The organism is Ideonella sp., from assembly GCF_041287625.1.
Classification (GTDB): domain Bacteria; phylum Pseudomonadota; class Gammaproteobacteria; order Burkholderiales; family Burkholderiaceae_C; genus Ideonella.
In genome coordinates, this window is record NZ_JBGGNH010000015.1 from 1 (window position 1) to 56762 (window position 56762).

The 56762-nt window shown below is 68.6% G+C and carries 48 protein-coding genes (1 of these 48 running past the window's edge); 31 read left to right on the forward strand and 17 right to left on the reverse strand.

The window, feature by feature from the left end:
* The 5 genes from zapD to ACAH41_RS04320 form a co-directional block, all read left to right on the forward strand.
* Window positions 1–210, forward strand: a 210-nt coding sequence (zapD, locus tag ACAH41_RS04300; RefSeq protein ID WP_370538195.1) for a cell division protein ZapD, incomplete at its 5' end; no start/stop codon positions are given.
* Window positions 207–449 (forward strand): DNA gyrase inhibitor YacG, encoded by a 243-nt coding sequence (locus tag ACAH41_RS04305; RefSeq protein ID WP_370538196.1) that lies wholly within the window; start codon window positions 207–209, stop codon window positions 447–449. The genes zapD and ACAH41_RS04305, both read left to right, overlap by 4 nt.
* Before the next feature lie 155 nt (window positions 450–604).
* On the forward strand, window positions 605–895 hold the full coding sequence (gene groES, locus ACAH41_RS04310) for a co-chaperone GroES (RefSeq protein WP_047493456.1): 291 nt from the start codon (window positions 605–607) through the stop codon (window positions 893–895).
* Window positions 896–1012: 117 nt separating this feature from the next.
* A complete protein-coding gene (groL, locus tag ACAH41_RS04315; RefSeq protein ID WP_370538197.1) occupies window positions 1013–2656 on the forward strand; it encodes a chaperonin GroEL in 1644 nt (547 codons plus the stop codon).
* A 123-nt stretch (window positions 2657–2779) separates the two neighbouring features.
* Window positions 2780–5026 carry a patatin-like phospholipase family protein gene (locus ACAH41_RS04320; RefSeq protein ID WP_325652868.1) on the forward strand — a complete coding sequence of 749 codons (2247 nt, stop codon included), beginning with the start codon at window positions 2780–2782 and terminating at the stop codon, window positions 5024–5026.
* Window positions 5027–5032: 6 nt separating this feature from the next.
* On the opposite strand, the gene yihA is transcribed toward ACAH41_RS04320, so the two are convergent.
* Entirely contained in the window at window positions 5033–5818 is a 786-nt protein-coding gene (gene yihA, locus ACAH41_RS04325; protein ID WP_325652866.1) for a ribosome biogenesis GTP-binding protein YihA/YsxC, read from the reverse strand.
* A 99-nt stretch (window positions 5819–5917) separates the two neighbouring features.
* On the opposite strand from yihA, the gene ACAH41_RS04330 reads away from it, so the two are divergent.
* The 5 genes from ACAH41_RS04330 to ACAH41_RS04350 all read left to right on the forward strand — a co-directional run bounded on the left by ACAH41_RS04330 (window position 5918) and on the right by ACAH41_RS04350 (window position 12104).
* Complete coding sequence (locus ACAH41_RS04330) at window positions 5918–6550, forward strand: c-type cytochrome (RefSeq protein ID WP_325652864.1); 633 nt, start codon at window positions 5918–5920, stop codon at window positions 6548–6550.
* Window positions 6551–6673: 123 nt separating this feature from the next.
* On the forward strand, window positions 6674–8833 hold the full coding sequence (locus ACAH41_RS04335; RefSeq protein WP_370538198.1) for a cytochrome c biogenesis protein ResB: 2160 nt from the start codon (window positions 6674–6676) through the stop codon (window positions 8831–8833).
* Window positions 8830–10203 (forward strand): c-type cytochrome biogenesis protein CcsB, encoded by a 1374-nt coding sequence (gene ccsB / locus ACAH41_RS04340; RefSeq protein WP_325652862.1) that lies wholly within the window; start codon window positions 8830–8832, stop codon window positions 10201–10203. Before ACAH41_RS04335 ends, ccsB begins: the two co-directional genes overlap by 4 nt.
* Before the next feature lie 219 nt (window positions 10204–10422).
* Window positions 10423–11424, forward strand: a complete 1002-nt coding sequence (gene msrP / locus ACAH41_RS04345; protein ID WP_325652860.1) for a protein-methionine-sulfoxide reductase catalytic subunit MsrP — start codon at window positions 10423–10425, stop codon at window positions 11422–11424.
* Window positions 11424–12104, forward strand: a complete 681-nt coding sequence (locus ACAH41_RS04350) for a sulfite oxidase heme-binding subunit YedZ (RefSeq protein ID WP_370538199.1) — start codon at window positions 11424–11426, stop codon at window positions 12102–12104. Before msrP ends, ACAH41_RS04350 begins: the two co-directional genes overlap by 1 nt.
* Here ACAH41_RS04350 and ACAH41_RS04355 read toward each other — a convergent pair.
* Genes ACAH41_RS04355 through ACAH41_RS04375 form a run of 5 tightly spaced genes read right to left on the reverse strand, consistent with a single transcriptional unit; the run spans window position 12094 to window position 17363 of the window.
* Window positions 12094–13563 carry a TolC family protein gene (locus ACAH41_RS04355; protein WP_325652857.1) on the reverse strand — a complete coding sequence of 490 codons (1470 nt, stop codon included), beginning with the start codon at window positions 13561–13563 and terminating at the stop codon, window positions 12094–12096. The two genes, ACAH41_RS04350 and ACAH41_RS04355, sit on opposite strands and share 11 nt — an antisense overlap.
* Before the next feature lie 5 nt (window positions 13564–13568).
* On the reverse strand, window positions 13569–14498 hold the full coding sequence (locus ACAH41_RS04360) for an efflux RND transporter periplasmic adaptor subunit (protein WP_325652855.1): 930 nt from the start codon (window positions 14496–14498) through the stop codon (window positions 13569–13571).
* Window positions 14499–14509: 11 nt separating this feature from the next.
* Entirely contained in the window at window positions 14510–14716 is a 207-nt protein-coding gene (locus ACAH41_RS04365) for a DUF1656 domain-containing protein (RefSeq protein WP_325652853.1), read from the reverse strand.
* The gene (locus tag ACAH41_RS04370) at window positions 14713–16866 is read right to left on the reverse strand and encodes an FUSC family protein (RefSeq protein WP_325652851.1); all 2154 of its coding nucleotides are present in this window, start codon (window positions 16864–16866) and stop codon (window positions 14713–14715) included. Before ACAH41_RS04370 ends, ACAH41_RS04365 begins: the two co-directional genes overlap by 4 nt.
* Window positions 16863–17363 carry a MarR family winged helix-turn-helix transcriptional regulator gene (locus ACAH41_RS04375; RefSeq protein ID WP_325652850.1) on the reverse strand — a complete coding sequence of 167 codons (501 nt, stop codon included), beginning with the start codon at window positions 17361–17363 and terminating at the stop codon, window positions 16863–16865. Before ACAH41_RS04375 ends, ACAH41_RS04370 begins: the two co-directional genes overlap by 4 nt.
* A gap of 256 nt (window positions 17364–17619) precedes the next feature.
* Here ACAH41_RS04375 and ACAH41_RS04380 point away from each other — a divergent pair, with 256 nt between their 5' ends.
* Window positions 17620–20205: a M36 family metallopeptidase gene (locus ACAH41_RS04380; protein ID WP_325652848.1), complete on the forward strand. Its 2586-nt coding sequence runs from the start codon at window positions 17620–17622 to the stop codon at window positions 20203–20205.
* A gap of 82 nt (window positions 20206–20287) precedes the next feature.
* Window positions 20288–20755, forward strand: a complete 468-nt coding sequence (locus ACAH41_RS04385) for a hypothetical protein (protein WP_325652846.1) — start codon at window positions 20288–20290, stop codon at window positions 20753–20755.
* On the opposite strand, the gene uvrA is transcribed toward ACAH41_RS04385, so the two are convergent.
* Complete coding sequence (gene uvrA / locus ACAH41_RS04390) at window positions 20756–26407, reverse strand: excinuclease ABC subunit UvrA (RefSeq protein ID WP_325652844.1); 5652 nt, start codon at window positions 26405–26407, stop codon at window positions 20756–20758.
* A 222-nt stretch (window positions 26408–26629) separates the two neighbouring features.
* On the opposite strand from uvrA, the gene ACAH41_RS04395 reads away from it, so the two are divergent.
* The 4 genes from ACAH41_RS04395 (at window position 26630) to ACAH41_RS04410 (ending at window position 31923) form a co-directional block, all read left to right on the forward strand.
* Complete coding sequence (locus ACAH41_RS04395; RefSeq protein WP_325652842.1) at window positions 26630–27751, forward strand: ABC transporter substrate-binding protein; 1122 nt, start codon at window positions 26630–26632, stop codon at window positions 27749–27751.
* A 140-nt stretch (window positions 27752–27891) separates the two neighbouring features.
* Window positions 27892–28710 (forward strand): response regulator transcription factor, encoded by an 819-nt coding sequence (locus ACAH41_RS04400; RefSeq protein ID WP_325652840.1) that lies wholly within the window; start codon window positions 27892–27894, stop codon window positions 28708–28710.
* A 178-nt stretch (window positions 28711–28888) separates the two neighbouring features.
* On the forward strand, window positions 28889–29593 hold the full coding sequence (locus ACAH41_RS04405; protein WP_325652838.1) for an EF-hand domain-containing protein: 705 nt from the start codon (window positions 28889–28891) through the stop codon (window positions 29591–29593).
* A gap of 161 nt (window positions 29594–29754) precedes the next feature.
* The gene (locus ACAH41_RS04410; protein ID WP_325652836.1) at window positions 29755–31923 is read left to right on the forward strand and encodes a hypothetical protein; all 2169 of its coding nucleotides are present in this window, start codon (window positions 29755–29757) and stop codon (window positions 31921–31923) included.
* A 63-nt stretch (window positions 31924–31986) separates the two neighbouring features.
* Here ACAH41_RS04410 and ACAH41_RS04415 read toward each other — a convergent pair whose 3' ends face one another.
* The 9 genes from ACAH41_RS04415 to ACAH41_RS04455 form a co-directional block, all read right to left on the reverse strand.
* A complete protein-coding gene (locus ACAH41_RS04415; protein ID WP_325652835.1) occupies window positions 31987–32823 on the reverse strand; it encodes an alpha/beta hydrolase in 837 nt (278 codons plus the stop codon).
* A gap of 20 nt (window positions 32824–32843) precedes the next feature.
* Window positions 32844–34985: a 3-hydroxybutyrate oligomer hydrolase family protein gene (locus tag ACAH41_RS04420; RefSeq protein ID WP_325652833.1), complete on the reverse strand. Its 2142-nt coding sequence runs from the start codon at window positions 34983–34985 to the stop codon at window positions 32844–32846.
* 21 nt (window positions 34986–35006) lie between these two features.
* On the reverse strand, window positions 35007–36092 hold the full coding sequence (locus ACAH41_RS04425; RefSeq protein ID WP_325652832.1) for a branched-chain amino acid ABC transporter permease: 1086 nt from the start codon (window positions 36090–36092) through the stop codon (window positions 35007–35009).
* A 5-nt stretch (window positions 36093–36097) separates the two neighbouring features.
* A complete protein-coding gene (locus ACAH41_RS04430; protein ID WP_325652830.1) occupies window positions 36098–37147 on the reverse strand; it encodes a branched-chain amino acid ABC transporter permease in 1050 nt (349 codons plus the stop codon).
* The gene (locus ACAH41_RS04435) at window positions 37144–37878 is read right to left on the reverse strand and encodes an ABC transporter ATP-binding protein (protein WP_325652828.1); all 735 of its coding nucleotides are present in this window, start codon (window positions 37876–37878) and stop codon (window positions 37144–37146) included. Before ACAH41_RS04435 ends, ACAH41_RS04430 begins: the two co-directional genes overlap by 4 nt.
* A complete protein-coding gene (locus ACAH41_RS04440; RefSeq protein WP_325652826.1) occupies window positions 37875–38633 on the reverse strand; it encodes an ABC transporter ATP-binding protein in 759 nt (252 codons plus the stop codon). The genes ACAH41_RS04435 and ACAH41_RS04440 overlap by 4 nt, the downstream gene beginning before the upstream one ends.
* A 12-nt stretch (window positions 38634–38645) precedes the next feature.
* Window positions 38646–40166, reverse strand: coding sequence for a PHB depolymerase family esterase (locus ACAH41_RS04445; RefSeq protein ID WP_325652825.1), 1521 nt, complete (start codon window positions 40164–40166; stop codon window positions 38646–38648).
* 68 nt (window positions 40167–40234) lie between these two features.
* Window positions 40235–41425 carry a substrate-binding domain-containing protein gene (locus ACAH41_RS04450; RefSeq protein ID WP_325652823.1) on the reverse strand — a complete coding sequence of 397 codons (1191 nt, stop codon included), beginning with the start codon at window positions 41423–41425 and terminating at the stop codon, window positions 40235–40237.
* A 209-nt stretch (window positions 41426–41634) separates the two neighbouring features.
* Window positions 41635–43128 carry a sigma 54-interacting transcriptional regulator gene (locus ACAH41_RS04455; RefSeq protein ID WP_325652821.1) on the reverse strand — a complete coding sequence of 498 codons (1494 nt, stop codon included), beginning with the start codon at window positions 43126–43128 and terminating at the stop codon, window positions 41635–41637.
* A gap of 144 nt (window positions 43129–43272) precedes the next feature.
* Between ACAH41_RS04455 and ACAH41_RS04460 the strand changes: the two genes are divergently transcribed.
* From ACAH41_RS04460 to ACAH41_RS04485, 6 genes are all read left to right on the forward strand, one after another.
* The gene (locus tag ACAH41_RS04460) at window positions 43273–43983 is read left to right on the forward strand and encodes a GntR family transcriptional regulator (RefSeq protein ID WP_325652818.1); all 711 of its coding nucleotides are present in this window, start codon (window positions 43273–43275) and stop codon (window positions 43981–43983) included.
* Window positions 43976–45295, forward strand: a complete 1320-nt coding sequence (locus ACAH41_RS04465) for a malonyl-CoA decarboxylase domain-containing protein (RefSeq protein WP_325652817.1) — start codon at window positions 43976–43978, stop codon at window positions 45293–45295. The genes ACAH41_RS04460 and ACAH41_RS04465 overlap by 8 nt, the downstream gene beginning before the upstream one ends.
* A gap of 103 nt (window positions 45296–45398) precedes the next feature.
* The gene (locus ACAH41_RS04470) at window positions 45399–46325 is read left to right on the forward strand and encodes a tripartite tricarboxylate transporter substrate binding protein (RefSeq protein WP_325652902.1); all 927 of its coding nucleotides are present in this window, start codon (window positions 45399–45401) and stop codon (window positions 46323–46325) included.
* 10 nt (window positions 46326–46335) lie between these two features.
* The gene (locus ACAH41_RS04475) at window positions 46336–47166 is read left to right on the forward strand and encodes an enoyl-CoA hydratase-related protein (protein ID WP_325652815.1); all 831 of its coding nucleotides are present in this window, start codon (window positions 46336–46338) and stop codon (window positions 47164–47166) included.
* Window positions 47163–48707 carry a malonyl-CoA synthase gene (locus tag ACAH41_RS04480; protein WP_325652813.1) on the forward strand — a complete coding sequence of 515 codons (1545 nt, stop codon included), beginning with the start codon at window positions 47163–47165 and terminating at the stop codon, window positions 48705–48707. The genes ACAH41_RS04475 and ACAH41_RS04480 overlap by 4 nt, the downstream gene beginning before the upstream one ends.
* Before the next feature lie 76 nt (window positions 48708–48783).
* The gene (locus ACAH41_RS04485) at window positions 48784–49587 is read left to right on the forward strand and encodes a hypothetical protein (RefSeq protein ID WP_325652811.1); all 804 of its coding nucleotides are present in this window, start codon (window positions 48784–48786) and stop codon (window positions 49585–49587) included.
* Between the two features lie 43 nt (window positions 49588–49630).
* Here ACAH41_RS04485 and ACAH41_RS04490 read toward each other — a convergent pair whose 3' ends face one another.
* Window positions 49631–50194, reverse strand: a complete 564-nt coding sequence (locus ACAH41_RS04490; RefSeq protein WP_325652809.1) for a type II secretion system protein N — start codon at window positions 50192–50194, stop codon at window positions 49631–49633.
* 69 nt (window positions 50195–50263) lie between these two features.
* Here ACAH41_RS04490 and gspG point away from each other — a divergent pair, with 69 nt between their 5' ends.
* The 9 genes from gspG to gspD all read left to right on the forward strand — a co-directional run.
* Window positions 50264–50722 (forward strand): type II secretion system major pseudopilin GspG, encoded by a 459-nt coding sequence (gspG, locus tag ACAH41_RS04495; protein WP_325652807.1) that lies wholly within the window; start codon window positions 50264–50266, stop codon window positions 50720–50722.
* Window positions 50723–50850: 128 nt separating this feature from the next.
* Complete coding sequence (locus tag ACAH41_RS04500; RefSeq protein ID WP_370538200.1) at window positions 50851–51261, forward strand: type II secretion system protein GspH; 411 nt, start codon at window positions 50851–50853, stop codon at window positions 51259–51261.
* Complete coding sequence (gspI, locus tag ACAH41_RS04505) at window positions 51258–51623, forward strand: type II secretion system minor pseudopilin GspI (protein ID WP_325652803.1); 366 nt, start codon at window positions 51258–51260, stop codon at window positions 51621–51623. Before ACAH41_RS04500 ends, gspI begins: the two co-directional genes overlap by 4 nt.
* Window positions 51624–51630: 7 nt before the next feature.
* A complete protein-coding gene (locus ACAH41_RS04510) occupies window positions 51631–52335 on the forward strand; it encodes a prepilin-type N-terminal cleavage/methylation domain-containing protein (RefSeq protein WP_325652801.1) in 705 nt (234 codons plus the stop codon).
* Window positions 52332–53309, forward strand: coding sequence for a type II secretion system minor pseudopilin GspK (gene gspK / locus ACAH41_RS04515; protein WP_325652799.1), 978 nt, complete (start codon window positions 52332–52334; stop codon window positions 53307–53309). Before ACAH41_RS04510 ends, gspK begins: the two co-directional genes overlap by 4 nt.
* A gap of 172 nt (window positions 53310–53481) precedes the next feature.
* Window positions 53482–54966 carry a type II secretion system protein GspL gene (gene gspL, locus ACAH41_RS04520; RefSeq protein WP_325652798.1) on the forward strand — a complete coding sequence of 495 codons (1485 nt, stop codon included), beginning with the start codon at window positions 53482–53484 and terminating at the stop codon, window positions 54964–54966.
* Complete coding sequence (gspM, locus tag ACAH41_RS04525; protein ID WP_325652796.1) at window positions 54963–55475, forward strand: type II secretion system protein GspM; 513 nt, start codon at window positions 54963–54965, stop codon at window positions 55473–55475. The genes gspL and gspM overlap by 4 nt, the downstream gene beginning before the upstream one ends.
* A complete protein-coding gene (gene gspN, locus ACAH41_RS04530) occupies window positions 55475–56419 on the forward strand; it encodes a type II secretion system protein N (protein ID WP_325652794.1) in 945 nt (314 codons plus the stop codon). Before gspM ends, gspN begins: the two co-directional genes overlap by 1 nt.
* A gap of 29 nt (window positions 56420–56448) precedes the next feature.
* A protein-coding gene (gene gspD, locus ACAH41_RS04535; protein WP_325652792.1) for a type II secretion system secretin GspD crosses the window boundary here: on the forward strand, window positions 56449–56762 show its beginning. It continues 1954 nt past the right edge of the window; 314 of the gene's 2268 nt are visible here — the first part of the coding sequence; it begins with the start codon at window positions 56449–56451; its stop codon lies beyond the right edge, outside the window.

A 56762-nucleotide genomic window follows, 5' to 3' on the forward strand; every position in this document is an offset into this window, starting at 1 on the left:
GTTACGCAGGGCGGGCAGTTCCAACAAAGCTTGCCCGCTGGCCGCATCTTTCATCTGCTGCGCTTGCGAATCGACCCCGCAGCGCAATTGATTCCCGAAATCAGCGGTCATCGCCTCATGGTGATGGTGCGCCTGATGCGCCAGGACGCCGAAGGTCGCCTCAAACCGGCTGGCGTGGACACCAGCTTTGAACTGACCTTGTGCTCATGAGTCCCGAGCAGTCGCCGGCCCGCCCCATGCGGAGGATCGTCACCTGCCCGACCTGCGGTGGCGAGAGCGTCCACGCTCTCGACAATCCCTTCCGACCGTTTTGCAGCGAGCGCTGCAAGAACGTTGACTTCGGCGCCTGGGCCAGCGAGAGCTACAGGTTGGAAGCCCGCCCGACCCCGTCGGACGACGCGGACGCCGAAGGCAACGATTTGATCCCACGCGATCAGTCGGGCTCTTGAAACCCGGGCTTCGGCCCCTATAATTCCATTTGCTAGCACTCGACCCCATTGAGTGCTAACGGTTGAGGCAAGGCCCAGCCGTCTGCAAAGTCGATGAGCACCACGTCGCTCATTCCAACCCAGAAGATCGCTTTCTGAGCCATCAAGGAGATGCTATGAAACTTCGTCCGTTGCACGATCGCGTGATCGTCAAGCGCCTGGAACAAGAAACCAAGACTGCCTCCGGCATCGTGATCCCCGACAACGCCGCCGAAAAGCCTGACCAAGGCGAAGTGCTTGCCGTCGGCCCCGGCAAGCGCAGCGAAAAGGGTGACTTCATCGCCCTGAACATCAAGGTCGGCGACCGCGTCCTGTTCGGCAAGTACAGCGGCCAGACCGTCAAGGTCGACGGCGACGAGCTGCTGGTGATGCGCGAAGAAGACCTCTTCGCCGTTGTCGAAAAGTAAATCGACAGAACGACGATTTACTTTCGTCGAAGGCTAACTTCGCGTCGCGAAGTTAAGGGCGAAAAGCCCGGCCGAAGACAAAAGTAATCAACCCCAATATTGAATCGGAGATAAGACATGGCAGCAAAAGACGTCATCTTTGGCGGCGAGGCACGTGCCCGCATGGTCGAAGGCGTGAACATCCTGGCTAATGCAGTCAAGGTGACCCTGGGCCCCAAGGGTCGCAATGTGGTGCTCGAGCGCTCTTTCGGCGCCCCCACCGTGACCAAGGACGGTGTGTCCGTGGCCAAGGAAATCGAACTCAAGGACAAGCTCCAGAACATGGGCGCTCAGATGGTCAAGGAAGTCGCTTCCAAGACCTCTGACATCGCTGGCGACGGCACCACCACCGCCACCGTGCTCGCTCAAGCCATCGTCCGCGAAGGCATGAAGTACGTGGCCGCCGGCATGAACCCGATGGACCTGAAGCGCGGTATCGACAAGGCTGTCACAGCCCTGGTCGAGCAGCTGAAGAAGGCCTCGAAGGCCACGACCACCTCCAAGGAAATCGCGCAAGTCGGCTCCATCTCGGCCAACAGCGACGAAACCATCGGCAAGATCATTGCTGATGCCATGGACAAGGTCGGCAAGGAAGGCGTCATCACCGTCGAAGACGGCAAGTCGCTGGAGTCGGAGCTCGAAGTCGTCGAAGGCATGCAGTTCGACCGCGGCTACCTGTCGCCTTACTTCATCAACAACCCCGAGAAGCAATCGGCGCTGTTGGACAACCCCTTCATCCTGCTGTTCGACAAGAAGATCAGCAACATCCGTGACCTGCTGCCGGTGCTGGAGCAAGTGGCCAAGGCTGGCCGTCCGCTGCTGATCATCGCTGAAGAAGTCGATGGCGAAGCGCTGGCGACCCTGGTGGTCAACACCATCCGCGGCATCCTGAAGGTCGTTGCCGTCAAGGCCCCGGGCTTTGGCGACCGTCGCAAGGCCATGCTGGAAGACATCGCCATCCTGACCGGTGGCAAGGTCATCGCCGAAGAAGTCGGCCTGTCGCTCGAGAAGGTCACGCTGGCCGACCTGGGCCAGGCCAAGCGCGTCGAAGTGGGCAAGGAAAACACCATCATCATCGATGGCGCCGGTGCCGCTGCCGACATCGAAGCCCGTGTCAAGCAAGTGCGCGTGCAGATCGAAGAAGCTTCGAGCGACTACGACCGTGAAAAGCTGCAAGAGCGCGTGGCCAAGCTGGCCGGCGGTGTTGCCGTCATCAAGGTCGGTGCTGCCACCGAAGTCGAGATGAAGGAAAAGAAGGCCCGCGTGGAAGACGCGCTGCACGCTACCCGTGCCGCCGTTGAAGAAGGCATCGTCGCCGGTGGCGGCGTGGCCCTGCTGCGTGCTCGCCAGACGGCTGGCACCATCAAGGGTGACAACCCTGACCAGGACGCCGGCATCAAGCTGATCCTGAAGGCGATCGAAGCCCCGCTGCGCGAAATCGTGTCGAACGCCGGCGGCGAACCCAGCGTGGTGATCAACGCCGTGCTGGCTGGCAGTGGCAATCACGGCTTCAATGCCGCGAACGACACCTACGGCGACATGATCGAAATGGGCATCCTGGACCCGACCAAGGTGACCCGCACCGCGCTGCAGAACGCCGCGTCGGTCGCTTCGCTGATGCTGACCACCGAATGCATGGTCGCCGAAGCTCCGAAGGACGACGCGCCTTCGATGCCCGGCGGCGGCATGGGTGGCATGGGCGGCATGGGCATGGACATGTAAGCTGTCCTGCCCGGGCACCCGCTCAAGCAAGCGCGCAAAGGCCACCTTCGGGTGGCCTTTTTTGTTGCGTCGCTGCAGCTTGCAGTGCCTGGACCCGCGGCGCGCCACGCCACAATCCGCCGCATGAAGCGTGCGCTGTTGTCCGTGTTGTTGTGCCTGACGGGTGAACTTGGCGCTTCGTCCGCCGCCCTCGCCGAAGCCCAGCCCCCCGCCGCCACCCCACGGTTGCGCATCGGCCTGGTGCTGTCAGGCGGTGGCGCGCGTGGGCTGGCGCATGTTGGCGTGCTGAAGGCGCTGGAGCGCGCGCACGTGCCCATCGATGCGATTGCCGGCACCTCGATGGGCGCGGTGGTCGGCGGGCTGTACGCCAGCGGCATGCCGGCCGACACCATCGAGGCCGAGTTCAAGAAGGTCAACTGGAGCCGGCTGTTCGCGCAGCGCGTGGGCCGCCAGCAGCTCTCGCAGCGCCGCAAGGAAGAGGACTTCGACCTCTCGACGGCCATCGAACTGGGCTACCGCGACGGCGAATTCCGCGCGCCGCAAGGCGCCGTCTCCAGCCGCGGCCTTGAAACCCTGCTGCGCCGCTACACTTTGCCAGTGCGCGCGGTGCACGACTTCGACCAGCTGCCGATCCCGTTCCGCGCGGTCGCCACCGACATGGAAACCGGCGCGCTGGTCATCCTGGACCAGGGCGACCTCGCAATGGCCTTGCGCGCCAGCATGAGCGTGCCCGGCCTGTTCCCGCCCAGCGAGGTGGACGGCCGCGTGCTGGGCGATGGCGGCCTGGTCAACAACCTGCCGGTGGATGTGATCCGGGCCATGGGCGTGGACGTGGTGATCGCCGTCAACATCGGCACGCCGCTGGCCGGCCGCGAAACGCTGAACTCGGCCATCGGCCTGACGGCGCAGATGATCAACATCCTGACCGAGCAGAACGTGCGCCGCAGCCTGGCCACGCTGGGCAAGCAGGACCTGCTGATCGCGCCGGACCTGGGCAAGCTGAGCTCGGGCGACTTCGACAGCGCCAAGGCACTGATCACACTCGGCGATGGTGCCACCGAAGCCCTGGCCGAACCGCTGCGCGCGCTCGCCCTGCCGGCCGAACAATATGCCGACTGGCGCGAACACCGCAGCCCGGCGGCCCAGCCGCCCAGCAGGCTGCAGTTCGTCGCGTTCGAAGGCACCACGGCCACCAACCCGCAGCGCCTGGAACCACAGCTTCAATCGCGCAAAGGTGAGACCTTCGACCCGCAAAAGGCCGAGGCCGACACCCAGTACCTGGCCGCCAGCGGCGACTATGTGCGAGCCGACTACCGGCTGGTGCACAGCGACGCACAAGGCGATGGCCTGGTGTTCGACCTCGAAGACAAGCCCTGGGGCCCCAACTACCTGAACATCGGCCTGGACCTGTCGACCGATTTCGACGGCCGCAGCGCCTTCAACATCAAGGTCAGCCACAACCGCCACTGGTTGACGGACAACGGCACCGAATGGCGCAACCGCCTGCAGATCGGCCAGGTTCCTCAGGTGTCCACCGAGCTGTACCACCCGCTGAAATGGACCCTCGGCCTGTCGAACGACTGGTTCGTCGCCGCCTCGGCCAGCGCCGAGCGCCGCAACCTTTCGCTGTTCGAAAACAACGGCGGCGAAAAGATCGGCGAAGTGCAGCGTTCGGTGGCACGCGCCGGGCTGGACCTGGGCCAGCCCTGGGGCAGCCTGGGCGAGTTGCGCTTCGGGCTGGACTACCGCGCCGGCCGCAACCAGCTGCTGCTGCGCAACGACCTCGCCGAAACGCTCTACACGCCCGAGGCCTGGCAGGAAGCCGGCCTGCGGCTGCGGGTGGTGATGGACCAGCTGGACTTCGCCAACTTCCCGCAGCGCGGCTACCGCGGCGAGGCCGAGGCCTTTGTCGGCAAGCGGCACGACGACGGCACGCGCAACCTGCTGCGCCTGGAAACCCAGGCCACCGCCGCCGGCAGCTGGGGCAACCAGACAGTGAACCTGCACCTGATGGCGCGAGGCTCCAACGAGGACCGGCTGTCACCTGTCGGCCGCTATTCGCTGGGCGGCTTCCAGCAGCTCTCGGGCTACCAGGTCGGGCAACTGACCGGCAACGTGGTGCTGCTGGGCCGCGTGGGCTGGTACATGCGGCTGGCCGAAACGCCGGTGTTCGCGCGTGGTTTTTTCGTCGGCGCATCGCTGGAAACCGGCAACGCCTGGCTGGACGCGCGCGAAATGCGCAAAGGCGGCCTGCGCCAGGGCGGCAGCCTCTACCTGGGTGCAGATACTGGCCTGGGGCCAATGTACCTGGGCCTCACCTGGGCCCCCCGCGGCGAGGCCGGCCTGGTGCTGTTCGTCGGCCGGCCTTGAGTACGCTCAGGCTTCGTCGGACGGTGGTACGAGTTCGGCTGCGGGTTCCGCAGCCGACCCATCCGCGGGAGGGGATGCGTCAGCGGTTTCAGCGGCATCCGCATCGCCCGCCGGATGCATCCAGCCGTGCAGCGTCTCGGCCAAGTCGTGCAGGCCGATGTGCTTGGGCGCCGAGAACAGCAGGATGCCGACGTCCGACGCGTCGGTCACGACCGAGGCCAGCGCGTCCTGTACCTTGGCCAGCGACGCCTGCTGCTCCTTGCGGTTGAGCTTGTCGGCCTTGGTCAGGACCACCAGCAGCTTGACCGCACCGTTGACGACACGCGGCGAGATGAAATTCAGCAACCGTTCGTCCAGCGGCGTCAGCCCAAGCCGGCTGTCGACCAGCAACACCACGCCGGTCAGGTTGCGCCGCACCTCCAGGTAGTCGGCCATCACCCGCTGCCAGCGGACCTTGGCTTGCCTGTTCACCGTTGCGTAGCCGTAGCCCGGCAAGTCGGCCAGGTAGGCGTCGGGTTCGTCCTTGGGGCCGAGCGCAAACAGGTTGATGTGCTGGGTACGGCCGGGGGTTTTGGACGCGAAGGCCAGTTGCCGTCGCTGTGCCAATGCGTTGATCGAGGTCGACTTGCCGGCATTGCTGCGGCCGACGAAGGCGATTTCGCCCAAGTCGCCCTGCGGCAGCTGGTCAAGCTGGCTGGCGGTGGTCAGGAAGCGGGCGCTGTGGGCCCATGCCAGTGCAGCGAGCGCTTCGGCACTGGGCGGCTTCGCGTCTTTGCGGAGGGAAGCAGTCATGGAGCATTGTAAGATTCATTGGTTTTGTTGCCGGGCGTCATGCCCGGACCCGCACGAAGAATCAAAATCCGAGACAACCCAAACCCGAGGCCCTTTCCGATGAAGACTTCTGTCGCCGTCGCCAGCTCCGTCGTGCTCGCCGCCTTGCTCGCGGCCCCTGCGTTCGCTGCTGAGGCCAGCGCGGCACCAGCCAAGATCGACTTGGCGCGAGGCTCGGAAATCTCCAGCACGGTTTGCGCCGCCTGCCACACGGCAGACGGTTCGCGCGGCAGCCCCGCCAACCCCATCCTGCAGGGCCAGCACGCTGACTACCTTTACAAGCAGCTGACCGAATTCAAGTCTGGCAAGCGCCCCAGCGCGGTGATGAGCGGCATGGCGGCCCCCTTGAGCGAGGCCGACATGCGCAACGTGGCCGCCTTCTACGCCGGCAAATCCGCCAAACCGGGTGCTGCGAAGAACCCCGACACGGTGCAACTGGGCCAGAAAATCTACCGCGGCGGCATTGCCGAGAAGAACGTGCCCGCCTGCGCTGGCTGCCACAGCCCGAACGGCGCCGGCATCCCGGCTCAATACCCCCGCCTGGCCGGCCAGCATGCCGACTATGTCGAGACCCAGATGAACAACTTCCGCAGCAGCGCGCGGCCCAACAGCGTGCCGATGGCCGGCGTGGCCTCTCGCATGAGCGACAGGGAAATCAAGGCCGTGTCAGACTACATCGCCGGCCTGCGCTGAGCGTGGTCCTGACACGCAAGCACGCCCTCGGCGCAGGCTTGCATTGATCCCATCGCCTGGGCCGGTCCATGACCGGCCCTTTGCGCTTCGGCGAGCCAGACCCCTTTCGCAGCACCTTCCCCGATGAGCGCCACCGCCCCCTCTTCCGACGCTGCCAACCGCCGCTTCGCCCCCCTGCGACGCGAAGCACTGGCGCTGCTGGCCTCGATGCGCTTTGCCATCACGCTGCTGTGCGTGATCTGCATCGCCTCGGTCATCGGCACCGTGGTCAAGCAGGGCGAATCGCTGCCGGACTATGTCAACAAGTTCGGCCCCTTCTGGGCCGAGCTGTTCGGTCACTTCAGCCTGTTCACGGTGTACAGCGCACCCTGGTTCCTGCTGATCCTGGCCTTCCTCGTCACCTCCACCAGCCTGTGCATCGCACGCAACGCGCCGAAGATCCTGGCGGACCTGCGCAGCTTCAAGGAAGGCGTTCGCGAGCAGTCGCTGCGGGCCTTTCACCACAGGGCCGAAGGCCAGATCGCGCTGCAGGGCCAGGCCGCGCTGGACCATGCCTCGGCCGTGCTGGCCCGGCATGGCTGGCAGGCCCGGGCGCAAGTGCGCGCTGGCGGCACCATGGTCGCGGCGCGCAAGGGCAGGGTCAACAAGCTGGGCTACCTGTCGGCCCACTCGGCCATCGTGCTGATCTGCCTGGGCGGCCTGTTTGACGGTGACCTGATCGTCAAGACGCAGATGGCGCTGACCGGCAAGAGCACCTTCGCGGGCGGCGGGTTGATCCGCGACGTGCCGCCTGAACACCGTCTGCCAGCCGGCAACCCCACCTTCCGCGGCAACCTGATGGTGCCCGAGGGTGCACGCAGCGGCACTGCCGTCCTGCAGATGCCCGACGGCATCGTGCTGCAAGACCTGGACTTCGACGTCGAGCTCAAGCGCTTCAACGTCGAGTATTACGAGACCGGCATGCCGCGGCTGTTTGCCAGCCAGATCGTGCTGCACGACCATGACGGCAGCCCGCCCGTTGAAGCCACCGTCAAGGTCAACGAACCCGTCACCCACCACGGCGTGGCCATCTACCAGAGCAGCTTCGAAGACGGCGGCTCGACGCTGAAGCTCAAGGCCTTGCCGCTGCAGACCGGCAGCCAGCCCTTCGAGATCAACACCCGCGTGGGCGACAGCGTGCCGCTGCAGCAGGGCAAGTCGCCGCTGACCTTGGAGATCACCGGCCTGCGCGTCATCAACGTCGAAAACCTCGGCGCGGCCGAAAGCGCCGGCACCGACGTGCGCAAGGTCGACCTGGGCAGCACGCTCAACAGGCACCTGGGCAGCGGCGTCAGCATGGACAAGGCCAAGCAGTTGCACAACGTCGGCCCGTCCATCAGCTACAAGCTGCGCGACGCCAGTGGCCAGGCGCGCGAGTTCAACAACTACATGGTGCCGATCGAGCTGGACGGCCAGCGCGTGTTCGTCGTCGGCGTGCGCGACACACCGGCCGACAACTTCCGCTACCTGCGCCTGCCGGTCGACGAGCAAGGCAGCCTGGACGGCTGGCTGCGCCTGCGCCAGGCACTGGGCGACCCGGCGCTGCGCGACCAGGCCGCCAGCCGCTACGCCAAGCAGGCCGCGCCAGCCGACAAGCCCGAGATGATCGAACAGCTGCGCGTGACCAGCGCGCGGGCCATGGCCCTCTTCGCCGGCGTGGAACCCGCAGCGAAGAAGGAAGCGCCCGACGCCCAACCCAGCGCCGGCCTCGTCGCGCTGAGCCAGTTCATCGACGGCAGCGTGCCGCAGCCCGAGCGCGCCCGCGTGGCGGACGTGCTGCTGCGCATCCTCAACAGCGCGCTGTACGAACTCAACGACATTGCCCGCGAACAGGCCGGCCTGAAGCCGCTGCCGGGCGACGCCGCGGCGCAGGCCTTCATGACCCAGGCCGTGATCTCGCTGTCCGACAGTTTCTTCTACCCGGCCCCGGTGCTGCTGGCGCTGCAGGACTTCCAGCAGCGCCAGGCCAGCGTGTTCCAGGTCGCCCGTGCGCCTGGCAAGACCCTCGTCTACCTCGGCGCCGTTCTGCTGATCATCGGCGTGTTCGCCATGCTCTATGTGCGCGAACGCCGGGTGTGGATCTGGCTGCACGCCGGCGACACCGCGCGGGCCGGCAGCCGCATGCTGATCGCCTTGTCCACGCCTAGGCGCACACTGGACGTGGATGCAGAATTCGCTGCACTGCGCCACGACTTGCTCGGCGACACCGCCGCTGAACCCGCTGTCACTGGAGACACGCCATGAACACCACCACGACCGGCACCACGCCACTGGCGTCTCTGCCCATGGGCAAGCCCGGCTGGTTCGCCGGCCGCAACGTGCTGGACTGGCTCTACGCGCTGCTGGTGCTGGGCGGTGCGGGCTACGCCTTCCAGCGCTACGGTGCCTCGATGGACGGCTACGAACGCGGCATCCTGGCCGGCGCCACGCCCGCGCTGATCGCGCTCGGCTGGTTCTGGCGCCCATTGCGCGCGCTGGCACTGGCCGTGGGCCTGGCCAGCCTGCTGGCCATCTCGCTCTACAACCGCCACACCGATGGCTTCGGCGCCGACCTGGCCGCGGCCGACCAGGTGTTCTGGCTGAAGTACTTCCTGTCCAGCCAGAGCGCCATCCTGTGGATGAGCGTGCTGTTCTTCATGAGCACGCTGTTCTACTGGCTGGGTTTCTTCGGCAAAGCCGAAGGCGGCAACGCGGTCGGCCAGCGCATCGGCTCCGGCCTGGCCTGGGCCGCGGTGTTCATGGCGCTGACCGGCACCATGGTGCGCTGGTTCGAGAGCCACCAGATCGGGCCGGACATCGGCCACATCCCCGTCAGCAACCTGTACGAAGTCTTCGTGCTGTTCTGCTGGCTGACCACCCTCTTCTACCTGTACTTCGAGGCGCACTACAAGGTGCGCGCGCTGGGCGCCTTCGTGATGCTGGTGGTCAGCGCCGCGGTCGGCTTCCTGCTCTGGTACACGGTGGCGCGCGAGGCGCAGGAAATCCAGCCGCTGGTGCCTGCCCTGCAAAGCTGGTGGATGAAGCTGCACGTGCCCGCCAACTTCATCGGCTACGGCACCTTCTCGCTGGCCGCAATGGTTGCATTGGCCTGCCTGCTGAAGGAAGCCAGCGCCAAGGCGCTGTGGCTGGGCCTGGTGGCGCTGCCGGCTGCGGTGCTGGTGCTGGTCGCCGGCTACGCGGTAGGCGGCAGCGACCCGGCCGCAGCCGGCGCCGCCGCCAAGGCCGCGCGCATGATCGGCGGCACCGGCCTGTTCTTCGCCATCATCGTCGCGCTGCGCCAGCCCATCAATGCCCGCACCCCCAGCGTGCTGCTGATGGATGACCTGATGTACAAGGCCATCGCGGTCGGCTTCGCGTTTTTCACCATCGCAACAGTGCTGGGCGCCTTCTGGGCCGCCGAAGCCTGGGGCGGCTACTGGAGCTGGGACCCGAAGGAAACCTGGGCCCTGATCGTCTGGCTGAACTACGCCGCCTGGCTGCACATGCGGCTGATGAAGGGCCTGCGCGGCGCCGGCTCTGCCTGGTGGGCACTGGGCGGCCTGGTCGTGACGACCTTTGCGTTCCTCGGCGTGAACATGTTCCTCAGCGGCCTGCACTCGTACGGAGAGCTTTAGACATGGGGCACCCGGCCTCGCGGCTACGCGAGGCCACCCGCCGAGCGGGTAGGCGGGCCACCTTGGGGCGGCCCGGCGCTGTCCCGCCGGCGCAGATGCGTCGTCATGCCTGGTCGAGGGGAACCACCCGCCCCTCAGCGCAATCCATCCGAAAGCTGTAAGGTCTGGCGCAGTCATCCCGACTGACGTTGACCTCGCACTCGCTTCCGGAAGTTCGCCATGCCCTTGATCCGTACCCCTGGCCCGCACGATCCGCTGCCCTCGGAAATCACCTCCCCCGAGCTCTACCACTCGCGCCGGGCGTGGCTGCAGCGCACGGCCGTGGGGGCTGCCGGCCTGGGCCTGGCCAGCTGGGCGCAGCGCGAGGCCTTCGCGCAAGGCATGCCAGCCACGCCGCCGGGCAAGCTGGCCAAGCTGCCCGGTGCACGCAGCGGTGTCGCAGGCGCGCTGGTCAACGACAAGCTGACGGCCTATGGCGACGTCACCACCTACAACAACTTCTACGAGTTCGGCACCGACAAGTCCGACCCGAACCGCAACGCGGCCAGCCTGAAGCCGCGGCCATGGACGGTCAGCATCGAAGGCATGGTCGCCAAACCGTTCACACTCGACCTGGATGCGCTGCTGAAGCTGGCCCCAATGGAAGAGCGCGTCTACCGGCTGCGCTGCGTCGAAGGCTGGTCCATGGTCATTCCGTGGGTTGGCTATTCGCTTTCGGAAATCATCAAGAAGGCCCAGCCGCTGGGCAGCGCCAAGTTCGTGGAATTCACCAGCCTGGCAGACCCGAAACAAATGCCCGCCCTGCGCGCCGGCGTGCTGGACTGGCCTTACGTCGAAGCCCTGCGCATGGACGAAGCGATGCACCCACTGGCGATGATGGTCTTCGGCCTCTACGGCGAAGTGCTGCCGAACCAGAACGGCGCGCCGCTGCGCCTGGCCGTGCCGTGGAAATACGGCTTCAAGAGCGCCAAGTCCATCGTCAAGATCCGTTTCGTGGACAAGGCCCCCACCACCAGCTGGGAAGGCTCGGCGCCGTCGGAATACGGCTTCTATTCCAACGTCAATCCGCAGGTCGACCACCCGCGCTGGAGCCAGGCCACCGAGCGGCGCATCGGCGAAGACGGGCTGTTCGCGAAGAAGCGCGCCACGCTGATGTTCAACGGCTACGAGTCGCAAGTGGCGTCGCTGTACGCCGGCATGGACCTGAAGAAGAATTTTTGATGGCGGTCTCGACGAGTTCGCCTGCGGCAGGACGCAGGGCACCGCCCAAGGGGCTGGTTCCGCAGCTCAACGGCTGGCTGTTGCACCCAGTCGTGAAGCCGCTGCTGTGGCTGTTGCTGGCCATGCCGGCCGGGCTGCTGCTGTGGGGCGCCATCCAGAACCAGTTGGGGCCGAACCCCACCGAGGCGTTGATCCGTGGGCTGGGTGACTGGACGCTGCGTTTCCTCTGCCTCACGCTGGCCATCACCCCGCTGCGCCAATGGACAGGCCTGAACAGCATCGTGCGCTGGCGCCGCAACCTGGGTGTCGCGACCTTTCTCTACGGCACGCTGCACTGGCTTTCATACGCCTGGTTCGACCAGAACCTGGACCTGCAGGCGTTGCTGCACGACGTGGCCAAGCGGCCCTTCATCCTGGTGGGCACTGCCGCGTGGCTGGCGATGTTGCCGCTGGCGCTGACCTCGTTCAACGCGGCCATTAAGCGCCTGGGCGGCAAGCGCTGGCAGGCGCTGCACAAGACCATGTACGCGATTGCGCTCGGCGGCCTGCTGCACTTCTTCTGGCTGCGCGCCGGCAAGCACAACTTCGCCGAAGTTGCCGTCTACGCCGCGATCATCTTTTTCCTGCTCGGCTGGCGCGTGTGGCGCTGGCTGCGCAGCCGCCGGCCGGTCACGGCTTGACGCTGGCCACTGGGGACGCTGGCAAAGTCTCCCAGCCACCGCCGAGGGCCATGAACAGCTGCACCTGGTCGTCGGCCAACTGCGATTCGGATGCGGCCAGCGCGGCGTCGGCACTGGCCAGCGAACGGTCGGCGTCCAGCAGGTCGAGGTAGCCGGTCTTGCCGCCGCGGTAGAGCTGGCCGGCCTGCTCCGCGACCTTGGCCGCGGCCTCGCGTGCAGCGGTCAAGGCCGCGCGCCGTTCCAGCTCGCGGGCATAGGCATTCAGCGCGGTTTCGGTTTCGCGCAGGGCGGTCAGCACCGTGCCGTCGAACTTCGCCAGCGCGCCGCGCGTGCCGGCCTCGGCCTGCGCGATGCGGGCCTGCACCGCGCCGGTGTTCGGTACCGTCCACGAGATCAGCGGACCCAGGCCCCAGGCCAGCGCATCGCTGCGGCCGAAGTCCGGTGCCGGACCTACCGACGAGGCCGACAGGCCCAGCGTGATGTGCGGGTACAGCTCGCCGGTGGCCACGCCAATGCGCGCGGTGGCCGCAGCCAACTCGCGTTCGGCCTGGCGCACGTCGGGCCGGCGGCGCAGCAAGGCCGCGCCGTCGCCCACCGGCAAGGCCTGCGTCACTTGCGGCGGCGTCTGGCAATCGGCCACGCCGGCGGGCAAGTCACCCGGCAGCGCGCCGGTCAGCGTCGCCAGCCGCAGCAACGCCGCCTGGCGTTCGGCCTGCAAGGGCGGCATCGCAGCGTTGAGCTGTTCCAGCTGCGCCTTCGCGCGGTTCAGGTCCAGCATGCCGACGCGGCCGGCGCGCTGCAGCTGGCCGGCCACGGCCAGGGCCTCACGCTGCAGCTGCACCGAACGCTGCGCCGACTGCCAACGCAGCCCAGCCGAGCAGGCCTGCGCATAGGCCCGCGTGGTCGCGCCCACCACGCTCACGCGCGCCAAGTCCTGCCCGGCCTCAGCCGCGCCGGTGTTGGCATCCGCAGCCTCGACGCTGCGCTGCAGCTGGCCCACCAGGTCCAGCTGATAGGACAGCGCCGCGCTCGCACTCGCGCTGAAGTGGTTGGGCGGCACGTAGCCCTTCTGCAGGTACGACAGGCCCGAGGCGTGGCCGAACGACGGGCCGCCGCTCAGCGCCGCGCTCACGCCGCGCGCTGCGCCCGCTTCGTCGGCCTGCGCCTGCACTTTTTCCAGGTTGGCCGTGGCCTGGCGCAAGTCGGTGTTGTGAACCAGCGCGCGCTGCACCAGCGCATCCAGCCGGGCATCGTCGTACAGCCGCCACCAGTGCGGCGGCAGCGGCGCCATCGTGAACAAGGCACCGGCGCTTTCGGCCGCCTGGTTGAACTGCGCCGCCGCCGCAGGCTGCGCGGCGAGGGACTGCGCGGGCAGCACGTAGTCCGGCCCGACCGGCGTGTGGCTGCAGGCGCACAGCAGCGTGGCGGCAAGCGCCGTGGGGATCGACAAGGCACGCATGCGATTCAGCTCCGCGAGTCCGTCGAGACTGCCTTGGCCGTGCGGGCCTGTGCCGCTTCCAGCACCTGCACCGTGACGGTCTGCCCTGCCACCAGCCGCACGTCGGCTGGCAGCGGGTCCAGCTTGACCTTGACGGGGATGCGCTGCGCCAGCCGCACCCAGTTGAAGCTGGGGTTCACGCTGGACAGCAGGTTGGCACTGGTCGAGCGGTCGTGGTCGGCAATGCCGGCCGCAATGCTGTCGACCATGCCGGGCAAGGCGCGGTCGCCGCCCATGGCCGTCACCCGCACCCGGTCGCCCAGGTGGATGCGCGGCAGCTGCGTCTCTTCGAAATACCCTTCGACGTACAGCGAACGCTGGTCCACCAGCGCCAGCGCGGCATGGCCGGCCGAGGCATAGGCGCCGGCCCGCAGGTCCAGGTTGGTCACCAGCCCGTCCACCGGCGCGCGCACTGCCGCGCGTTCCAGGTTCAGCTGCGCAGCGCCGACGGCCAGCTCGGCCTGCGCCACCGCGGCCTGGGCTTGCTCGACGCGCATGCGGGTCTGCTCGCGCTGCTCCTGCGAGATCAGCGGGCCCAGGTCCGTGTTGCGCTGGTCCTCGCGGCCGGCCTGGGCCAGCACCACGCGTTGCGCGGCCAGCGCCGAGCGCGCCTGCTTCAGCGCCAGCTCGTAGCGCACCGGGTCCACGTCGAACAGCAGCTGGCCGGCTTTCACCGCCTGGTTGTCCTGCACCGGCACCGCGGTGACCAAGCCGGACACATCTGGTGCAATCTGCACCACATTGGCCCGCACGCGCCCGTCCCGGGTCCAGGGTGCCAGCTCGTAGTGGTCCCACAGCTGCAGCACCGCCCAACTCGCGGCGGCCACCGCGGCGAGCGTCACGCCAACGCGCAGCGCCGGCACGGCCACGCGGGAAGACAACCAGTGCTTGCTCATCAAAGCCTCGTTCATTGCATCAGGACGGTGAGACGGCTGAGCGCCCACACCAGCAGCGCATACAGCGCCAAGTCAAACAGCGCCGGGTGCCAGACCCAGCGGTAAAGCCCCGTGGCCGCCAGCACGCGCCGCACGCCCCACAGCGCGCCCAGCGCCCCACCGCACAGCAGCATCAGCCAGGGCAGGTAAAGCCCGTAGACATGCGCCTCGCCAATCATCTGGACATCTCCATCGTCAAGCCGTGGGGCGGCGGTGCGCCCGGGCAGAGGTTGCGCCGCAGGCCAACCAGCGCGGCCACCGCGCGCGCCCGTTCGCCGGGCGAGCGGGCTGGTCCGGCCAACACGCCTTGCAGCGCCGCGTCCAGCTGCTGCTGCAGCGCAGCCGGTCGCTCACGCCGGCCCGCCTGCAGCGCCTCGAAGAAAGCCGCCACCTGCGCCAGCACCGCAGCGCGCGCGCCCTTGGGCAGCGCCGCGCGCGCACGCTGCAACGCGACGATGTCGGCCCCGGCGCGCAGGTCGCGCAGCGCGTCGTCGGTCACCACCCCTTCGATGCGGCCGCCGGCCTGCGCAATGCGCGGCGCCAAGAGGCCGATTCGGTCCAGCAGACGCGCGGCGTAGCTGTCCTCGCGCAGTTGGCGGCGGCCCCCGCCGGCCGGTGCACTCAGCTCGGCCAACTCGCGCCAGCTGGCACGCTGGATGCGGCGGGCCACCACGTCGGCACCAATCGAGCGCACCAGCGCGGTGACGCGCGCCGCGGCCACCACGCCCAGCACCTGGGCCAGCATCGAGTTGGCGAAGTTCACCACGTCGGCGGTCGCGGTGTCGTGCATGGACAAGGCGCCGGCCACGCCAAACAGCATCGGCATCGCGAGGTTGCCCGGCGTGGCGCGTGGGATGAAGCAGCCCAGCAGCAGGAACACCGGCGCGCACAGCAGCAACAGCATGCCGAAGTCCTGCACCAGCGGCATGGCCAGCACATAGACCGCCGCCAGCGGCACCGACCACAGCGTGCCCTTCAGAAAGCCGTGGATCATCGGCACCGGGTCGTCCATGGTCGCGAAGAAGCTGCAGAAGACGGCGGCCATCATCGCCATCGCCGAGCCGCTGCGCCAACCGGTGGCGATCCAGATGGCGCAGCAGGCCAGCACAGCCAGCGCCGCGGCAATGGCCGACAGCAGCGCCAGCCCGCGGTCGCGGTGCAAGGCCTGCGCGCCTAGCGCCGGCAGGCGCCGCGCGGGCAGCGGCGCGCCGCCCAGGCCACGGCCAATCTCGTCACGCAGTTCGGCGCAGCGCTGCCAAGCCAGCACCAGTTCCTCCAGCCGGCTCGCCAGCGCCAGGCGCAGCGCGTGCGACCAGGGCGGCAGCGGCGTGTCGCTCGCCACAGCCGTCAGCGCCCATGCCTCGGCCAGCAGCGCCTGCACCTGCGCCTTGTCCACCGGTGCGGCTGCTTCAGTGATGCGGGGTGGCAGTGTCTGCACCCAGGCGTCGACCCGCGTGGTCACCGCCTGCACGTCCGGCGCCAGCCCGCCTTCAGCCTCGCGCAGCGCCTGCAGCCGGTCGTCCACCGCCGCCAGCAGCGAGGTCAGTTCCGCCGTGGCGTCCTGCATCGCGGCCAGCGCGCCGCTGGTCCAGCGCAGGTGCGAAGTGTCGAACGGCACGTGGGTGGACAGCATGCGCAGCTGCGTCACATCGGCCGCCAGGCGGCGGCGGTCGGCGTCGAAGGTCTGGCGCCCGGCGCCCTCGCCTGCGTCGGCCTGCAGCACGTCGTGCAGCCATTGGCGGCTGTCGCGCGCGGTGCGGTCCAGCAGGCCGAGCACGGCAGGCGCCAAGCCGGTCGGCAGCACCAGGCTGTGCACCAGCGAGGCACAGAGGATGCCCAGGCCAATCTCCTCGACGCGGGCCAGCGCGGTGTCGAACACCGCAGTGGGCGTCTCGACCGACGGGAAGCCGATCAGCGCGGCGGTGTAGCCGGCCAGCATGAAGAGATAAGCGCGCGGCGTGCGGTCCAGCAGCGAAACGTACAAGCACAGTGCAACCCACAGCGCGAGCGCCAGCGCGGTCAGCTCCGGCGTGTTGGACAGGGCCGGCACGATCAGCACCGTCGCGGTGCTGCCGATCAAGGTGCCGCAGAAGCGGTACAGCGCCTTCGAGCGCACCGCGCCAGCCATCGGGTTGGCCACCACGTAAGCCGTCAGCATGGACCAGAACGGCCGCGGCAGGCCGGCGCGGCTGGCGACAAACATCGCCAGCATCGCGGCGGCAAAACACTTCAGCGAGAAGACCAGCTCGGCCCGCGTGATCGAGCCCAGCAGCCGCGGCCACCACAGCAGCGTGCCACGCCAGCGCGGCTCGGGCACCAAGACCGTCATGCCGCGTCGTCCCTGCGGCGCGCGCGCGGCTTGACCGGCATCACCGGCACGCCGCAGCCCAGGCGCTCGCCCAATGCGTCGAACACGCGCAGGCAGGCCGCCAGGTCCTCGTCCGCCAGGCCGGCGAACAGCTCGCTGCGCAGGGTGTTCAGCGTCGCCTCGATCTGCTCCCACACGGCCTGGCCGGCGGGCGTCAGGTGCAGCGTCTTGGCGCGGCCGTCGGCCGGGTCGCTGTGGCGCTCGGCAAGTCCCGCCTCCACCAGCTGTTCGACCGAGCGCGCCAGCGACGGCGCCTCGATGCCGAGCGTGTCGGCCACCACGCCTGGCCGCACGTTGCCGCCCAGCCGGCCAATGGTCATCAGCGGCCAGGCCATGGCATGCGACAGGCCGGCATGCGCCACCGCCTTGTCGGCCGCGGCACGGTAGCCGCGCTGCAGCACGCCCAGCGCAATGCCGATCTTCATCTGCGCGGCGGCGCGTGTGGAAGCTGCGGTCATCGAGACATAGATAGTTAGCTTGCTAAGCACTATAGCGATGGCGCCGCAACCCCATGCGGCACTGGGTTTTTGACTACCCCCTAGTTCAAAGCGGCACAGGGTTAGCCCGCAATGTCTGGCATGCCAACGATGGCACGGAGATTGCAAAATGTTTTCTCTTCGTTCGCCCCTCGCGCCACAAGCGCCCGGGGCGGTGTTGTTGCCAAACGCCCTGCCGCCGCGGGTGCCAAGGCCTTCCCTGTAGGAACTCTCGACCATGCGTCAATTTGCTTTGGGGGCGGTCGCCGCCCTGTTTGCTGCCAGCAGCTTTGCGGCACCTGCGGCGTCGCCGATCTCCGGCCGCTTCGTCTCCGCTGACAAGCCCAACTTCGATGCCAACGCGCAAGCCGCGGCCGTCGCCACCACCTCCCTGCGCCAGAACGTCGAAGCCCGCAAGTCGCGCTTCGGTTTTGCCAGCCACTACGACGCCCAGCTCGGCACCACCTTCCTGTGGGCCACGAAGGGCAACAACCAGTCCACGCTGAAGACCAGCCTGACCGGCGCCTCGCTGCGTGAAGCCACCGCCCGCCACTTCCTGAGCCGCAACGCCAGCGCCCTGGGCCTGAGCGCCAGCGCGATCAGCAATGCCAAGCTGTTCGACACCCAGGACCTGGGCACCGGCCCGGTCATCAGCCGCTTCCGCCAGCACGTCGGCGGTGTCGAGGTGTTCAACCGCGACATCAACGTGATGACCGACCGCAGCGGCCGCCTGGTCGCGATCTCGGGCTACTTCGCCCAGCAGAGCGACGCCGCCTCGGCCCGCGCCGCCAGCTTCTCGCTGAAGGAATCGACCGCCATCACCAAGGCCTTCGCGGACCTGGGCGGCAGCGTCGCCGACAGCTTCGCCGCCGGCGCCACCAAGGGCGCCTACAGCACCTGGAAGCGCCCCGCCGGCCAGGGCGACCTGCAGCTGGAAAGCGATCCGCGCGTCAAGAAGGTGATGTACGCGCTGGGCAGCTCGCTGCTGCCGGCCTACTACGTGGAACTCTCCGCCGCCACGCGCGACGGTGGCACCCAGGCCGACTACGCCTACGTCGTCTCCGCAGCTGACGGCGCTGTGCTGTTCCGCATGAACCAGGAAGCGCACGACAGCGCGGTCACCTACCGCATGTTCGCCGACAAGAACGGCGTGCCGTACGACTCGCCGCTGGGCAACGGCATGGTGCCGTTCAAGAAGGACCTGCCGACGCAAACCGTCAAGCGCACCGACGCAGCGTCCAACCTGGTGACGGTCAACAGCGTTGGCATCTCGACCAACGACCCGTGGCTGGCGGCAGGCGCTACCACCCCGGTCGGCAACAACGTCAGCGCCTACCTGGACCTGGCCTCGCCGAATGGCTTCCAGGCCCGCCGTGGCGACGTGCAGCCCACGACCACCAGCACCGCCACCTTCGACTACCCGCTGGCTGGCGACGTGGACCCGAGCACCGACGACGCCAAGAAGTCGGCCGTGGTCAACCTGTTCTACATGAACAACTACCTGCATGACCTGTGGTACGACCACGGCTTCAACGAAGCCGCCGGCAATGCCCAGGCCAGCAACTTCGGCCGCGGCGGCGTCGAAGGCGACGCGATCCTGGCCGAAGGCCAGGACTACTCGGGCCGCAACAACGCCAACATGAGCACGCCGGCCGACGGCGGCTCGCCGCGCATGCAGATGTACCTGTTCGACGGCCTGGTCAAGGGTGATGTCTCCATCACGGCCCCGGCCTCGCTGGCAGGCAAGCTGACCTTCTCCGCCGCCGGCTTCGGCGCCTCGGCGTACGACGTGACCGGCACCGTGGTCCTGTCCGACGACGGCACCGCGCCGACCGGCGACACCTGCACCGCCCCGATCAATGCGGCGGCCCTGGCCGGCAACATCGCGCTGATCGACCGCGGCAGCTGCGACTTCGACGTCAAAGTCAAGTTCGCACAGACCGCTGGCGCCACCGCCGTCATCGTCGCCAACAACGTGACCGGCTCGCCGATCACGATGGGCGGCGACGACACCACCGTGACCATCCCTGCGGTGATGATCACGATGGAAGACGGCGCGAAGATCAAGGCCTCCGACTCGCCGGTCACCGTGCACCTGGTGAAGGAAGCCGCGCTGGACCTGGATGGCACGCTGGACGAAAGCGTGATCGCCCACGAATACTTCCACCATGTCTCGAACCGCCTGGTCGGCAACGCCAGCGGCCTGTCGAACAACCAGGGTGGCGGCATGGGCGAAGGCTGGAGCGATGTCTCCGCGCTGATCCTGACCGTGCGCAAGAAGGACACCGAAGTCGCCAACAACAGCGACTGGCAAGGCGCCTACGCGATGGGCGACTACGTGACCGGCGAGTACTATTACGGCATCCGCCGCGCCCCGTACTCCACCGACTTCGCGAAGAACCCGCTGACCTTCAAGCACATCGAAAACGGCGTAGCCCTGCCCACCACCGCTCCGATCGCCTTCGGCCAGGATGGTGCCAGCAACGCCGAGGTGCACAACACTGGTGAAGTCTGGGCCAACATGCTGTGGGAAGCGTATGCGGGCTTCCTGAAGGACGGCCGCTACAACTTCAAGCAAGCCAAGGCCAAGGTGCAGGACTACGTGATCGCCGGCCTGAAGATGACGCCGAACGCCCCGACGCTGGTCGAAGCGCGCGACGCCATCCTGGCCGCCGCCGACGCCACCGACGACGCCGACTTCATGATCTGGGCCACCGCCTTCGCCAAGCGCGGCATGGGCGTGGGCGCTGTCGCCCCGGCGCGCAACAGCACCACCAACTCCGGCGTGGTCGAAAGCTACATCGTCGCCACCCCGACGCCGTAAGCTCTCACCGCTTCACCGCTGTGCAAGGCCCGCTTCGGCGGGCCTTTTTCATGGTCGCGAGCAGCACGCCTAAGATGCACCCATGCGCAAACCTCGCTCACCCTTGCCCGCGGTCCTGCTGCCAGTCTTCGCGCTGGCCGCCTGCGCGGCCCCTGCCGCCACGCCACCAGCGGCGCCGCAAGTGCTGACCTTGACGCTGAACACGCCAGTGACGCTGAACGGCGACGGCACCGTGGTGAGCTGGGTTGCAGTGCGCGACAGCCGTTGCCCCACCGGCGTCAACTGCATTCGTGCCGGGGACGTGCAGGCCGACCTGCAGGTCACGCAGGCGGGGCAGCCACCGCAGCCAATCACGGTCGGCTGGGGCGACGGGCAGCGAGCAGCAGCCGCACCGTCGCAAGCCGCTGGCCGCCAGTTCTGCTTCCTGGACCTCAGCCCGCGGCCCAGCGCCGGCCAGGACGTGGCGCCCTCCAGCTACCGGCTGCAGCTGCATGTGCTGCCACTGCAAGCGGGCGCCGCCGACTGCAAGACCGGCGCCGCCGAGCGCTGATCACACCCGCGCCAGCACAGGCGCCAGCGCCTCGCCGGTCGCCGTGCCGGTCGCCACCAGCGTCTCCGGCGTGCCGGCGCAGACGATGCGCCCGCCCGCATTCCCGCCGTCCGGCCCCAGGTCGATGACCCAGTCCGCCTCGGCGATCACGTCCAGGTCGTGTTCGATCACCACCACGCTGTGGCCGCCGTTCACGAGGCGGTGCAGCACGTGGATCAGGCGTTCGACGTCGGCCATGTGCAGGCCCACCGTCGGCTCGTCCAGCACATAAAGCGTGTGCGGCGGCTTCTGGCCGCGGCGGGTCACGTCGTCGCGCACCTTGCTGAGTTCGGTCACCAGCTTGATGCGCTGGGCCTCGCCGCCGGACAGCGTGGGCGACGGTTGCCCCAGCGTCAGGTAGCCCAGGCCCACGTCCTTCAGCAGCTGCAGCGGGTGGCCGATGGCGGGCATCGAGGCAAAGAACTCGACCGCCTCGTCGACCTCCATCTGCAGCACGTCGCCAATGCTCTTGCCGCGCCAGGAGACGGCCAGGGTTTCGGCGTTGAAGCGCTGGCCGTGGCACAGGTCGCAGGGCACCTTCACGTCCGGCAGGAAGCTCATTTCCACCGTGCGCATGCCCTGGCCTTCGCAGCCCGGGCAGCGGCCTTCGCCGGTGTTGAAACTGAAACGGTTGGGTGCGTAGCCGCGCGCCTTGGCTTCCAGCGTCTCGGCGAACAGCTTGCGGATCGCGTCCCAGAAGCCAATGTAGGTCGCGGGGCAGGAGCGCGGCGTCTTGCCGATGGGCGTCTGGTCGACTTCCAGCACGCGGTCCACCGCGCCCCAGCCGGTCAGGGAAGCGCAGCCGGTCAGGATGACGGACGACGCGGCCGCCTCGTCCGGCTTGCGGCCCTTGGCGATGACCAGCGCCGCGACGTTGGTCAACAGCACGTCACGCGCCAGCGTGCTCTTGCCGGAGCCTGAGACGCCCGTGACGGCCACCAGCCGGTGCAGCGGCACGTCCACGTCCACGTTCTGCAGGTTGTGCAGCTTGGCGCCGCGCAGTGCCAGCGCTGGCGTGGCGCCGCTCAGCACGCGCCGCTCGTGCAACGGGTGCTTCAGCGGGTTGGCCAGGAAGCGGCCGGTCAGTGAATCGGGATGCGCCGCCAGCTCGGCAGGCGAGCCTTGCGCAACCAGGCGCCCGCCGCGCTTGCCCGCACCAGGGCCGATGTCGATCACATGGTCGGCGCGGCGGATGGTGTCTTCGTCATGTTCGACGACGACCAGCGTGTTGCCCTTGTCGCCCAGCTTCTGCAGCGCGTTCAACAGGATGCCGTTGTCGCGCGGGTGCAGGCCGATGGTCGGCTCGTCCAGCACGTAGCAGACGCCTTGCAGGTTGCTGCCCAGCTGCGCGGCCAGGCGGATGCGCTGCGCCTCGCCGCCACTCAGCGTGGGCGCGGCGCGGTCCAGCGTCAGGTAGCCCAGACCGACCTCGGACAGGAACTCCAGCCGGTTGCGGATCTCGGTGATCACGTCGCGCGAAATGCCAGCCTCGCGGCCTTCGAGCTGCAGCCCGGCGATCCAGGCATGCGTGTCCCGCACCGACCATTCGGCGACGTTCTGGATGCCCAGGCCGCTGAAGGTGACTGCGCGCGACACCGGGTTCAGGCGTGCGCCATGGCAGTCCGGGCAGGACTGGTCTTCCAGGCCTTCGACTTCCGGCTCCTCGCTGGGAAAGCTTTGCTCGCGGCCCTTGTTGTCGTCATCGCGCACGCTGTCGTCGAAGGCCTTGCGCTGCTCGCGCGTCAGCGCCAGCCCGGTGCCCACGCAGCCGGTGCACCAGCCGTGCTTGCTGTTGTAGCTGAACATGCGCGGGTCCAGCTCCGGGTAGCTGGTGCCGCAGACCGGGCAGGCGCGCTGGGTCGAGAAGACCTGCACCTGGCCGATGCCGGCGGTGCTGTCGCCGTTCTCGATGCGCTCGGCCAGCCCGTCCAGCGGAAACAGCAGGTGCATCACACCCTTGCCCACCTCCAGCGCCTCGGCCAGCAGGCGACGCAGCTCGGGCTCGTTGTCGGCGCTCAGCACCAGGTCGCCGACCGGCAGCTCCAGCGTGTGTTCCTTGAAGCGGTCCAGCCGCGGCCACGGGTCCACGCGCACGAACTCGCCGTCCACCCGCAGGTGGCTGTGGCCCTTGCCCTTGGCCCACTTGGCCAGGTCGGTGTAGACGCCTTTGCGGTTGACGACCAGCGGCGCCAGCAGCCCCACGTGCCGGCCCTTGTGGTCGCGCAGCAGCTGGGCGGCAATGCTCTCCGCGCTCTGCGGCATCACCGGCGCGCCGTCCTTGGTGCAGTGCTGCAGGCCCAGTTTGACCCACAACAGGCGCAGGAAGTGCCAGACCTCGGTGGTGGTGGCCACCGTGCTCTTGCGGCCGCCGCGCGACAGGCGCTGCTCGATGGCGACCGTCGGCGGAATGCCCCAGACCGCGTCCACCTCGGGCCGGCCGGCCGGCTGCACGATGGAGCGCGCATAGGCGTTCAGCGATTCGAGGTAACGCCGCTGGCCTTCGTTGAACAGGATGTCGAAAGCCAGCGTGGACTTGCCCGAACCCGAGACGCCGGTGACCACGGTGAACTTGCCGCGTGGAATGTCCACGTTCAGCGACTTCAGGTTGTGCTCGCGGGCATTGATGATGCGGATCGCGTCCTCGCCCTCGCGTTTGGCCCTCACCGCCTTGCCCAGGTAGGCGCCGGCCGAGACTTCACCCGCATGCAGCGCACCGTCGTACTCGCGCAGCGCCAGGCCGGTGTGCGACGTGGGGTGGGCGCGCAGGTCTTCCGGCGTGCCAGTGGCCACCAGCTCGCCGCCGGATTCGCCGCCTTCCGGCCCCAGGTCCACCAACCAGTCGGCCGCGCGGATCACGTCCAGGTTGTGCTCGATCACCAGCAGCGAATGGCCAGCGTCCAGCAGCTTGCGCAGCGCGCGCATCAGCTTGGCGATGTCGTCGAAATGCAGGCCGGTGGTCGGCTCGTCGAAAACAAACAACGTGCCTTTTTTCGCCACCGCCTGGCGCGGCGCGCCGGCCGCTTCGGCCAGGTGGCCGGCCAGCTTCAGGCGCTGGGCCTCGCCGCCGGACAGCGTGGGCACCGGCTGGCCCAGGCGCACGTAGTCCAGGCCCACGTCGACGATGGGCTGCAGCGTGCGCACGACTTCGCGGTCGTTGGCAAACAAGGTGACTGCCTCGTGCACCGTCAATTCGAGCGTGTCGGCAATCGACAGGTCGCGACCGCCACGCTGGATCTTCACGTCCAGGATCTCGTTGCGGTAACGCCGGCCATCGCAGTCCGGGCAGCGCAGGTAGACGTCCGACAGGAACTGCATCTCGACGTGCTCGAAGCCCGAGCCGCCGCAAGTCGGGCAGCGGCCATCACCCGCATTGAAGCTGAACATGCCGGCGGTGTACTTGCGCTCCTGCGCCAGCGGAGCCACGGCGAACAGTTTGCGGATCTCGTCGAACGCGCCGACATAGCTGGCCGGGTTGGAGCGCGCGGTCTTGCCGATGGGCGACTGGTCCACGAACACCGTGTCGGACAGCCAGTCCGCGCCCAGCAGGCGGTCGAAGGCGCCGGGCGATTCGGTCGCCTTGCCGAAGTGGCGTTGCAGCGCCGGCACCAGCACGTCCTGCACCAGCGTGCTCTTGCCGGAACCGGACACGCCGGTGACCACGGTGAGCCGCTGCAGCGGGAATTCGATGTGCAGGTTCTTCAGGTTGTGCTCGCGCACGCCTTCGAGGATCAGCTTGGGCGTGTTGGCGTCCACGAAGCGCCGGAAGCCCATGCCCACGCTCTTGCGCGCGCCCAGGTAGGCGCCGGTCAGCGTGTCGGCATTGCGGGCCTGCTCGGGCAGGCCGTCGAAGACGATCTGCCCGCCGCGCTCGCCCGGGCCGGGGCCCATGTCGATCAGCCGGTCCGCCGCCAGCATCACCGCCGGGTCGTGCTCGACGACCACCAGCGTGTTGCCCGCGTCGCGCAGCCTGTGCATGGCCTGCACGATGCGGTTCATGTCGCGCGGATGCAGGCCGATGCTGGGTTCGTCCAGCACGAACAGCGTGTTGACCAGCGAGGTGCCCAGCGCGGTCGTGAGGTTGATGCGCTGCACCTCGCCGCCGGACAGCGTGCGGCTCTGGCGGTCAAGCGTCAGGTAACCCAGGCCCACATCACTGAGGTACTTCAATCGGTGCTGCACTTCTTCGAGCAAGAGCTTCAGCGCCTCGTCGCGCAGCGCGTCCGGCAGCGTCAGCGTGTCGAAGAAACCGCGCAACCGATCGATGGGCAACTGCATCAGGTCGTGCAGCGCCAGGCCGGGCAAGGCTTCGAGTTGTTCCCGGGTCCAGTCCACGCCCACCGGCATGAAGCGCCGCTCGGGCGGCAGCTGCGAGTCCGCATTGGCCTTGGTGCCGACGCGCCACAGCAGCGACTCCAGCTTCAGCCGTGCACCGCCGCAGGTAGGGCATGGGGTGTAGCTGCGGTACTTGGACAAGAGCACGCGGATGTGCATCTTGTAGGCCTTGCTCTCCAGGTACTCGAAGAAGCGGCGCACGCCGTACCACTGCTTGTTCCAGTTGCCGGTCCAGTTCGGCGAACCGTTGATGACCCAGTCGCGCTGGCCTTGCGTGAGCTGGCCCCAGGGCGTGTCGCGCGGGATGCCGGCCTCGCCAGCGTAGGTGATCATGTCGTCCTGGCTTTCCTTCCAGGCCGGCGTCTGCATCGTCTTGATGGCGCCGTTGCGCAGCGTCTTGCGCTCGTCCGGGATCACCAGCCCCAGGTCCACGCCAATCACCCGGCCAAAGCCGCGGCAGGTCTCGCAGGCACCATAGGCCGAGTTGAACGAGAACAGCGCCGGCTGCGGCTCGCCGTAGCGCAGGTCGCTCTCGGGGCAGTGCAGGCCGGTTGAGTATTTCCACAGCTCGGGCTCGCCCTCTTCCTTCAACGCATAAACCGCGAGCCTGCCGGTGCCACGCTTCAGGCCCAACTCGATGGCCTCCATCACCCGCACACGCTCGGTGTTCGAGAAACGGAACCGGTCCGCCACCACGTCGAGCTGCTTCTTGTCGTCTACCGTGCGCTCGGCCTGCACACGGTTGAAGCCGCTCGCGGCCAGCCACTGTTCGAGCTGCTCGGCGCTGGTGTTGGCCGGCAGCTGCACCGGAAAGGTGACGACCAGGCGCGGGTCACCCGAGGCCTCGGCGCGGGCCCTGATGTCTTCGTAGATTGTCTCGGGCGTGTCGTGCCGCACCGGCAGCGCGGTCTTGCGGTCGAACAACTGGCCGGCACGGGCGAACAAGAGCTTCAGATGGTCGTTCAGCTCGGTCATCGTGCCGACCGTGCTGCGGCTGGTGCGCACCGGGTTGGTCTGGTCGATGGCAATCGCCGGCGGCACGCCGTCCACCCGGTCCACCGCCGGTCTGTCCATGCGGTCCAGGAACTGGCGGGCGTAGGCCGAGAAGGTCTCGACGTAGCGGCGCTGGCCCTCGGCATACAGCGTGTCGAACACCAGGCTGGACTTGCCCGAGCCGCTGGGCCCGGTGACCACCGTCATCTCGCCGGTGCGGATGTCCAGGTCCAGGTTCTTCAGGTTGTGCTGGCGGGCGCCGCGGATTTGGATCAAGCCAGAGGACATGGAAGGGGTGCGAGGCAGGCAGAACCCGCTATGTTGTCACGCCCCGAGGGCCGCGCGGCGGCCAGGGTTGTTGCCAAGGTGCAACCTTGCATGCAACGCTCATGCTCGCGTCATGGGCAGGCGAGACAATCCGCGCGCTTGCGGGCCGGGCAACCGGCACTGCAGCACGGAAGAGCTGCCAGACCAGCCCCCCTTTTTCTTGTCGTTGTCGTTGGGAATCACATGAAATTGAACCGCCACTGCCGCGGATGGGTTGTTGCGACCCTGGCATGCCTCGCCCTGTCCCCCGCCTGGGCCCAGATCAGGATCGGCCAGACGGCCGGCTTCACCGGCCCGGTGGCGGCTGGCGTCAAGGAGACGACCGAGGGCGCCAGGCTCTACCTCGACAGCGTCAACAAGAACGGCGGCATCAACGGCCAAGCCATCGAGCTGGTCTCGCTGGACGACAAGTTCGAGCCGCCGCTGGCCGCCGAAAATGCCAGGAAGCTGATCGACGACGGCGTGCTGGCGCTGTTCCTGACCCGCGGCACGCCGCACAACCAGGCCATCATCCCGCTGGTGACGGCAGCGCACGTGCCACTGATCGCCCCGTCCACCGGCTCGATGGTGTTGCACCAGCCCGTGCAGCCCTGGGTCTTCAATGTGCGCGCCTCGTACCAGCGCGAAGCCGAGCGCGCGGTGCGCCACCTGAGCCTGATCGGCATGTCGCGCATCGGCCTGGTCCATGTCAATGATTCGTTTGGCGAAGACGGTGCCAAGGGCGCGATGACCGGCTTCAAGGCCGTGGGCCGCGAACCCGCGGTGGACGAGAAATTCGACCGCGAGAAGCCCGATCTGGCACCGGTGATCGCCAAGCTGGTCAAGGCCGACGTGCAGGCGGTGATCGTGGTCGGCAGCGGCACCGTGGTGGCCGACGCGCTGGGCAAGCTGCGGGCCGCAGGCTCGAGGGCGCAGCTGGTCACGCTGTCGAACAACGCCTCGCAAGGTTTCATCAAGACCCTGGGCGACAACGCCCGCGGCACCATCATCACGCAGGTCTTCCCGTACGAGCGCTCGATCAACAACGGCATGGTCAAGGAAGCCATGGGCCTGGTGGCCGCGCAGGGCAAGGGCGCGGAGCTGACCCCGGCCATGCTGGAAGGTTTTGCCGGCGCCAAGGTGCTGGTCGAAGCCCTCAAGCGCGCCAGCCCGAACATCACCCGCGAGCGCATCAAGAGCGCGCTCGAAAGCTTCAAGCGCTACGACCTGGGCGGCCTGGAAGTGAGCTTCTCCACCACCGACCACAGCGGCCTGGACTATTCGGATTTGTCCATCGTCGGCGAGGACGGGCACTTCCGTCGCTGATGTTGGCACCGTTGCGGTGCCATGTGTTGCCGCAACGTTAAGCGCAGGTGAATAGGGGGTCGTCCACCGGACTGATCCCCGGCTGCGATCAAGGGGGATGTCCGTAGGCTCTCAGGCATGGATTGCTTTGCCTGAACGCCATGTCCGACCACCCCAAACCGACCGCCCTGCCCGCGCCCGACCGGCGCCCCCACCCCGCCGCCCGCGTGCTGGTGGTGGACCCCGACGCCAACAGCCGCCAATGGCTGAGCATGTGCCTGGAGCCACACGGCCACCAGGTGCAGGCCACTGACGACACCCAACTGATCGAGCACGCCGGCCGGCGCGGCTTCGAGCTGCTGGTGATGGACCCCAGCCCCTCGCGCAGCGGCCACCGGCCCGATGCCTGGCAACAGCTGCGCAACCTGCGCGAGCTGGGCAGCCACATGCCGGTGCTGGTGCTGCAGGCCGCCAGCCATGCGGCCGACCGCGCCGTGGCGCTGGAACTCGGCGCCGACGCGGTGCTGGACAAGCCTTTCCACCCCGGCGAGCTGCGGGCACGCGTCGGTGCGCTGCTGCGCCGCTCGCGGGACGATGCAGGCGCGCCGCCACCGGTCTCGATGACCGCCGCGGCCGCCGCCAAGGCCGCCTCGGCGATGCGCTTCGGCCAGTGGCGGCTGGACCCGGCCACCCGCAGCCTGGAGGCGCCCACCGGCTTGCGGGTGCCGCTGTCGCAGGCCGAATTCCGCCTGCTCAAGACTTTCCTTGCCCACCCGCACTGCACGCTGGACCGCCAGCAGCTGCTGGACCTGGCGCGTGGCGAAGGCGTGGAACAACTGGACCGCAGCATCGACCTGCTGGTTTCACGGCTGCGCCACAAGCTGGACGACAACTCCCGCTCGCCGCAGCTCATCCGCACCGTGCGCGGCGTGGGCTACCTGTTTGCAGCGCTGGAAGAGTCCCCCAAGGCCAAGATTTGATCGGTTGGTTTCGAGAGGCTTGTACTCACTTTTTTGTGTCAGGCCGGCAACCAAGTCGACAAACGCCGCTGACGCACCCGACCGAACATGGGCATACCGCCGAAGCGTCCTTGACCGCGATCCGGCGGCCCGTCCCGCCCGCCCCCCGCTTCTCTTCATCCCTGGAAAGCACCCCGTCATGAACGTCTCATTGGCCACGTCGAACAACAGCATCTGGCAGATGCTCACCGCCCGCGCACAGGCCAACGCCCGCAGCAGCGCGACCAGCAGTACCGGCAGCGCAGGCGGCAGCACCAACACCGCCGGCACCGCTGACGCAACCAGCAGCACGACCACCAGCCGGCCGGACGGCCCGCCACCGCCGCCCTCGCAGTTCGACATGGCGATGATGAGCACGGCCCAGTTCGCCGGCATGGGCGGCATGCCGGCTGGCGGCCAGGGCCAGCACGAGGACCCGATGGCCTCGCTGGACAGCGACGGCAACGGCAGCGTCTCGTCCGACGAATTCGGTCTGGACAAGTCCAGCGACGCCGCGCAGGCCCTGTTCAAGGCCATCGACGCAGACGGCGACGGCTCGATGTCTGCCGACGAGATGAGCGCATTCCGCGACAAGATGACCGCCGCAATGGACCAGGCCCGCGAGAGCCAAGGCAGCGAAAGCGGCGCCGGCATGTCCGGCATGGGCATGCCCCCGATGGGCCCGCCTCCCGGCCTGCCGCCGGGCGACGCATCGTCGGACAGCAGCACCGAATCAACCACGAGCAGTGCAAACAAGCCCAAGATCGACGTGCACTCGTTCATCGAGCAACTTGCAGCCCGCTACGCCAGCATGGCCGCCGACAGCGCCAGTTCGACCACCGGCCTGGTCAGCGCCTCCGCCTGACCCCCTAGAACCAGCACGCAACACGCCTGCAGAGGTAGGGGCAGCCAACGCCGGCTGTCCCCCCTACACTAGGGTTTGGGAGCATGGCCGCTCCTGGGCATCCTGGCGCGCGCCCCACAGGCGCGCCGCCCGGTGTCTTCTCAACCTCGTGCAGGATGACCATGCTATTGCGTTTGTTCGGGAGCCGCGCGCTCCAAGCGGCCTTTGCGGCCCTGATGTTGATGGGCCTGCTGGCAGGCTGCGGCGGCGGTCGCACTGACCCCACGCTGAACCTCACGGTGACGGTGGACGGCACCGCCATCGAGGGCTCCCCGCTTTCCAACAGCGGCAGCACTGGCATCACCCTCCAGTCCGGCCAGAGCCTGAGCATCAGCTCGAACCTGACGATGGACGTGGTCAACTCCCCTGCCGGCGCCACCATCAGCCCGCTGACCCGGACCGGCACCAGCTGGATCGGCACGGTGACGAGCGACGTCGCCACCACGATGACGCTCACGCTGAGTTCCAGCGACTACCCGGAACTGAGCCGCACGCTGACGGTGAACGTGGTGCCGACGGCACTGGCTGTGACCGTGACGGTGGACGGCTCGCCAGTCAATGCCACGCCGATCGGCGCTGATGAAAACTACGCGTTGACGGTCAACTCCGGCCAAGTGGTCGCCGTGACGACCAACGTGAAGGCGGACTTCACCACCGACCTGGGCGATACCCGCGCCAGCAATCGCGTCAGCTCGTCGACGACCTGGCAGGCGACGCTGACCGCCGCAGCGGCCGGCAACCCGCTGACCGTGACCGCTGCGATGCAAGGCGACAGCACACGCTTCGCGACGGTGACCGTGACCGTCACGCCAACCCCCTTGGTCGTCACCGCCGAGGTGAATGACGTCTCGATCGGCACGCCGGTGCTGGCAGGCGAAACCCGGGCCATCAACATCCATTCAGGCGACGTGCTGAAGTTCGCATCGTCGATCTCGATGGCCGTCGCGCAGACGCTAGGCGACGTGACGAAGAGCGAAACCAGCACGACTTCGACCTCCTGGATGGCCAAGCTGTCGGGTGCCACCGCCAGCACCGCGACCCTGGTCGTGACCTCGACAGCCGATCCCACGGTGAAGGCGACCCTGCTGGTCTCGGTGGATCCGATGCCGATGGCGCTGACGCTGACCGTGCCCAACACCGACCAGGTTGTTTCCGGCCAGATCTACACGGTAGCCATCGCCTCTGGCAAGAAGGTTGCGTTCGACTCCAACGTCTCGGTGAACGTCGCTGAGTCGCTGGGCAGCGCCTACAAGACGCAAGGCACCAAGTCCAGCACCCACTGGGAAGCCACGCTGAACGCCGGGGTTGCAACCGAGGTGCTGCTGACGGTAACGCCGCAGGGGGACAGCACGCGGGTCGCGACCCTGCGCATCCAGGTGGCCGCAGCGCCGCTCACGGCCACGGTGTCGGTGGCCGGCGTGGCGGTGCAAAGCGATGTGCCCGGTGGCCAGACGGTCACCGTCAACATGAAGTCGAACCAGCAGTTGATGGTCACATCGAACATCAATGCCGTGTTCGCCGTGACGCTGAACGGCGCAACCCAGGACCACGCCAACCAGAGCAACGTCGCGTGGGCTTCCACCCTGGCCAGCAATGCACCGACCACGGTGCAACTGCTGGTCAAGTCCGCCGCCGACAGCACCCAGGTCGTGACCCTCAACGTGGTGCTCGATCAGCTGCCCTTTGCGGTCAACCTGAACATCGACGAAGTGGCGCAGTCACCGTCGCCTATCCCTTCAGGCAGCACCCAGACGTATGCCATCAACTCCGGCCAGAAGGTCGTGCTCGGCTCGGCTTCGGGCTTGCCGATGGACTTCAGCCCGGACCTCGGCTCGGCCATCGCCAACAGCCTGACGACCAGCAGCACGCTGTGGGGCACAGTGCTCACCAGCCGCACGGCCACCACGGCCACGGTGGTCGTCACACCGCAGGGCGCCACGACGCCTAGCATCACGGTGAAGTTCGACATCACGCCGACCATCCTGACGCTGAGCACGGTGTCGGTGAGCGGCGTGACCAAGGCCAGCAATGTGACCTCTGGCACCACGCTGAACCTGCCGACCACCTCGGCCAATGGCAGCGCCGGCGTCACGCTGATCTTCAATGGCAACATCCCGATGACGGTGACGCAGGACGCCAACGCCGCCGTGACGCTGAAGAACACCAGCATCGACTCCACCTCATACAGCGCAACTTTCACGACGACCGCCGCAACGACAGTCGTGCTGCACGCGGCGTCGGTGGCAGATCCGAGCAAGATCATCACGATCAACCTGCCGATCACGCCCTGAGCCTGACCTCGCCCAGCAAAAAGGCCGCCTCACTGGGCGGCCTTTTTTTGTCTGGCGTTGCCGTCAGCGCTGGCGACTCAGGAAGTCTTCCACCAGCGCCCATTGCGCCGGCACGTTCAGCGCAGGCGCGTGGCCGCAGCCGGTGATCGTGGCCAGTTCAGCACGCGGGCCGCGCTGCGTCATGGCCCGGGCGATCTCGGGCGTCAGCAGGTCCGAGCTTTCACCGCGCAGGCACAGCACCGGCAGCCGCAGCTGGTCCCAGGCGGCCCATTGCGTGTAGTCGACTGGATGGTGCTCGAACTGCAGCACCATCGCAGGGTCGTAGTGCGGCGTGACACGGCCGTCCGGCAGGCGGCGCACCGAGGTCTCGGCCATGCGGCGCCACTGCGCGTCCGTCAACTCGCCATACGGCCTGTAGATCTGACGCAAATAGGCCTCCAGCTCGCCGACGGTGCGGAAGGCCGCCGGCTGGCCAGCATAGGCCCGGATGCGTGCCACCGCGGGCGCAGCCAGCTCGGGGCCGATGTCGTTCAGCACCAGGCTGCGGACGCGGCCCTGCAGCACGCCGGCGGCAGCGCGCAGGCCGATGGCGCCGCCCATCGAGGTGCCCAGCCAGTGCAGTTGCTGCAGGCCGAGTTGGTCCAGCAGGTCAACTGCCTGCTTCACGTAGAAGTCCAGGCAGTACTCGACTTCCGGAACCGGGCTCCATTCACTGAGGCCGCGGCCGACCGCGTCCGGGCAGATCACCCGGTATCGGTCTGCCAGGTGGGCGGCGATGTCATCCATGTCCCGCCCGGTGCGGGCCAGCCCGTGCCAGGCGATCAGCACCTCGGTCTGGCCGGCGCCCCACTCGGTGAAGTGCAGCTCGCGGCCGGCGCAGCGGAGGTAGTGTGAACGCATGGTTTGGGCTGGGTGCTGGATCAATCGGGGATCACCAAGGTGCTGCCATCCATCGTGATCGCATCGCCTCCGGGCGCAGCGCTGATCGGCGGCACGTTGCCCGCGGCCAGCGCGGTGCTGCCGCTGGCGCGAGGCGTCGTGTGCACGACCTGGCTCGGTGGCAGCGCGGCGCCTGTCGTCAGCTTCGCGTACATCGCATCCATCGCGCGGTTGAAGTAGACGTGCAACGGGATGAAGCGCGTGTCGTAGCCCATCAGCGCGCCGTAGGCGATGAAGCCGTCGAAGTGCTGGGCGTTGGTGACCTCGATGTAGCGCACGTTCGGGCCCTTGGCGTCGGCCAGCTGGGTCTTGCCGAAGTAGGCGCGCGCGGCGTGGTTGATCGGCAGCAGCGCGTCGTTGCGACCGGCCACGATGATGACCGGCAGCTTGCCCAGCTTGGCACTGCGCTGCACCTCGTTGAGGCCGGCCTTCACGCGCTGCGACTGCGCCGCGAGCGTGCCAGTCAACGGCGCGCCCGTCACCGGGTCCTTGCCGGTGACCAGCGAGCGCAGGCACAAGGCGCCGTCCAGCGCGAAGTCGGCCTGGCCGCTGGTGGGCGAAACCGCCAGGAAGTCCAGCGTGCCACCGCCGACCGAGCTGTTGTAGACGATGTTGACGCCGCTGGTCGGCGGCACGCCGTTGCCGGTGGAAAACAGCCCCGCCTGCAGCAGCGTGTTCTGTGGCGCCACCTTGCCGGCGGCATCGGTGTTGGCGAAGCTGAAGCCGCAGACGCTGTCAGCCACGCTGAAGCGGCCGGCGGCGTTGACATAGGTCATCGCGATGGAGTTGGTCGCGAAGCGGAAGTGCGACTGATGCAGGAAGTCCGCCTCGGGCGTGTAGCCGTGCGCATGCAGCTTGGCCAATGCGTCGTTCGCTTGGTCGGCGGTGGTGGCGCCGGTCACCAGGCCACGCGCCGCGAGGGCTGCGCAGCGCTGCGTCGCGGCATCGGTGTAGGTCGTCGGCCAGAAGGCGGCGTTCAGGGACAGCCCGGGCGCCAGCAGCGCGCAGGGCTGGTAGACGTCCGCAAATGTGAAGTACTCGGCCAGTGGCTTGCCGATCAGCGGCACGGTCTGGCTGCCCTGCCGGATGCTGAGTGACTTCACGCCATTGGGCTGGGCGTTCGGCTCGCTGACGGCCACGCCGTCGATCAGCTTTTCGGTGTCCTGCTCGGCGGCGGCCAGCGCGGCCCCTGCGCCGTTGGACACGCTGGAGGCAACGACCACGGTGTTTTTGGGCTTCAGGCTGACCAGGTGCTGGCCCGGATTGCCTGGGTCCACCGGGCCGTAGCGTTCGTTGAGCACATAGAACGCAAAGCGGATCGCGTCCAGCGTGTTCTTGCCCCAGTCCTTCTCGGGGTTCTGCTGCGAATGCGCGTGCTTGTAGGCCACTCGGTTGGGCAGCGCGGTGTTGAAGGCGGCGAGCTGCTCGGGCGTGAGCGCCGGCGTGAAGGGCGACTCGATCCCAGCAGCGGCGGCCGTCGTCAGCGTGCCGTCACGGGCGATCACGGTGCCGCTCATCGGGTCGAACAGGCCGTTGCCGCCGCCCTTGTCGGTGTAGGCCACTGCGCAGCCGTGCTTCAGGCCCCATTCGCCGGCGGTGGCAATGGCGCCATAGATGCCGCGCGAGCCGGACGAGGTGGCGCTGACGATGCAAGGCTTGCTGGTGTCGAAGCTGTCCGGAATCTGCACCATCATCGCGACGTTCTGCTGGCCGCTGCCGTCATCGGCCCAGGCGATGAATTCGCGCCCCGCGATCTTGCCTTCGCCCAGCGTGTCATTGCCATTCACGTCGATGTTCGGGCCGTAGAACACGCCCATGCCGCCCAAGGCGGTGTAGTCCACCAGCGCGCGGTAGTTGGTGTAGATCGCGTTGCGGCGCAGCTCGGCCGGGGTGGGCGCGGCCGGGTTGACGAACACCGGCGTGGCGCCCATCAGGCCTGTCTTGCCCAAGCCGCCGGTCAGCAGGTCGTCGCTGCTGCCGTCGTAGGCTTTTTCGGCAATCGGTCCGCGCAGCGCGGCGGGTGGCTGGTTCACCGGCGCCGCCCACGCGGACGTGGCGTCGGCGGCTGCGAGCGAGGCGCAAAGCACCGACAGCACAGGGGACAGTTTCGAGCGAGTCTTCATCTTGGTCTCCTTCATGGGGGTTTATTCAGGCGTGGCCCGCCGGCCGGGACTGGCCCGCAACCGACCGACCACGCCACTCGGGAAGTGGTACACGCACAGCACAAAGCCCAGGCCCAGCCAGAACAGCCAGCGGTCCGGCGAGACCAGCGCGGACAGCAGCGGCACGCCTTCCAGCGCCCGCGCGCCCAGCGCCAGCAGGTCCTGCAAATAGTTCTGCGCCAGCACGAACAGCGCAGCCCCCAGCACCGCGCCGTAAAGCGTGCCCATGCCGCCGATCACGACGATCAGCAGGATGTCCAGCATCACCTCGAAGCTCAGCGTGGTGTCCGGCCCGGTGTAGCGCAGCCACAGCGCCAGCAGCGCACCGGCAACCGTCGCCACCGCCGCGGCCAGCACATTGGCCAGCGTGCGCCAGACGACGACGCGGTAGCCGATGGCCTCGGCCCGGAAGTCGTTTTCGCGGATGGCCTGCAGCACGCGGCCAAAGGGCGAGTTGACGACCCGCAGCAGTGCCAGGAAACCCAGCGCGACGACGACAGACAGCCCGTAGTACGCGATGACCTTGCCGTCGATCATCAGCCCGAAGACCGGCACGCCAAACGGCTCGAACGATGGCGACAACAGCGCCGGCACCTTGTAGCTCAAGCCGTCTTCGCCGCCAGTCAACTCGGAGAGCTGCGAGGCCAGCGTCTGGAAGGCCGAGGCCACGGCCAGCGTGATCATTGCGAAGAAGATGGCCTTCACGCGCAGCGAGAACAGGCCGATCAAGAGGCTCAGCAAAAGCGACAGCAGCAGCGCGCCGCCCAGGCCCAGCGCCACATCGCCCCAGCCCACGCCGCTGCCTGCACGCGAGCAGGCAATGGCCACGCCATAAGCCCCGATGCCGAAGAACATCGTGTGCGCAAAGCTGACGATGCCGGCGTAGCCCAGCAGCAGGTCGTAGCTGGCCACCAGCAGGATGAAGACCAAAACCTTGGCGGCCACGTTCAGCGCCTTCGCGCCATGGAACAGGAAGGGCGCGAGAAACAGCGCGGCGGCGATCAGCAGCAGCGCAACGGCCAACCAGCGGCTGCGTGGCAAGTCGTGCGAGAGCAGGCGGTTCAGCATCACGTTCACCGCACCGGATACAGGCCCTGCGGCCGCCACAGCAGCACCGCCACCATCAGCCCGATGTTGGAAAACAGCGCCAGCTTGGGCGCCAGGAAGCCGGTGTAGTTGGCCATCAGCCCCACCGCCAGCGCACCGACGAAGCAGCCCAGCGTGGAGCCCAATCCGCCAATGATGATGACGATGAACAGCAACGTGTTCAGCTGCGCGCCGATCTGCGGCACCACGCTTTGCTGGTACAGCCCCCACAGCACACCGCCCAGCCCGGCCAGCGCCGAGCCGGCGACGAACACACCGACGAACAGCCGCCGCACCCGGTAGCCCAGCGCCTCGACCATCTCGCGGTCCTGCACGCCGGCGCGCACCAGCAGGCCGAGCTTGGTGCGGTTCAGCAGCCACAGCAGGCCGACGAACACCGCCAGGCCCAGCACCACCGCGAACAGCCGGTACTTCTCGACCGCCGCCGCTTCGCCGCCGAACCACGGAATGAGCACTGCGCCGCGCAAGGTCTCGGGCATCGGCATCGGCAACTGCTGCGGGCCCCAGATCAGCTTGATGACCTCCTCGCCCACCGTCATGCCGCCCATCGTGATCAGGATCTGCTTCAGGTGCTGGCCATAGACCGGCCGCACGATGACGCGCTCGAAAGCCGCGCCCAGCGCCGCGGCCACCGCCATCGCGGCCAGCATCGCCAGCGCCACCGCGCCCAGGTTCTGCAGCGCAGAGGTGCTGCCCACCCAGCCGGCCATGCCGGCCAGCACGCTGGTGCCGACAAATGCGCCGGCGGCAATGAACACGCCGTGGCCGAAGTTCAACACGTCCATCAGCCCAAAGACCAGCGTCAGCCCCGAGGCCATGATGAAAACGATCAGCCCCATCGCCAGGCCGGCCGCGGTCAGCGTCAGCCAGCTCGCGCCATTGCCGATCAGCGGAAAGGCCAGCAGCGCCAGCGCGGCCAGCAGCCACAGCGGCCGCGCGTCGAAACGCGCGCCGGGCAAGGCCACTTCGCCGGGTTGGGTCGGCAAGCTGCCGGTGGGCAAAGGCGAATCGGTCATGCCGCCACTCCCAGCGACAAGCCCAACAGCCGCTGCTGCAACGCGTCGTCGTCCGCCAATTCCGACATCGCGCCGGTGTGCACGATGCGGCCGTTGTCCATCACCGCCACGCGGTCGCCCAGCGCCTTGGCCATCGCCAGGTTCTGCTCCACCATCAGCACGGTGCAGCGCTGGCGCTTGAGTTCGGTGAAGGCCTCGATCAGCTTCATCACCATGGCCGGCGCCAGGCCCTTGCTGGGCTCGTCGACCAGCAGCAGCTCGCGTGGTTCGATCAGCGCACGGGCAATCGCCAGCATCTGCTTCTGGCCGCCGCTGAGCTTGCCCGCAGGGTGCAGCCAGAACTTGTGCAGCGCCGGGAACAGGCCAAACAGCCAGTCCAGCCGCGTGCGGTCCAGGTCCTCGGCGCGGCGGGCGGCGCGGGCGCCCAGCACCAGGTGGTCGCGCACCGTCAGCTCGCTGAAGATGCCCATGGCCTCGGGCACGTAGGCAATGCCAAGGCGCGCAATCTCCGGCGTGGCCACCGCGGTGATCGCCTGCCCTTTGAAGCGCAGCATGCCAGCCGAGGCGGGCCACAAACCCATCACCGTGCGCAACGTGCTCGTCTTGCCGGCGCCATTGCGGCCCAGCAGCATCGTGACTTCACCGGCCGGCACATGGAGGTCCACGCCATGCAGGATGTGATACGGGCCGATGTGGGTGTGAACGCCTTCCAGCGACAACGCATTCGTCATGCTGCCTCCTGCACCGGCGCCACGCCCAGGTAAGCCTGCTGCACCAAAGGCGAGGCCATCACAGAGGCAGGCTCGCCATCCGCCACCAGCGCGCCCTGATGCAGCACCACGATGCGGTCCGCCAGCTCGCGCAGCACGTCCATCTTGTGTTCGACCAGCAGGATGGTGCGGTCGCGCCGCGCCTTCAGCCGGCGGATCAGGTCCAGCACCACCGGCGCGTCGTCGGCACTCATGCCGGCCGTCGGCTCATCGAACAGGTAGACGCGCGGGTCCAGCGCCATCAGCATCGCCACCTCCAGCTTGCGCTGGTCGCCATGCGGCAGGCTGGCCGCCAGCGCGTCGCGCTGCGGCCAGAGCTGCGTCTCGGCAAGGATCTCGCGGGTTTCCTCCAGCCAGTCCTGGCGGTCCAGCCACACGCGCCAGCAGTTCAGCCCGCCGCCGTGCCGGGCCTGCACCGCCAGCCTCACGTTTTCCTGCACCGAGAGCTGCGCGAACAGCTGCGTCAGCTGGAAGGCCCGGCCCAGGCCGCGCCGGGTGCGCTGCGGCGCGCCGAGGCGTGTGATGTCCATGCCGTCCAGCAGCACCTGGCCTTCGCTGGCCGGAAACTGGCCCGAGATCAGGTTGAAGTAGGTCGTCTTGCCCGCGCCATTGGGGCCGACGATCGCGGTCAGCGTGCCCGGCGTGAAGACGCAGGACACACGGTTGACCGCGACATGGCCGCCGAAGCGGATGCTCAAGTGACGAGTCTCAAGCATGGGCTTTCTTGCTCATGGGCAGGTGCCGATCACGTAGTAGTTCGGGGCCGTGTTCTTCAGCGTGGTCGTGACGAAGACATTCCACAACCCCATGTTCTGGTTGGAACCATTCGCCAGTGCGTAGCCGCCGCTTTGGTGGGCGCGGCCGGCCGAGACATGGGCGTAGTTGCTCGCGGTCGTGCAGGTGGCCGCGGCGCCGGTGGTGGTGCCGCTGGCGGCGGCCGACATCGCACCCTGCACGTTGCTCGCATCGACCGCGGCCACGGTCCAGCTGTAAGTCGTCGCGGCCGTCAGCCCGGTGTCGCTGTAGCTGGTGCCGGTGACTAGGCCGCTGCCGCTGACCAGCGCGCCGCCGCGGAAGACCCGGTAGCCAGCCGCCCCGGTCACGGCCCCCCAGGCAATGCTCATGCTGGTGTTGGTGGCATTGGACGTGGCCACGCCGGTCGGCGCGGGCAACGCACCGCCGCCGCCACCACCGCTGCCCGAGCCGGACGCCACGTGGTCGACCATGGCCTTGAGCGCGGCCATCTGCGTACCGGACTTGCGTGCGAAGTCGCTGCCGTACCAGCCGATCCAGTCCCAGCAGCCGTTGGGGTTGCCCAGCGAACCGCTGGCGGACGTGCTGTGGCTGGTGCTGTCGACCTTGGTCTGCGGGAACAGCACGATGATGTGGTTGGTGTCGGCCCAGCGGGTGTAGCCGGTGTTCTTCAGGAACTTGTCGCCGATGGTGGCGTAGTTCTGTTGGCAGCCATGCAGCGCCACGTGCAGCTTGCAATGGGTGCCGGCGGCGCACTCGGCCGGCACGTAGAGCCAGCCGGTCGCGGCCATGCCCGGGTTGCCGTTGCTGTAGGCGGTCTGGTCGAACTCGATGTAGTTGGCGGCTGCCGGCGAATCGTTGCGGGCCGCCAAGGTGCCGTAGAACTGCGTGAGTGCGGCCTTGGCGCCGTCGTAACCGCAGTTGGCGATGTAGGGCGAGCTGCTGCTGTTGCAGGCGTTGTCTCCCGTGCCGGCGAAGTCGGTCGGGAAGACGTGTGCGGTGCTGGCGCGCTGCACGTAGCTGAGGTTGCCGGCCGGCACGCCGTTGTTGCCGTACTGGGTGTTGACGGCGTTCATCGGGTTCGGGCCGACGGTGTAGTCGCTGGTGCCGACGAACAGGAAGATCTTCTGGCTGGCGACATTGGCCAGCGCGTCATTCAGCGAGCCGCTCCAGTTGTTCAGGTCGGCCTGCATGGTGCTGAGCATGCTGGGGCTGATGCTGGCGTTGTACATGCACGCGGTGTAGTTGCTGTGGCCGGCGCACATGTAGGGCCCGCCGGCAAACACGCCCACGCCCTTGAAGGTGCCTGAATAGGCGTAGCCCAGCTGGTTGGCCATGAAACCGCCGGACGACAGGCCGGAGACCGTCGTCTGGCTGGTGTCGACGTTCAGCGCGGGCAGCGCAACCGCGGCCTGGGCGGGAACGGTGGAAATGCTGGCGAGTGTGATCGCGGCGAACGCCGCGACGGCACCCGCGGTGCGGGCAGGACATCTCATGGTTTTGTCTCCGTTGGTCTCGGAATTTCGCAGCGGCAAGCCGGGGGCCTGCGCTGCACCCAGGCGGCTCAGCGCGTGTTGCGCACCGGCACGTCCATTTCTTCGGCCTTGATCTCGCGCACCAGCTCAGGCACGCCCCAAGGGAAGGCCGGGTCCACCTTGATCTTGAAGTGGTACATGCTCTGCAGGGCCTGGTGGTCCTGCTTGCGGAAGGTCATGGGGCCTTTTGGCGACTCGAAGCGCAGGCCTTCCATCGTGGCGATCAGCTTGTTGGCCGACGCATCGCCGCCGGTCTTTTTCAGCGCCTCGACGATGGCGATGCCGGCCGTCATGCCGCCAGCGGTGAAGAAGTCCGGCGGCGCCTTGTACTGCTTGTAGTGGTTGGCCACCAGCCACTCGTTGACCGGGTTCTTCGGAATGCCGAAGTAGTAGTAGGTCGCGCCTTCCATGCCGGGGAAGTTCTTGTACGCGGCCATCGCCGGCAGGATGTTGCCGCCGGTGGCGATCTCGATGCCGTAGCGCTTCAGGTCCAGGTCGGCGATCTTGAACGGATTGCCGGCACCGGCCCAGACGATCCAGATGAGCTTGCGGCCGGGCAGGTCCTTGAGCTTGTCGATCAGGCGCTGGGCGCCGGCGGTGAAGTCGGTGGTGCTGGTCGGCAGGTATTCCTCGTGCACGACCTTGGCCTTCCTGATCGCTTCCTTGAAGGCCTTCACGCCGTCACGTCCAAACGCATAGTCCTGCGCGAGCGTGGCGATCACGGTGCCGGGCTTGTCCAGCGCCACGGCGTTGGAGATCGCGTCCTGGCTGCTGTTGCGGCCCGTGCGGAAGATGTACTTGTTCCACTTGTCGCCGGTGATGCTGTCGGCCACCGCCGGCTCCACCAGCAGGATCTTCTTGTACTCCTCGGCGACCGGCAGCATCGCCAGCGCCACGCCGGAAGACGTGGGGCCGATGGCCACGTCGGCCTTGTCGTCGCCATAGGCGGCGGCCAGCAGGCTCTTGCCCAGGTCCGGCTTGCCCTGGTCGTCCTTCTCGATCACGACCAGCTTCTTGCCGGCCACCGTCATCGTGCCGCCGGTCGCGTAGTCCAGCCCCATCTGCAGGCCGATCGCGGTCTGCTTGCCGTAGGCTTCCAGCGGGCCGGTGCGGCTGTAGACATGCGCGATGCGGATCTCGCCGTCCGCCGCCCAGGCGCTCAATGCCACCCACGCTGCCGCCGCGGTGCAAACCTGTTTGCAGAAAGCCTTGAACAGCATGCCGTGTGTCTCCTGGATGTTCTTTGTGTGCCTGCAACACCGCAAAGCCCGTGCCTCAGCGGCGCCTGGCCGGGAAAACACCGAAGCGCCGCGGCGTCAGCGGCGGTGGTGGTGGATGGCGATTGAAAGTCTCCCGCCTGTCCGGCCGGCAGACAGCGTCCGCTTTCCGGACATTGGCCGCCGCGTTTGCATGGTCACCAGACAGGGTTTCAACCCAGTTGGCCCAGCTTCTCGTACAAGGTGGCCCGCGCAATGCCCAGCAAACGCGCTGCCGCCAGCTTGTTGCCCTTGGTGGCGCAGAGCGCGGCGCGGATCGAGCTGGCCTCCAGTTCGGCCACGGCCAACGGCAGCGGCTTCAGCAGGCTTTGCACCAGCGCGTCGCCCAGCGGCCGAGCGCCTTGCAGCAGCGCGTAGCCCGGCTCGTCACGGGGCTCGCGGGCGCGGTCGGGCGCAGCGGAGGCCGGCAGCAGGTCGCTGAAATGCCGCGCGCTGAGCCGCAGGTCGTCGGTCATCAGGCAGGCGCGCTCCAGCGCGTTACCCAACTCGCGGATGTTGCCGGGCCAGCGCTGCGCGGCCAGCAGGTCCAGCGCGTCGGCGCTGAGGCTTTTGTGCGGCTGGCTGTTGCGGCGGGCGATGTCGGCCAGCAGGTGGTCGGACAGGGCGTCCAGGTCCGGCATGCGCTCGCGCAGCGCGGGCAGGCGGATGGGCAGTACGTTGAGGCGGTAGTACAGGTCCGCGCGGAAGCTGCCTTCGGTGACCATGGTGGCCAGGTCGCGGCTGGTCGCGGCAATCACCCGCAGGTCCAGCTTCTCGACCTTGTTGCTGCCCAGCGGCTCCACTTCCTGCTCCTGCAGCACGCGCAGCAGCTTGGCCTGCAGCGCCAGCGGCATGTCGCCAATCTCGTCCAGGAACAGCGTGCCGCCGTCGGCCAGCTTGAACTTGCCTTCGCGGCCCTTGCGCTCGGCGCCGGTGTAGGCGCCGGCGGCCACGCCGAAGAACTCGGCTTCGAGCAAGGTGTCCGGCACCGCCGCGATGTTGACGCCGACAAACGGCCGCGTGGCGCGCGCGCTGTCGGCATGGATGGCCTGGGCCAGCAGCTCCTTGCCGGTGCCGGTCTCGCCCAGCAGCAGCACGGTGCTGGCGGTGCCGGCGGCGCGGCGGGCCTGGCGTTTCACTTCGATGGCGGCCGGGCTGCTGCCGATGAAACTGGCAATCGTGTAGCGGGTGCGGCGGTGCACCGCCAGCTCGCGTCGCGCGTCGTCCAGCTCGCGCTGCAGGCGCACGAACTTGGCCATCAGTGGCTGCAGGCCGGCGCCGGGGTGGTCCAGCAGCACCATGCCCAGCGCACCGATCACCTCGCCCGCGTCATTGCGCAGCGGCAAGCGGCTCACCAGGAAGGTGCCGGCCTTGTTGGTCAGCAGGTCCACCAGCATCGGCTGGCCGCTGTCGATGACCTCGGCCATCAGCGTGTTGGGCACCACGTCTTCGACCGGCCGGCCGACAAAGTCGTGTTCGTCGCTGAAGCCCAGCGCCGGCAGGAAGCGCTTGTAGCCCTCGCTGATCCAGACGATGCGGTGGTGCTTGTCCACGACCAGCATGCCTTGCGCGGTGTTCGCGAAGACGTCGAACATGCTGCGCGCCGCCAGCTTCAGCACTTCGTCGGCGTCTTGCGGCAGGGCCATGGCGGCAGCGGGAACAGGCATCGGGGCAGTTTACGGAGCGCGGACTGTCGGCGCGGGCAGGGCTCGGGTTTGTCCGGGCCAGGTTTTTCCGCTTGGAACAGGCTGTGAGCGGCCTCGGGTTGACCCCAGGTTGATTACCGTAATTACAAAATTACGATGCTGACCATGGCTCTTGTCCCTCCTGTCGCCCCCTCGCTGCGCGGCGCTTCCCTGCACGACGGCGTGGCCACGCGGCTGCGCATGATGATGTTCGAGCAGGAACTGCTGCCGGGCCAGTGGATCGACGAGAAAGCGCTGGCCACCGAGTGGCAGATCAGCCGCACGCCGCTGCGCGAGGCACTGAAGGTGCTGGCGGCCGAAGGCCTGGTGGAGCTGGTGCCGCAGCGCGGCTGCCGGGTCGTCGAGCTGGACGACCACGACGCCGAGCAACTGTTCCCGGTGATGGCCATGCTCGAAGGCCGCTGCGCCGGCGAGGCCACGCGCCGGCTGGACGACAGCAGCCGCGCCGAGCTGCGCCACTGGCATGACGAGCTGGAGCGCCACGCCGAGGCCGGCGATCGCGACGCCTACTACCGCGCCAACCATGAATTCCACAGCCTGGTGCAACGCCTGGCCGGCAACCGCTGGCTGGCCCGCTGCACCGGCGACCTGCGCCGCTTCGTGCGCCTGATGCGTGGCCGCCAGCTGCTGATGCCGGGCCGCATGCAGGCCTCGATTGGCGAGCACCGCGAACTGCTGGCCGCCCTGCTGGCGGCCGACGCCGCCCGCGCCGAACGCGCGATGCACGATCATCTGATGGCCCAGCTCGCCGCGCTGAAGGCGCTGCAGGCCCAGGAGGCCCAAGAGACCCACGCCAAGGCCCCACCGAATGCTTGACGGACTGCTTCAGAAAGCCCAGGCGCGCAGCCACGAACGCGCGATGCGCCAACTGCGCCAGGATTGCCACGACCTGCTCTCGCTGCGCGGCGAGGCCAGCAGCCCGGCGATCGCCCGGCGCATCATCGAACAGCTGGCAATCTTGAAAGACGACAGCCCGGCGCGCAAGCTGGACGAGTTCTTCGAGCTGCTGCTGGCCGACTTCAGCCCCGACCCGGCCGCGGTGCTCGAAGGCGCGCAGGCCTACGCGGCCCAGCCGGACGCCGAAGCGCTGATCCGCCTCAGCGAGCTGGTGGAGCCGCCGCGCCAGGAGCTGTTCCGCCGCATCAACCGCGCGCCCGGCGGCACTGGCGCGTTGATCGCGCTGCGCCATGCGCTGCTGGAGCGGCTGCCCAGGCGGCCAGCGCTGAAGGCGGTGGAGGCCGACCTGCTGCACCTCTTGGGCAGCTGGTTCAACCCCGGCTTCCTGGAAATGCGCGAGGTCAGCTGGCAGTCGCCTGCGCAGCTGCTGGAGCAGCTGATCCGCCACGAGGCGGTGCACGAGATAGACGGCTGGGACGACCTGCGCCGCCGCCTGCAGCCAGACCGCCGGTGCTTCGCGTTTTTCCACCCGCAGCTGCCCAACGAGCCGCTGATCTTCGTGGAAGTGGCGCTGTTGCCGGCAATGGCCGACGCGATTGCGCCGCTGATCGCCAAGCGCGCCGAGCCGCTGCCGCCGGGCGACTGGAAGGTTGCCGTGTTCTATTCGATCAGCAACTGCCAGCCGGGCCTGCGCGGCGTGTCGCTGGGCAACTTCCTGATCAAGCGCGTGGTCGAGCAACTCAAGCACGAGCTGCCGCAACTGAAGACCTTCTGCACGCTGTCGCCCATCCCCGGCTTCATGGCCTGGCTGGCCAAGGCCGGCGCGTTTGCCGAACTGCCCGGCTTGCGCAGCACGGCAGCGGCCAAGCTCGAAGCGGCACGCGCGAGCCTGCTCGCCGCATGCGACGGCGACCTGGCTGCGCTGACCCGCCCGGCCACGCACGAAGCCCTGCCGCCCGAGGCCCAGCAAGCCTTGCTGCAGCTGGCCGCCTTCTACCTGGACCGCTTCTCGCCGCAGCCTGGCGGCGACCCGGTCGCCCGTTTCCACCTGGACAACGGTGCCCGCCTGGAGCGCCTCAACCCTCACGCCAACCTGGCTGCCAAGGGCCTGAAGCAATCGGCCGGCATGATGGTGAACTACCTCTACGACCTGGCCCGCATCGACACCTGCCACGAGCGTTTCGTGAACGGCGAGGTGGTGCATTCACGCGCCATCGCCGCGCTGCTTTGACCCCGCCCCACTCCAACAAGTCATCCCAAAGGAACCCAGCGTGACCCCAAGCTTCCACCGCCGCCGCCTGCTGACGGCGCTGACCCTGGCCAGCCTCACCGCGATGACCGTCCCTGCGCTGGCGGCCGATGCCTGGCCGACCAAGCCGGTGACCATCATCGTGCCGTTCCCGGCCGGCGGCGGCACCGACGCCTTCGCCCGCCCGCTGTCGGCCGTGTTGTCGCACAACACCGGCAAGCAGTTCCTGATCGACAACAAGGGCGGCGCCGGTGGCACCGTGGGCGCCGGCATCGCGGCCCACGCCGCGCCCGACGGCTACACCTTCTTCATGGGCGCAGTGCACCATGCGATCGCCCCGGCGATGTACCCCAAGCTGGACTACAAGCTGGACACCGACTTCGTGCCGGTCGGCCTGATCTCCAGCGTGCCGCAGGTCATCGTCGTGAATCCGCAGAAGGTGCCGGTCAAGGACCTGGCCGGGCTGCTGGACTATGTGCGCAAGAACCCGGGCAAGCTGAACTACGGCTCGGCCGGCAACGGCACCTCGCACCACCTGGCCGGCGAGCTGTTCAAGCTGCAGACCAAGACCTTCATCACCCACATCCCGTACCGCGGCGCCGGCCCGGCGCTGCAGGACCTGATGGCAGGCCAGGTCGACCTGATGTTCGACGGCCTGGCCTCTTCGGCCACCCACATCAAGAGTGGCCGCATCAAGGCGCTGGCCGTCGCCTCCGACAAGCGCGCACCGGGCTTCCCGGACGTGCCCACCTCCATCGAAGCCGGCGTGCCGAGCTACCAGGTCGCCACCTGGTACGGCCTGTGGGCGCCCAAGGGCACGCCCAAGGAAATCGTCGCGGCCATGCAGGCCGAGCTGAAGAAGGCCTTTGCCAGCGACGAGCTGAAGGGCATCTGGAACGGCCTGGGCGCCAACATGCCCAACCTCTGGGGCGACGACTTCGGCAAGTTCGCGGCAGCCGAGACCAAGCGCTGGGGCGAAGTCGTCAAAGCCTCCGGCGCCAAGCTGGATTGAGCGTCCACCCATGACCGGCCAGGTCCACTTCCTCCCGCCTGATGCGCAAGGCATCGCCCGCGTGGTGTTCGACCACCCGGGCAAGCTCAACGCGCTGAACGCGCAAATGTGGCGCCAGCTGCGCGCCGGCTTCGAGGCGCTGGCGGCGCAGCCCGAGGTGCGCGTGCTGCTGCTGCAGGGCGCGGCCGGCGCATTCGTGGCCGGCGGCGACATCGAGGAATTCCCGGCCTTCCGCTTCCAGGCCGACACGCTGGCCCACTTCCACGAAGAGCTGGTGGCACCAGCGCTGGAAGCCATGTGGCTGTGCGACCTGCCGATGGTCGCGCAGATCGAAGGCGCCTGCGTGGGCGGCGGGCTGGAGATTGCCGCCTGCTGCGACCTGCGGCTGTGCGGCGACAGCAGCCGCTTCGGCGTACCCATCGCCAAGCTGGGTTTTCCGATGGCGCCACGCGAGATCGAGATCGTCGCCCGCGTGATCGGCGAGACGGTGCTGCGCGAGCTGCTGCTCGAAGCGCGTGTGCTGAACGCGCAGGAAGCCCGTGAACGTGGCCTGGTGACGCGCGTGCTGCCGGACGCGCAAGTGGCCGACGAGGCGCAACGCTGCGCCCAGCAGGTCGCCCGCCTCTCGCCGCAGGCCATGAAGCTCAACAAGCAGGCCCTGCGCCGCTTTGCCAGCGGCCGGCCCAGCCAGCGCGCCGAGCGCGAGCCGCACTACGCCTACGCGCCCTCGGCAGAGCACCGCGAGGGCCTGGCCGCATTCAACGAAAAACGCCCGGCGCGCTTCAACGCACTGGCCAGCGAACCCCCGCCTTCCAGCGAATCTTCCCCCCCGCCCAAATGACCCAGCACAACCTCTTCGCCGCGCTGCGCGCCGGCTTCCCCGCCGACCTGGACGGCATTGCCATCGAGACGGTGGACGGCCCCGGCGCGCCGCTGCACTACACCTGGCGCGACCTGGACCAGGCCAGCGCGCGCATCGCCAACCTGCTCGATTCGCTGGACCTGCCGCCGGCCAGCCGCGTCGCGGTGCAGGTCGAAAAAAGCGTGGAAGCGTTAATGCTCTACCTCGGCGTGCTGCGCGCCGGCCACGTCTTCCTGCCGCTGAACACCGCCTACCAGGCCAGCGAGATCGAATACTTCCTCGGCAACGCCGAACCGGCCGTCGTCGTCTGCTCGCCGCAGAACTTCACCTGGGTCAGCCGCCTGGCCTTCCAGTGCGGCAGCAGCCACGTCTACACACTGGGCGACAACCGCAGCGGCACGCTGCTGGACCGCGCCAGCTTTCACCTGGACACCCACACGCCAGCCCAGCCCGCCGAGGACGACCTGGCCGCCATCCTCTACACCAGCGGCACGACCGGCCGCAGCAAGGGCGCGATGCTGACGCAGCGCAACCTGCTGTCCAACGCGCAGACGCTGAAGGCCTACTGGGGTTGGCAGGCTGGCGACGTGCTGATCCACGCGCTGCCCATCTTCCACGTGCACGGCCTGTTCGTCGCCATCCACGGCGCGCTGCTGAACGGCAGCAAGATGATCTGGCTGAACAAGTTCGATCCCAAGGCCGTGCTGGCCAAGCTGCCCGAGGCCACCGTCTTCATGGGTGTGCCCACGCTGTATGTGCGGCTGCTGGGCGAGGCCGGGCTGAACAAGGAAGCCTGCCGCAACATGCGCCTGTTCATCAGTGGCTCCGCGCCCTTGCTGATCGAGACCTTCCAGCTCTGGCAGCAGCGCACCGGCCACACCATCCTGGAGCGCTACGGCATGAGCGAAACGGTGATGCTGACCTCCAACCCCTACCGCGCCGAAGACGGCGAGCGCAAGGGCGGCACGGTCGGCTTCCCGCTGCCCGGCGTGCGCCTGCGCGTGTTGGACGATGCGGGCCTGGCGCTGCCGGCTGGCGAGATTGGCGGCATCCAGGTCAAGGGACCCAACGTCTTCAAGGGCTACTGGCGCATGCCGGAGAAAACCGCCGAGGAGTTCACCGCCGACGGCTGGTTCAAGACCGGCGATGTCGGCAAGGTGGACGCTGCCGGCTACGTCAACATCGTCGGCCGCAGCAAGGACCTGGTGATCAGCGGCGGCTACAACGTCTATCCGGCCGAGATCGAGGGTTACCTGAACGATCTGCCCGGCGTGGCCGAGAGCGCGGTGATCGGCGTGCCGCACCCGGACTTCGGCGAGGCGGTGGTGGCGGTGGTCGTCCCCCGTCCTGGCGAGGCGCCCGATGCGGCGGCACTGATCGCGGCAATGAAAGGCCAGATCGCGGCCTTCAAGGTGCCCAAGAAGGTCTTCGTCGTGACCGAGCTACCGCGCAACACCATGGGCAAGGTGCAGAAGAACCTGCTGCGCGAACAGCACAAGGACTTGTTCGTGGCAGGCTGAACCACGCGCGGGATGCTCCGGCTTCCCCTGGGGCCGCTGCCCATGCAGAATGGGCCGGACAGGAGATCCACCGACGATGCGGATGACCCGTTGGGACCTTGCCTTCCTGGCATGCTGGGGCACTGGCGCCGCGCTGGCCGCCGGCCCCGCCGTCCCCGTCATCCCTGCGGCCGACACGCCCGCCGCGCCGCCCGCTGCCTCCAGCTGGTCCGACTGCGTTGCCCACCAGCCACCGCTGAGCTGCGCCGACGCGCGTGAACCGGCCGCGCTGGCCCTGGCCGGCGAGCAGCGCGCCAAGCGAGAGGGCGACACGCTGACACTGCAGCTCTTCGGCCCCGGCGAGCAGGCACTGGTGCTGATCGACCAGCCCGCCACCCCGCGCGCCGCGAGCAGCACCGCCGTCTCGGCCGGCGGCCTGCGCTACCGCCTGCTGGGCCCGCTGGAACATGCCGACGCCTGGCTGGTCGCCCAGGTCGCCGCTGGCGACGACACCCGCGCGCCGCGGCTGCGGCTGTTCAGCGCCGGCAACCCCGCCGGGCTGCTGCTGGCCGACTGGCCCTGGGTGGCGCCGAACGGCAGGCTGATCGTCGTCGTCGACAGTCCCGAGAGCGGCCACGCACCTGGCAGCGTCACGCTGCTGCAGAAGGCCGGCGCACGCTGGTCGCAGGTCTTCCGCTACGAGCCCGCCGCCAGCACGCACCTTTATTTCCGCAACTGGCGCGCCGACAGCGCCGCGCTGCGCCTGGACTGGCAGCGCAGCGGCCCGAACTGCGCCGGCGCAGCACAAGGCACGCTGCAACTGCGCGACGGACCCTACGGCTGGGATTTCGTGCCCGAACCACCGGCAGCCTGCGCCAACAATCCAGTGGACAGGAATTGAGGTGGCGGGTGGCTTGGCGTATTCGCCGAGCCGGGTGTCCCACTCACTCTTCGTCGTCGTTGTTCTGCGCCGGCTGAGGCGCGGGTTGCGCGGTCATCGGGCGCGGCTGCGGCGGCTGGCTCTGCGGGCCGTGCACACCTCCCGCGCCAATCGACAACACCGGACGCGCCGGCGATGGCGCAGCGACCGCTGGTTCCGGCAAGTTCAGCTCGGCGCTGACCGGGCCGCCCTTGGGGCCCAGCTGGGCCGAGCGCTTGCCGACCGACAACAGCACCGTTTCGCCATCGACCACCGCGCCGGTGCGCCAAGCCCTGGCCGGCTGGTCGCCCACGGCGATCAGCGCCACACCAGGACCCGTATGGCCGGCGGGCGCCACGACGCCCAGCAGCTTGAATCGGTCGCTGGCGTCATCGGGTTCCTCGTTGGCGGCGGCCACGACCACCGTGCCCAGCAGGCGGCTCAGGTCGCCGCCCTGGGGCACGACCTGCCGGGTCGCCTGCGCGTTGTCGGGCAAACCACGGGAATGGGTGAACAGTTTCAGGCCCCAGAAGAGCCCGCTGGCAGCCACCAGCGCCCACACCACAAACGTTAATAATCGCGAAGCCATCGGGCGATTATCATGCAAGCCCACCCCTCGCCCGACGGCCCACGAGGCCTCTTTACCGACATGTCTGCCATGCCCCGATCACCTCTCCGCCCACATGGCCTGAAAGGCCTGCGCCAAGCGGCGCAAAAGGGCTTCACGCTGATCGAGCTGATGGTGGTGCTGGTCATCATCGGCGTGCTGGCTGCGCTGATCGTGCCCAAAGTGCTGGACCGCGCCGACCAGGCCCGCGTCACCGCTGCCCGCACCGACATCGCCTCTCTGATGCAGGCGCTCAAGCTCTACAAGCTGGACAACCAGCGCTACCCCACCGCCGAGCAAGGCCTGGACGCGCTGGCGCACAAGCCCACCGTCGGCCAGATCCCACCGAACTGGCGCTCGTATGTCGACAAGCTGCCAAACGACCCGTGGCAGCGCCCGTACCTGTATGCCAATCCCGGCGTGCAAGGCGAGATCGACGTCTTCAGCCTGGGCGCAGACGGCCAGAACGGCGGCGAAGGCACCGACGCCGACATCGGCTCCTGGCAATAAGCGGTGCCGCACCGGCTGCCGGTCGCACCGTCTCTCTTGGCACCGCATTGACCTCGACCCGCGGGCCTGCCCGTTCCACTCCTGATCGCCGTCACGGCCCCCAGCGCGGTTTCACGCTGCTGGAGCTGATGATCGTGGTCGCGATCATCGCGATCGCGGTTGGCATCGCCTCGCTGTCGCTGCGTGACCGGGCGGCCAGCAAGCTGGAGGAAGAAGGCGCGCGCCTGAGCGCCCTGCTCGAAGGCGCCCGCGCCCGCTCGCGCTCGATGGGGCTGGAAGTGACCTGGCTGCCACGCAGCGACGGCCCCGGCTTCAACTTCCTCGGCCTGCCCGACAGCATCCAGCTGCCCAGCCAATGGCTGGACGAAAGCACCCGGGCCGCAGTCGTCGGCGGTGGCCCGCTGCGGCTGGGACCGGAACCGGTCATTGGCGCGCAGCAGGTGGTGCTGCAGCTCGAAACCCACCGGCTGGTGCTGGCCACGAATGGGCTGGGCCCGTTTGTGCAGGTGGACGCGGCCACCGCGGCGGTGACGCCGTGAACCGCGGGAAAGCGCGTGGCTTCACGCTGGTTGAAGTGCTGGTGGCGGTCGCCATCGTGGCCATTGCGCTGGCAGCCGGCAGCCGGGCCGGCGGTTCGCTGCTGAACAATGCCCAGCGCCTGACCTCGGTCACCGAGGCCCAGTGGTGCGCCGACAACGAGCTGACCGCGCTGAAGCTGGCCCACCGCTTCCCCGACATCGGCGAGAGCACGGGAGAGTGCGCGCAGCTGGCACACACCTACCGCAGCGTGGTGCGGGTGCAGGCCACGCCAAACCCGAATTTCCGCCGCATCGACGTGGTGATTGCCGACGACGGCGGCCAGCAGTTGCTCACGCAGTCCACCGTGCTGCCGCGTTACTGAGCGCAGCATGCCCCACCAGATGTACCCGCGTCCGCCTTTTTCGCCGCAACCTCGCGCCGCGCGTGGCTTCACGCTGATCGAGGTGATGGTCGCGCTGTTCATCATGGCCATCCTGGCCGCGATGGCCTGGCAAGGCGTGGACGGCCTGGTGCGCGTGCGCGACGGCGCCCAGGGCAGTGCCGAGCGCACGCTGCAGATGGCCACCGTGATCTCGCAATGGGAGCAGGACCTGCAGCAGTTGCAGGCCAGCCCGGGCGCGCCGCCGCTGCGCTTCGACGGCAGCGCGCTGCGCCTGACCCGGCGCGCGCCGGACGGCCTGATGCTGGTCGTCTGGACCCGCCAGGACAACACGCTTTACCGCTGGGCCTCGCCGCCGGTGACCCGGCTGCAGGACCTGCAGGAATGGTGGCTGCGCAGCCAGCAATGGACCAGCTTGCGCGAAAGCGCGCTGCCAATGCTGACCGAGCTGAGCAACTGGCAGGTCTTCTACTACCGCCAGGGCGACAACAGCTGGAGCAATGCGCAGTCCAGCGGCAACAAGACGGTCAAGCAAGTCGTCACACAGCCACCCGGCGACCCTCCACCAGAGAATGTCAACCCCAATCCCGACGAAGAGGACCTGCCCGTCGGCGTGCGTGTGGTGCTGAGCGTTCCGTCCGGCACACTGACCCGCGACCTGCAGTTGCAAGGCACGCAAGGAAGTGGCGGATGAACACGCGCAGCCTGAACCGCCGCCCGCAACGCGGCGCTGCCCTGCTGCTGGCGATGCTGATCGTCACGCTGGTCGCGACGCTCGCGGCAGGCATGGTCTGGCAGCAATGGCGGGCCATCGAGGTCGAAAGCGCCGAGCGCGCGCGCACCCAGTCGGCCTGGCTGCTGGGCGGCGCGCTGGACTGGGCCCGGCTGATCCTGCGCGAGGATGCGCGCGACGGTGGCGGCGACGCGTTGACCGAACCCTGGGCCACCGGCCTGGCGGAGATCCGGCTGTCGACCTTCCTGGCGGCCGACAAGGACAACACCCAGGACACCGGGCTCGATGCCTTCCTGTCCGGCGACATCGTCGATGCAAACTCGCGCTACAACCTGCGCAATCTCGCCACAGACGACGAAGAAACCGCCAAGCGTGAGCTGCTGGCTTTCACGCGGCTGTGCGACGCGCTGGGCCTGCCGGCCGCGGTAGCGCAGCGCATTGCCGAGGCCATGGCCGTGTCCAGCGAGGCGGAAGACCTGGTCGAGAACAGCCAGAAAGCCCAGGCCAGCGCGCCGATCCGCCCGCAGCGCGTGGCCCAGCTGCGCTGGCTGGGGCTGGACCAGCCCACCATCGACCGGCTGGCGCCCTACGTGACCATCCTGCCGAACACCTCGAAGGTGAACCTGAACACCGCCTCGCCCGAGGTGCTGATGTCGGTGATGGACGGGCTGGACCGCTCCAGCGCCCAGCGCCTGGTGCAGCAACGCGCACAGCTGAAAAAGGGCTTCGCCTCGGTGTCCGACGCGGCGAAAGCGCTCGGCGACAAGTTCGGCAACAGCGCCAACGCCTGGGCCAAGGCCGCCGACTTCAGGAGCGACTACTTCGAAGTCACCGGCCAGCTGCGCTACGAAGACTCGGTGCTGCGCGAGGTTTCGCTGGTGCAGCGGCAAGGTGCTGAAGTGCGCGTGCTGTGGCGCGAGCGCCTGTCCAAATGAAGCCCCAGACCCACTCCCCACAAACGTGGGCCGGCGCCGCTCCGGCTCGCGCCACAATAGCGGGTTGCAGGGCACCGGCGTGCCCACGCCGGGCGGCCATCCGCCTGTCCGGTGGCTCGCCATGCCTGTTGCCTGATACCCCCATGCCCTCCGCGTCGAGTTTCCGCCGTCCATGTCCACTCTGATCGTCCAGTTGCCAGCCCAGCCCCGGCTGGCCGCCCAGCAAGCCGAGCCGGCGACGCAGGGCGAGCCCGCCGCGGACGTCGCGTTTGCCTTCAGCGCCGACGGCAGCCACGTGACCCGCCAGGGCCGTGCCGCGGTGGCCGAGCTGCCGCAGGCGCAGCAGGTGGTGGCCGTGCTGGCGCCGGCTGACGTGGGCTGGCACCACGCGATGCTGCCCAAGGCCCCCGCCAGCCGCATGCGCCAGGCCCTGGCCGGCGTGCTGGAAGAGGCGCTGCTGGAAGACGAATCCGAACTGCACCTGGCGCTCGCACCCGGTGCCAGCGCTGGCAGCCCCGGCTGGATTGCCGCGCTGAACAAGCCCTGGCTGGTGGGCCAGCTGGCACGGCTGGAAGCCAGCGGCCTGACGGTGGACCGCGTGGTGCCGGCCTGGGTGCCCGAAGGCCCAACGGCCGGCCACGTCTACGAAGACGACAAAGGCCTGCAACTGGCCTGGCGCGACGAGCAAGGCCCCCTGTGCCTGCCGCTGGACAGCCCGGCCACGCGTGCGCTGCTGGCGCGCCAGCCGCCCGACCTCAGCATTGCCTGGTCGGCCAGCCCCGGGGGCGCGGCCGAGGCGGCCCGGCTGGCGGGCGCGCCGGTGGCCTCTCAAAGCGACACCGAATTCCTGCAGCAGGCTGCACGCAGCGGCTGGAACCTGCGCCAGTTCGACCTGGCAGCCCAGCGCCGCGGCCAGCGTGCCTTCAACGAGGCGCTGGCCAACGCGCTGCACGACCCCAGCTGGCGCTGGGTGCGCGGCGGGCTGGTGCTGCTGGTGGTGCTGCAGTTGGTGGGCGCCAACGTCTGGGCCTGGCAGCAGCGCAGCGCGCTGGCAGCGCGCAAGCAGGCCATGAACACGCTGCTGCAGACCACCTTCCCGCAGGTGCGCGGCGTGATCAACGCGCCGCTGCAGATGCAAAAGGAAATCGACCTGCTGCGCACCGCCTCCGGCAAGCCAGGCGACGGCGACCTGGAAACCCTGATGTACGCGGCCCAGGCCGCCTGGCCGGCTTCGCGCGGCCCGGCCAACGGGCTGCAGTTCGAAAACGGCCGGCTGACGCTGGACAGCCCGGGCTGGAGCCCGCCGGAAACCGAAGCCTTCCGCAACCAGCTGCTGGCCATGGGGCTGGACGCCGAGACCAGTGCCAACGGCCCCGTCGTGACCCGCGCCAAGCCTGGCAGCAGGCCGCCCGCCAGCGCTGGCAGCGTCACAGGCACACCGGGCGCACGCCCCGGCAGCGTCCCCGGCACGGCTGGCGGCCCTCAGGGCGCAGTGCCGAATGCCCAGCCCCCTGCAGGCGCCGGTGAGAGCGGCCCGATGCAGATGCGCCAGCCGGTGGGCATGCTGCCGCAGCCCGGTGGCAAGCCGGCCGGCCCGGTGATGCGCCCGATGGGCGGCCCCGAACCCAAGCCCGGTGACGACGAGGACGAAGAATGAACCGCAGCGTTTCGACCAACGCCGCCCTGCAGGCCCGGCTGGCGCCGCTGCAGGCCCGCTGGGTGGCGCTGTCTGCCCGCGAACGCCAGCTGGTGCTGGTGATGGGCATTGCGCTGGCGGTGCTGCTGGTCTGGCTGATTGCCGTGCGGCCGGCCTGGCGCACCTGGCGCGAAGTGCCGCCGCAGGCCGCCGAACTGGAACTGCAGTGGCTGCAGATGCAGGCCCTGGCCAGCGAAGCCAGCCAGCTGAAGGGCCAGGCGCCCGTCAGCACCGCCGATGCCAGCGCTGCGCTGAAGGCCTCGGTCACCCGGCTGGGCGGCCGCGCCACGCTGGCCCTGCTGGCCGACCGCGCCACGCTGACGCTCAAGGCCATGCCACCCGAAGAATTCCGCACCTGGCTGGCCGCAGCCAGGGCAGCGGCGCGTGCACGGCCGGTCCAGATGAAGCTCACGCGCGCCGATGACGGCCTGAGCGGCACGCTGGTGCTGCAGCTGCCGGGCTCACCTTGATGCGCAAACCGGTGCTGCCCTCACCCGTGGCCACGCACAGCGCCACGCCCTTGCGCCGGCTGGCCAGGCGCCCGCGTGCGCCGGCCAGCGCACAGCTGGCGCGCGGCGGGCTGAGCCTGGGCGGCATGCTGCCGGGCCAGGCGCCAAGCCGCGGCTGGCTGTGGAGCGGCGCACTGGTCGGCGGGCTGCTGGCATTGGCGTCCCAGCTGCCTGCCTCGTGGCTGGCCGGCTGGGTGGCCGGTGCCACCGAGGGCCGGTTGCAACTGGCCGAGGCCGAAGGCACTTTGTGGCGCGGCAGCGCCTTGCCGGTGCTGACCGGCGGGCCGGGCAGCAAGGACGCACGCGTCATGCCGTCGCGGCTGGCCTGGCGGCTGTCGCCGCTGTGGCTGGGCCTGGGGCTGCAGCTGACGCAGCCCTGCTGCATGGCCAGCGGCGCGCGGCTGGAGCTGCGCACCGGCTGGCGCCGCATGCAACTGACGCTGACGCCGCTAGGCGCCGGCGGCAGCGACACCACGCTGGGCCAATGGCCCGCCGCCTGGCTCGAAGGCCTGGGCGCGCCATGGAACACCGTCAAGCCCGGCGGCCAGCTGCGCCTGGCCAGCCCGGGGCTGACGCTGAGCCAGCAGGCCGGCGGTGCCTGGCAGATCCAGGGCAGCGCCGAGCTGCAGCTGCTGCAGACCTCGTCCCGGCTTGCGCCGGTCGACCCGCTGGGCAGCTACCGCATCTCGCTGACGGCGCCCAGCCAGCCCGGCCAGCCGCCGGCGGTGCAATTGCAGACGCTGGAAGGCGCCTTGCAACTGCAGGGCCAGGGCGAACTTCGCCCCGGTGGCCTGCGCTTTCGCGGTGATGCGCGCGCCGCGCCGGGGCAGGAGCCGGCATTGAACAATCTGCTGAACATCATCGGGCGGCGCCAGGGTGCGTCGTCCGTCATTTCGATCGGGTGAACATGACTTCGTCGCAGCCTCAAAACGCCATGCGCAGCACGCGCGCCCAGCAGCCCCGTGCACGCAGCACGCGCGCTGTCCGCCGCCTGGCGCCGCTGGTCGTGGCCATGAGCCAGGCTTTCTCGGCCCTGGGCCTGGCCGGTGCCGCTTTCGCGCAGGACAACACCGAGCCACCGATGCCGGCCACCCGCGCCAAGGCGCCGGTCACGCTGAACTTCGTCAATGCCGACATCGAGGCGGTCTCGCGGGCCATCGGCGCGATGCTGGACCGCCAGATCCTGGTTGACGCCCGGGTGCGCGGCCAGATCACCGTGACCAGCGAAAAGCCGCAGCCGCCGCTCGA

What these genes read in the sequence shown, in the direction of transcription:
- ACAH41_RS04405 (WP_325652838.1), top strand. Translation starts at nt 28,889, where the DNA reads ATGAACGTCTCATTGGCCACGTCGAACAACAGCATCTGGCAGATGCTC.
- ACAH41_RS04320 (WP_325652868.1), top strand. Translation starts at nt 2,780, where the DNA reads ATGAAGCGTGCGCTGTTGTCCGTGTTGTTGTGCCTGACGGGTGAACTT.
- ACAH41_RS04360 (WP_325652855.1), bottom strand. Translation starts at nt 14,498, where the DNA reads ATGAGCAAGCACTGGTTGTCTTCCCGCGTGGCCGTGCCGGCGCTGCGC.
- ACAH41_RS04455 (WP_325652821.1), bottom strand. Translation starts at nt 43,128, where the DNA reads ATGCCTGTTCCCGCTGCCGCCATGGCCCTGCCGCAAGACGCCGACGAA.
- ACAH41_RS04500 (WP_370538200.1), top strand. Translation starts at nt 50,851, where the DNA reads ATGATCGTGGTCGCGATCATCGCGATCGCGGTTGGCATCGCCTCGCTG.
- msrP (WP_325652860.1), top strand. Translation starts at nt 10,423, where the DNA reads ATGCCCTTGATCCGTACCCCTGGCCCGCACGATCCGCTGCCCTCGGAA.
- ACAH41_RS04355 (WP_325652857.1), bottom strand. Translation starts at nt 13,563, where the DNA reads ATGCGTGCCTTGTCGATCCCCACGGCGCTTGCCGCCACGCTGCTGTGC.
- ACAH41_RS04435 (WP_325652828.1), bottom strand. Translation starts at nt 37,878, where the DNA reads ATGACGAATGCGTTGTCGCTGGAAGGCGTTCACACCCACATCGGCCCG.
- ACAH41_RS04375 (WP_325652850.1), bottom strand. Translation starts at nt 17,363, where the DNA reads ATGACCGCAGCTTCCACACGCGCCGCCGCGCAGATGAAGATCGGCATT.
- ACAH41_RS04350 (WP_370538199.1), top strand. Translation starts at nt 11,424, where the DNA reads ATGGCGGTCTCGACGAGTTCGCCTGCGGCAGGACGCAGGGCACCGCCC.
- uvrA (WP_325652844.1), bottom strand. Translation starts at nt 26,407, where the DNA reads ATGTCCTCTGGCTTGATCCAAATCCGCGGCGCCCGCCAGCACAACCTG.
- ccsB (WP_325652862.1), top strand. Translation starts at nt 8,830, where the DNA reads ATGAACACCACCACGACCGGCACCACGCCACTGGCGTCTCTGCCCATG.
- ACAH41_RS04470 (WP_325652902.1), top strand. Translation starts at nt 45,399, where the DNA reads ATGACCGTCCCTGCGCTGGCGGCCGATGCCTGGCCGACCAAGCCGGTG.
- ACAH41_RS04410 (WP_325652836.1), top strand. Translation starts at nt 29,755, where the DNA reads ATGCTATTGCGTTTGTTCGGGAGCCGCGCGCTCCAAGCGGCCTTTGCG.
- ACAH41_RS04475 (WP_325652815.1), top strand. Translation starts at nt 46,336, where the DNA reads ATGACCGGCCAGGTCCACTTCCTCCCGCCTGATGCGCAAGGCATCGCC.
- ACAH41_RS04415 (WP_325652835.1), bottom strand. Translation starts at nt 32,823, where the DNA reads ATGCGTTCACACTACCTCCGCTGCGCCGGCCGCGAGCTGCACTTCACC.
- ACAH41_RS04385 (WP_325652846.1), top strand. Translation starts at nt 20,288, where the DNA reads ATGCGCAAACCTCGCTCACCCTTGCCCGCGGTCCTGCTGCCAGTCTTC.
- gspG (WP_325652807.1), top strand. Translation starts at nt 50,264, where the DNA reads ATGCCCCGATCACCTCTCCGCCCACATGGCCTGAAAGGCCTGCGCCAA.
- gspK (WP_325652799.1), top strand. Translation starts at nt 52,332, where the DNA reads ATGAACACGCGCAGCCTGAACCGCCGCCCGCAACGCGGCGCTGCCCTG.
- ACAH41_RS04430 (WP_325652830.1), bottom strand. Translation starts at nt 37,147, where the DNA reads ATGACCGATTCGCCTTTGCCCACCGGCAGCTTGCCGACCCAACCCGGC.
- ACAH41_RS04395 (WP_325652842.1), top strand. Translation starts at nt 26,630, where the DNA reads ATGAAATTGAACCGCCACTGCCGCGGATGGGTTGTTGCGACCCTGGCA.
- ACAH41_RS04420 (WP_325652833.1), bottom strand. Translation starts at nt 34,985, where the DNA reads ATGAAGACTCGCTCGAAACTGTCCCCTGTGCTGTCGGTGCTTTGCGCC.
- gspL (WP_325652798.1), top strand. Translation starts at nt 53,482, where the DNA reads ATGTCCACTCTGATCGTCCAGTTGCCAGCCCAGCCCCGGCTGGCCGCC.
- ACAH41_RS04465 (WP_325652817.1), top strand. Translation starts at nt 43,976, where the DNA reads ATGCTTGACGGACTGCTTCAGAAAGCCCAGGCGCGCAGCCACGAACGC.
- ACAH41_RS04400 (WP_325652840.1), top strand. Translation starts at nt 27,892, where the DNA reads ATGTCCGACCACCCCAAACCGACCGCCCTGCCCGCGCCCGACCGGCGC.
- yihA (WP_325652866.1), bottom strand. Translation starts at nt 5,818, where the DNA reads ATGACTGCTTCCCTCCGCAAAGACGCGAAGCCGCCCAGTGCCGAAGCG.
- ACAH41_RS04460 (WP_325652818.1), top strand. Translation starts at nt 43,273, where the DNA reads ATGGCTCTTGTCCCTCCTGTCGCCCCCTCGCTGCGCGGCGCTTCCCTG.
- ACAH41_RS04330 (WP_325652864.1), top strand. Translation starts at nt 5,918, where the DNA reads ATGAAGACTTCTGTCGCCGTCGCCAGCTCCGTCGTGCTCGCCGCCTTG.
- gspN (WP_325652794.1), top strand. Translation starts at nt 55,475, where the DNA reads ATGCGCAAACCGGTGCTGCCCTCACCCGTGGCCACGCACAGCGCCACG.
- groES (WP_047493456.1), top strand. Translation starts at nt 605, where the DNA reads ATGAAACTTCGTCCGTTGCACGATCGCGTGATCGTCAAGCGCCTGGAA.
- ACAH41_RS04480 (WP_325652813.1), top strand. Translation starts at nt 47,163, where the DNA reads ATGACCCAGCACAACCTCTTCGCCGCGCTGCGCGCCGGCTTCCCCGCC.
- ACAH41_RS04510 (WP_325652801.1), top strand. Translation starts at nt 51,631, where the DNA reads ATGCCCCACCAGATGTACCCGCGTCCGCCTTTTTCGCCGCAACCTCGC.
- ACAH41_RS04370 (WP_325652851.1), bottom strand. Translation starts at nt 16,866, where the DNA reads ATGACGGTCTTGGTGCCCGAGCCGCGCTGGCGTGGCACGCTGCTGTGG.
- ACAH41_RS04425 (WP_325652832.1), bottom strand. Translation starts at nt 36,092, where the DNA reads ATGCTGAACCGCCTGCTCTCGCACGACTTGCCACGCAGCCGCTGGTTG.
- ACAH41_RS04335 (WP_370538198.1), top strand. Translation starts at nt 6,674, where the DNA reads ATGAGCGCCACCGCCCCCTCTTCCGACGCTGCCAACCGCCGCTTCGCC.
- ACAH41_RS04450 (WP_325652823.1), bottom strand. Translation starts at nt 41,425, where the DNA reads ATGCTGTTCAAGGCTTTCTGCAAACAGGTTTGCACCGCGGCGGCAGCG.
- ACAH41_RS04305 (WP_370538196.1), top strand. Translation starts at nt 207, where the DNA reads ATGAGTCCCGAGCAGTCGCCGGCCCGCCCCATGCGGAGGATCGTCACC.
- ACAH41_RS04490 (WP_325652809.1), bottom strand. Translation starts at nt 50,194, where the DNA reads ATGGCTTCGCGATTATTAACGTTTGTGGTGTGGGCGCTGGTGGCTGCC.
- ACAH41_RS04365 (WP_325652853.1), bottom strand. Translation starts at nt 14,716, where the DNA reads ATGATTGGCGAGGCGCATGTCTACGGGCTTTACCTGCCCTGGCTGATG.
- ACAH41_RS04380 (WP_325652848.1), top strand. Translation starts at nt 17,620, where the DNA reads ATGCGTCAATTTGCTTTGGGGGCGGTCGCCGCCCTGTTTGCTGCCAGC.
- ACAH41_RS04440 (WP_325652826.1), bottom strand. Translation starts at nt 38,633, where the DNA reads ATGCTTGAGACTCGTCACTTGAGCATCCGCTTCGGCGGCCATGTCGCG.
- ACAH41_RS04485 (WP_325652811.1), top strand. Translation starts at nt 48,784, where the DNA reads ATGCGGATGACCCGTTGGGACCTTGCCTTCCTGGCATGCTGGGGCACT.
- ACAH41_RS04445 (WP_325652825.1), bottom strand. Translation starts at nt 40,166, where the DNA reads ATGAGATGTCCTGCCCGCACCGCGGGTGCCGTCGCGGCGTTCGCCGCG.
- groL (WP_370538197.1), top strand. Translation starts at nt 1,013, where the DNA reads ATGGCAGCAAAAGACGTCATCTTTGGCGGCGAGGCACGTGCCCGCATG.
- gspM (WP_325652796.1), top strand. Translation starts at nt 54,963, where the DNA reads ATGAACCGCAGCGTTTCGACCAACGCCGCCCTGCAGGCCCGGCTGGCG.